Consider the following 57671-nt stretch of genomic DNA (forward strand, 5'->3'; position numbering starts at 1 on the left):
GCAGGCCACCATGTTTCTGTTCGACCCGTGTGGCAATGCGCTGGAATTCAAGGCCTTCAAGGACATGAGCCAGATATTCGCCAAGTAGTGAGTCCTGGAAAAGCAAAAGCCCCGCCAGATCGGATCTGGCGGGGCTTTTTATTCAGCGGGTGAAGCATGTAGCAGGGTGCTGCTTACAGCGCCATGTCGCGCGCGGCGTTGCCTTCAGGCTTCTTGGCAGGAGCGGCGGCCGGGGCCGGAGCTTGCGCGGATGCCTTGTTGACTGCCGGAGGAGGAGTCAGCTGCAGAACTTCTGCGGTGTAGGCCCATTCCTTCGCAACGCTGTCAGGGTTTTCGTTCAGCTTGGTGCCGTAGCTTGGCACGATCTGACGCAGTTTTTCCTGCCAGGCCGGAGTGGCAACCTTGTCCTTGAAGACTTTCTCAAGCACGCCCAGCATGATCGGAGCTGCGGTCGATGCGCCCGGCGATGCACCCAGCAGACCGGCAATGCTGCCGTCCTTGGAAGCAACGATCTCGGTGCCCAGTTTCAGGACGCCGCCTTTTTCTTCGTCACGCTTGATGATCTGTACACGCTGGCCGGCCTGCCACAGACGCCAGTCTTCTTTCTTGGCGTTCGGGAAGTACTCTTTCAGCGCCGCATAGCGATCGTCATCAGACAGCATCAGTTGACCGGCAAGGTACTCGACCAGCGGGTATTCTTTGACGCCGACGCGAGTCATCGGCCACACGTTGTGCAGGTTGGTGCTGGTCAGCAGGTCCAGGTACGAGCCTTCTTTCAGGAACTTGGTCGAGAAGGTCGCGAATGGGCCAAACAGGATCACGCGCTTGCCGTCCAGGACACGGGTGTCCAGGTGCGGAACCGACATGGGCGGCGCGCCTGTGGAGGCGATACCGTAGGCCTTGGCCATGTGCTGCTGAGCGATTTCGGTGTTCTCGGTGACCAGGAACGAACCGCCGACCGGGAACGCGCCGTATTCCTTGGCTTCAGGAATGCCGGAGTCCTGCAGCAGGTGCAGCGCGCCGCCGCCGGCGCCGATGAACAGGAACTTGGTGTCGGTCAGGGTTTCTGTGCCGTCTTTCAGGTTCTTGTAGGTCACGCGCCAGGTGCCGTCGTCGTTGCGCTTGATGTCTTCGACTTCGCTGGACAGCTTCAGGGAGAAGTTTGGCTGGGCCTTGAGGTGGCCGACGAACTGACGAGTGATCTCGCCGAAGTTGACGTCTGTGCCGATCGGGCTCCAGGTGGCCGCGAGCTTCTGGCTCGGGTCACGGCCTTCCATCATCAGCGGAACCCACTTCTTGATCTGCTCCGGGTCTTCCGAGTACTGCATGCCGCTGAACAGCGGGCTGGCCTGCAGGGCTGCGTAGCGCTTCTTCAGGAAGGCGATATTGTTGTCGCCCCAGACGAAGCTCATGTGCGGAGTGGAGTTGATGAACGAGCGCGGGTTCTTCAGAACGCCGTTCTTGACCTGCCACGACCAGAACTGACGAGAGATCTGGAACGCTTCGTTGATTTCGATGGCCTTGGTGATATTGACGTTGCCGTCTTTATCTTCCGGCGTGTAGTTCAGCTCGGCGAGGGCGGAGTGCCCGGTACCGGCGTTGTTCCAGCCATTGGAGCTTTCCTGGGCGACGCCGTCGAGACGCTCGACCATTTCCATCGACCAGCCTGGTTCGAGCTCGTTGAGCCAGACAGCCAGGGTCGAACTCATGATCCCGCCGCCGACAAGCAGTACGTCGACTTTCTTTGCTTCTGCAGCGTGCAACGGCGTCAGACCCATGGCCAGAGCCAGGCCCGCAAGAGCCGTGTTCACTTTCTTCAACATGCTGTAATCCATCTGATAAACGCCATCCGCCCTCTGAACCCCTGCGACAACTTCGACTCGCCGCACGCATGGCCGCGTGCGACAAAGTCTCACACCCTCAGGGACTGGAGGTGGACATACAAGGCCAATACAATACCGCTCAAGACCTCACTTTATGTCCCACTGCGCTGACTTCTTATCGTCATTGGCTTCAGCGTCTTGCGTGACATTTGCTTTTTTGGTGCGACGCATTCGAGAAGCGGGGCGCTCCACGCGTGACTGCACTCGTTCAGCCTGCTCACGGAGGCTTCGACGTCGTGCAGAGAGATAAAGACACTTCCATGGGGAATTATTTGCCCCAGGATGGGTCTCTCCCGTCATTCCAGATCGGCAAAAGCGCGCCATTTTGGCATAAGTGCCCTTACGGTGCGAGTTGCCATCATCGATTCCCCACGCGAATTTCCCGAACCGGGCCGGTCAGCCCGGCCTGCATCTCTATATCGCCTGATACTCGCGCGTCTTTAATGAAGTGGCCGAAACGCCATCGTGTGTTCGACGCACCATCGCGGCACGCGATGCTCCGTACGCGGGCGTATGCAAAACGCGTCCGCACCGGCCGAAAGAATTTCCCTGGCCATTCATGAGCAGCGGTAATAAGTCTTAGCCCGATACAGTGGCTAATGCCCGGTGTCGTCTGCTGGTAACGTCGACCAATCGTTGTCGGGCATCAAGCCCAGCGGATCTTTCTGGCACGGCCAGGGGAACTTTCGCGGCGCTCGCCAGTTAAACATTTAGCCGGCGGGCGGGCTTGTTGATCGAGCAGGTTTGTCACTTCAGTAAGGAAACTCCCATGAAGAAGCTTGCAGCCGCCACGCTTTCCCTCTCCATGCTCACGGTCGAGGCCTTTGCGCAAGAGAAGAGCGGGGTGACCGTGACGTCCAATGGATCACAACCATCGGTGCAGGGATCGGCCGACTATTTCACCGGCAGGGTGCGGGTAGACGGGCCGTTCAAGGGCACGGAACCGGCCCGGGTCAGCGGCGCGGGCGTGACGTTCGAACCTGGCGCGCGCACAGCCTGGCATACCCACCCGCTGGGCCAGACGCTGATCGTGACCGCAGGACGCGGCTGGGTTCAGGAAGCCGGCCAGCCAGCGCGCTTGATACAACCGGGCGACACGGTCTGGATACCGCCCAACGTCCGCCACTGGCATGGCGCGACGGCTACCACGGGCATGAGCCATATCGCCATCGCCGAGGCGCTGGACGGCAAAGTCGTCGAATGGATGCAACAGGTCAGTGAGCAGGAGTACGCCCAGGCCGCTGACACACAATAACGCCCGTCGCTCATGACAGTGACGGCAAAAAACGAGTGATCCTGATGAACGAACCCAAGACCCATCAAGACCCCGTGTCCGAAGACGACTCCGTGAAGCCTTCGCGACGCAACTTCCTCAAGTTCGGCGCGTCCGGCATTGCCGCCGCCACGCTCTCGACTTGGATCCCCACCGACGGCACCGCCCAGGCCGCACCCGCGCCGGCCCCGGCACCGGTGGTCGACGACACCGGCGCGCCGGGCGCGGGCGAGCAGCGTATTGTCCTCAAGGTCAATGGCCGCACCCACACACTGAACGTGCCGGCGAACGCGGTGCTGCTCGATGTGCTGCGCGACCGTCTGCAACTGACCGGCAGCAAAAAAGGCTGTGATCAGGGACAGTGCGGCGCCTGCACCCTGCTGGTCAACGGCGTGGCGATCAATTCCTGCCTGTCGATTGCCGTGCAGCACGACGGCGACAGCATCACCACCATTGAAGGCCTGGCCGAGAACGGCACCCTGCATCCGGTGCAGGAAGCATTCTGGGAACACGACGCCTATCAATGCGGATACTGCACGGCCGGCCAGATCATGAGCGCGGTCGCAATCCTCAAAGACCCGAACATTCCCAACGATGACGCCAGCGTCCGCGAAGCCATGAGCGGCAACATCTGCCGCTGTGGCGCGTACAAGAATATTCTGTCGGCGGTGCAGTCCGCTCGTTCGAAAATGGGAGGGGTCGCCTGATGCGTACTTTCGACTATGCGCGGGCGACTTCGCCTGCCCAGGCTGTGCAGACGGCAAGCGGCGAAGGCCAGCGCTACTACCTGGCAGGCGGCACCACGCTGCTGGATCTGGTCAAACTGGACGTGATGCAGCCGCAGCAGGTGGTGGACATCAATCGGCTGGAACTCAAGCAGGTCGAGTCGCTGCCCGATGGCCGTGTGCGCATCGGCGCGCTGGTGAGCAATACGGACCTGGCCAACCATCCGTTGATCAGGGAACACTACAAGGTGCTCTCCGAGTCGCTGCTGGCCGGTGCCTCCACCCAACTGCGCAACAAGGCGACCACCGCTGGCAATATCATGCAGCGCGTACGTTGCAACTATTTCCGCGACAACGTTTCCCCGTGCAACAAGCGCCAGCCGGGCTCCGGCTGTTCCGCGCTGGGCGGCATGAACCGCAGCGTGCATGCGGTACTGGGCACGAGTGAGCATTGCATCGCCGCGCATCCTTCGGACATGTGCGTGGCCATGGCCGCGATTGGCGCCAGGGTTACCGTGCAGGGGCCGGGCGGGACTCGCGAACTCGACTTCGCCGATTTCCATCTGCTGCCGGGCAGCACGCCGGAACGCGAACATGCGCTGGCACCGCACGAGCTGATCACGCATATCACGCTGGACGCGCCGCTCAAGGGCAGCCGCTCGGCCTATCTGAAACTGCGCGACCGGACTTCCTACCAGTTCGCTCTGGCATCGAGCGCGGTGATTCTGGTGCTGGATGGCAAACGCATCACCGATGCGCGCATCGCCCTGGGCGGCGTGGGCACCAAACCGTGGCGCGCGGTCGAGGCCGAGCGAGCGCTGATCGGCAAGCAGGCCAACGCCGAGACCTTCGCCCAGGTCGCCGAGCTGGCCATGAAAGATGCGCGCGGCTACGAGCACAACGCGTTCAAGATTCCGCTTGGCCGACAGGTCATCGCCCGCAACCTTCGTGACCTCGCGGTCGCCGGCGCGGTATAGGAGATTTCCATGACTGAATCCATCATCGGTACATCGCACCGCCGTATCGACGGGCGTCAGAAAGTCAGCGGCGAAGCGCGCTACGCGGCCGACCACCCACTGACTGGCATGCTTTACGCCTATGGCGTCTACAGCACCATCGCCAGCGGGCGGATCGTTGCCATCCACGACCAGCAAGCGCGAGCTATGCCTGGCGTGGTCGACATCTTCCATCACAATAACTGTCCCGAGCTGCACCGCACCCCTGACACCGCGCTGAGTTTCGCCTCAATGCTCTCGGCCAGCAAAGCCGATGAGCACCGGCTGCCGTTCGAGGACGATCGTGTCTACTACCCCGGCCAGTTCGTGGCACTGGTGGTCGGCAAGACGTTCGAACAGGCACGCGCCGCGGCCTACGCGGTCAAGGTCGACTATGCCGAGACACAGCCGGTCAAGAGCCTGGCCGAAGGCATGCGCAAGAACGGCGTCAAGGACGGTGGAGCAGGGCACACCCGTGGCAATCCTGACGGCGCTTATCTGAGCGCGGCGCGCAGCATTGACCAGACCTACACCACACCGGTGGAAGTCCATAACCCGATGGAAATGCACGCCACCACCGCCTACTGGCAGGACGGCAAGCTGTACCTGTATGAAAGCACCCAGGGTGTGGTCAACCATCGCAATTTCATGGCCAACGTGTTCGACCTGCCACCAGATCGCGTCGAAGTTCGCGCGCCGTTCATTGGTTCGGGGTTCGGCAGCAAGCTCTGGCCATGGCCGCATTCGGTAGCCGTATGCGCAGCCGCCAAAGTGACCGGGCACCCGGTGCAGTTCATGCTGCCCAGGCCGCAGATGTTCACCACCGTCGGCCACCGCCCGGAAACCCGCCAGCGCCTGCGTCTGGCGACCGATGCCACGGGCAAACTGGTCTCGGTCCGCCACGAGTCGTTCAACAGCACCTCGGCTCTGGACGACTACACCGAAAGCTGCGGCGGTGTGACCAAGAGCCTGTATTCATGCCCCAACGTACTGGTCTCTCATCGAAACACCCCGGTCAATCGCGGTACGCCTACCTCAATGCGCGCACCAGGCGCCGCACCGGGTCTGTTTGCCCTGGAGTCGGCCATTGACGAGATGGCGCTGGCCGTGGGCATGGACCCGCTGGCGTTCCGCAAGCTCAACCTGGCGGAGAAAGACGAGAGCCAGAATCTGCCGTGGTCCAGCAACCATCTGCCTGAAGCTATCGATCAGGCGGCCGAGCGCTTCGGCTGGCATGCGCGCAATCCCGCTGTCGGGTCGATGCGTGACGGCGATGAAATCATCGGCTACGGCATGGGTGCCTGCAACTGGGAGGCCTACCAGGTGCCGACCGAAGCACGGGTGATCCTGCGCGCCGACGGAACGGCGCTGGCGCAATGCGGCCTGCAGGACATCGGCACCGGAACCTACACCATCGTTGCCCAGACCGTCAGCCAGATCACCGGCTTGCCGCTGGACAAGATCGAGGTGGAGCTGGGCAGCTCGTCGTTCCCGTCGGGGCCGGTTTCCGGAGGATCGTGGGTGACTGCCAGCGTCATGCCGGCCGTTGCCGGCGCCACTCGTGAAGCGCTCAAGGTGCTGCGCGGTTACGCGGTGGGCAAGGGCGGCGCGTTCGCCGATCAGGACGGTGAGACCTTGGGCGTGGAAAACGGCCAGCTGGTGAAAGGCGAACAGCGTGTTGCGTTCTCGGAGATTCTGCGCAGCAAGCGGCTGGCCCGTGCCGAAGGCAACTTCCATAGCGACATGAACAAGGACAAAGAACATTCGTTTCGTTCGTTCGGCGCGCATTTCGTTGAAGTGCGCTGGGACCCGGGCATTTCAAGCCTGCGCGTTGCCCGAGTGGTCAGCGCCATCGACGTTGGCAAGGTGATCAATCCGCTGGCGGCGCGCAATCAGGTTGAAGGCGCGATTGTCATGGGAATCGGCATGGCGATGTTCGAGGCCGGTGAGTTCGACCCGCGTAACGGTCTGCCGGTCAACAACAACTACGCCGAATACGTGGTGCCGGTGCATGCTGATCAACCGGAAATCGATGTGCTGCTGCTCGACTACCCGGATTACAAACTCGGTGAGTTCGGCGCTCGCGGCATCGGTGAAATCGGTGTGACCGGGCTGGCCGCCGCAGTTGCCAACGCTGTGTACCACGCCACGGGCAAACGGGTGCGTAGCCTGCCGATCACCAAAGAAAAACTGATGGCGGGGTTGTAATGCGTGGCGTGAAAAAGACTCCTCGGCGAGGGCCGCGCGGATGAAACAACTGGACTTGCAAGTGATTCAGCAGGCCCGCGACTGGCTGGCCTCAGGCAAGCCAGTCTGGTTGTGCACGGTGCTGTCCACGTTCGGCTCGGCACCGCGCGGGCCCGGGGCGATGCTTGTAGCGCTGGACAACGGCGAGCACCGTGGCTCGCTGTCGGGCGGCTGCGTGGAGGACGACTTTCTGGAGCGTCTGGCCAGTCGGCAGTTCGATACGCTCAACCAGGTGGTGCGTTACGGCGAGGGAGGCCTGGCGCCGGCCCTCGCCTTGCCTTGCGGAGGCGTGCTCGATGTACTGGTCGAACATTTCGCGCCAGGACCTGCCAGCGAGGAACATCTGACGGCCGTTGAGCAGGCGCTGTCCGGCCGGCAACGGGTCGTTCGCCAGGTTCGTCTTGGCGCTTCGCAACGCAGCCTTCGTCCGGCGGTCAACGGCGAACCTCGCGTTGAGCGGGCGGGTGACGACATCGCGATCCGCATGGGCGCGGTATTCCGGCTGCTGCTGGCCGGTTTGTCACCAGTGGCCGAGTATTGCGCCAGCTTCGCCGTGGCGCTGGGCTATGAGGTGATCCTCTGCGACCCGCGCACTGAGGTGACCGCCGGGTTTTCCATGGCTGGCGTAGAAGTGCGTGACGTGCTGCCAGCGGTGTTCATCGAGCAGGGCGGTTGTCATGGGGCAACCGCGGTGGTGGCGCTGACTCACGACCCGCGGCTGGACGACCTGACCATGCTCGAAGCGGTGCGTACCGAGGCGTTCTACATCGGTGCGATGGGATCACAGCGCACCAGTCATAAACGCCGCGAGCGACTGGCCAAAATCGGCGGGCTGGACGCTCTGGCGCTGGCACGGATTCACGCACCGATCGGCCTGAACCTTGGCAGCAAAACGCCTGCGGAAATCGCCCTCGCGGTGATGGCGGACATTTTGCGCGAGGCCAACGGCGTCGCGCGCAGCGAGCTGTGAAGCATGAGCAGCTTCACGTGGAACGATACGTTTCCTGGCAGGCCTGAGCCAGGGCTTGTCTGGTATCGGCATCCCGCAGCACGCCGGCATCCTCTGTCTGCAGTACCTCACAATGCAGCTGATTGGCGGCGATCACGGCCCTGGCGCCTTGATCGCCTTGCAGCGTGACCAGCTCCGGCCAGAAGTTTCGGCCAATGATCACCGGATGACCGCGCTGCCCGGCATGCACTGGCAGAGCGATGCGGCGCGGATCTGCCATCGAAGCCAATTGCCGCAGAGTGTCGGGCTTGATCCACGGCATATCGGCCAGCAACACTGCGGCCGCGCTGGCGGCTGAATCCTGCAAGGCTCTGATACCGCAAGCCAGACTATGGCCCATGCCAAGGTCTGCATCGGCGCAGCGTACTATCTGCACGTCGGGAGAAAGACCAAGAGCCTGCGCGTCATCGTCAGGGCGCAATACCACCCATGTTTGTGGGAATGCAGCCTGCGCATTCTCGACGCTGGCTTGCAGCAGGCTGCGGCTGCACGGCAGCAGGGCACGGCGTTTGTCGCCGGCGAAGCGCCGACTGCGGCCAGCCGCCAGGACCAGGCCGAACACTTCAGAGGTTGTGCTGTCTATGCTGGTCACTCCAGGACCTTCTGATGGATAAAGGTCTTTCAACAATGCCTGATTTCGCGGCCGCTTGCAGCGGCGCTACGTATTAAAGAGGTTTCAAGTGGACAATCATATCCGCCCAGTCGAACTGGAAAAGGCCTACCGGCTGCTGAACCACGGGCCGACGGTGCTGGTATCTTCGAGTCACGAGGGTACGCACAACGTGATGTCCGCAGCCTGGGCCTGTGCCCTGGACTTCTCGCCGCCGAAGGTGACGGTCGTGATCGACAAGATGACCCGTACCCGCAGTCTGGTGGAAAAGAGCGGCTACTTTGCGCTGCAGGTGCCCAACCTTGGGCAACTGGAGTTGACCCATCAAGTCGGCACGCAAAGCCTGATGTTCACGCCGGACAAGCTTGAGCAGGCCGGCGTCGAACTGTTTCGCATCGAGGGCCACGATACGCCGCTGGTGGCCGGCTGTTCGGCATGGCTGATCTGCAGGGTGATCCCCGAGCCGCATAACCAGTCGACCTATGACCTGTTCATTGGCGAAGTGGTCGGCGCGTGGTCGGATGTGCGGGTGTTTGAAGACGGTCACTGGAAATTCGAGACTGCCGACCCGCAGCTGCGCAGCCTGCACTACGTGGCTGGCGGACACTTCTACACCATTGGCGACCCGGCGGTCGTCGAGACCGGCGAAGAATGAAAAAGGGGAGCGCAACGCTCCCCGATTTTCGGCGCGGTCTTTTATTTGCGGTCGCGCCAGACGGTCTGGGCATTGCAGAACTCCCGGACGCCGAAGTGCGACAGCTCACGACCGAATCCGCTTTTCTTCACCCCGCCAAATGTAACGCGTGGGTCTGAAGCGCTGTAACCGTTGATGAATACGCCACCGGTGTCCAGCTCGGCGGCCATCTGCTCGGCAAGCTCCAGGTTGCGCGTGTAGATCGTCGCCGTGAGACCGAACTCGCTGTCGTTCGCCAGCTGCAGGGCATGGCCCGCGTCCCGCGCCGTAATGATCGAGGCGACAGGGCCGAACAGTTCCTGCTTGAAGGAAGTCATCTGATCGGTAACGTTGCCCAGCACGGTCGGCTGGTAGTAATTGCCGTTTCCGTCAGCCTTGCTGCCGCCCAGCAACAGAGTCGCGCCTTGTTCCAGCGTTGCCTGGACCTGGCCGTCGAGCTCATCGCGCAAATCGAAACGCGCCATCGGGCCGATGTAGGTGGCTTCGTCTGCCGGGTTGCCGACCACCAGCTTGCGGGTGGCCTCGACGAACTTTTGCGTAAAGGCTTCGACGACACTTTCCTCGACGATTAAACGTTTGGCGGCAGCGCAGACCTGACCGGTGTTCTGATAGCGACCGATGACCGCTGCCTGCACGGCTTCGTCCAGGTCGGCATCGGCGAGCACGATGAATGGGTCCGAGCCGCCGAGTTCCAGTACGCACTTCTTCAGCGCGGCACCGGCCTGCGCGCCGATAGCGGTACCGGCGCGAACGCTGCCGGTGAGCGTCACGGCGGCAATGCGCGGGTCGGCTATGGCACGGGAAACACCTTCGGGTGTGACGTTGATTACGTCGAACACGCCTTGCGCAAAGCCGGCTCGCACGAAGGCATCGTGGAGCAAGTAAGCACAACCCATCACGTTGGGCGCATGCTTGAGCACGTAAGTGTTGCCGCTGATCAGTGCCGGAACCGCGCCTCGCAGCACCTGCCAGATCGGGAAATTCCAGGGCATCACCGCTAGAATCGACCCCAACGGACGGTACTCGATGCGTGCCTTGTCATCCGGCACCTGCGTCGCCTCGGCGCTGAGCATGGCTGGCCCATTCGCCGCGTACCAGTCGCATAGCTGGGCGCATTTTTCCACTTCGCCACGGGCCTGTGTGATGGGTTTGCCCATTTCCAGAGTAATCATCTGCGCCATGGCTTCAGCGTCGTCGCGCAGCGCCTGACCCAGGGCGATCAACATACGGGCACGTTGCTCGGCGCTTTCGCGGCGCCATAGGGAGAAACCAGTGGCGGCGCGTGCCAGTGCCGCGTCCAGCGCCACGTCGGATTCGAATGGATATTGCCCGACCTGCTCGCCGGTGGCCGGGTTGATGGAGACTGCATGGGTGGTGGCTGAGACACTGGTCATGACGTCATCCTGCGTTGATTGACAATGCACCCAGCCTATCTGCATGCTCACATTTCAGAAACTGAATAATATTGAGCATAACGTTCACGTCTGGAGAATGAATTGAATCTGGTCCAGCTGGAGATTTTCAAGGCGGTGGCCGAGCAGGGCAGCATCAGCGCGGCTGCGCAGCTCATCCATCGAGTCCCCTCGAACCTGACTACGCGCATCAAACAGCTGGAGAGTGATCTGGGCGTGGAGTTGTTCATCCGCGAAAATCACCGGTTGCGGCTGTCCCCGGCGGGCTGGAATTTCCTCGACTACGCCCGCCGGATTCTCGCCCTGGTGGAAGAGGCGCGCGTGGCGGTTTCCGGCGACGAGCCGCAAGGGCCTTTCGCTCTGGGCTCCCTGGAAAGTACAGCCGCCGTAAGGATTCCCGCGTTGCTGGCGAGCTACAACCAGAAGTACGCCAAGGTCGAACTGGACCTGACTACTGGTCCGTCAGGGGCGATGATCGATGGCGTTCTGGCGGGGCGTCTGGTCGCCGCGTTCGTCGACGGCCCTGTACTGCACCCCGCGCTGGAAGGGATGCCAGTGTTCGAAGAAGAGATGGTCATCATTGCGCCACGTAATCACGCACCGGTGGCGCGGGGAGGGGACGTGAATGGGGAGAGCATCTACGCTTTCCGGGCCAACTGTTCGTATCGCCATCACTTTGAACGCTGGTTCAGCGACGACGCCGCAGTGCCGGGCAAGATCTACGAGATGGAGTCCTACCACGGCATGCTTGCCTGCGTCAGTGCCGGCGCGGGTCTCGCGCTGATGCCGCGCAGCATGCTGGAAAGCATGCCCGGCAGCGCGACCGTGAGCGTCTGGCCGTTATCGGAGAACTTCCGCCTACTGCAAACCTGGCTGATCTGGCGCCGAGGAACCGTCTCGCAAAGCCTTGCCCGATTCATCGAGCTGCTTGATGAGCAGGCGGGCATCAACCAGCAATCACATTAATACCACCCCTATTTACAGTTATTAATTACCAACCCTAAATCCGCGCAAAGTTAATAGCGTTCTCAGGTGCAAGAGCGGACCGGGCGGCGCTACGCTTGTCCCCGAAAATCCCGTCCCGGCGCAGGAAGTGAAAGGGCTGCGCCATGGCCTTCGCGGACAGGGCCGCTCCTACTGGCTCAATGCGGTTGTCCGCTCACAGACAACCGCGCTCTTGTGGGAACTCAGGTCTTGAACTTGCGAACCAGACCATCCAGTTCGCTGGACAACGCCGCGAGGCTGTTGGAGTCGGCGCGGGCGGAGTCTGACAGTTCGGCGATCAGCTGCGCATCGCCATGAATCTGGCTGATGTGGCGATTGATATCCTCAGCCACCTGATGCTGCTCTTCAGCGGCGGTAGCGATCTGGGTATTCATGTCGCGGATCACATCCACCGACTCGCGGATTTGCCCGAAGCTGCTGCGGGCCTGGCCGATTTTGCTGACCGATTGCTGCGACACTTCCAGGCTGGCGTGCATCTGATGCGCGACTGACGCAGTGCGTTTGGCCAGATTGCCAAGCAGGGTGTCGATCTCCGCAGTGGAATCGGCAGTCCGCTTGGCGAGGGCGCGCACTTCATCGGCAACCACCGCGAAGCCGCGACCCTGTTCGCCGGCGCGCGCCGCTTCGATGGCGGCGTTGAGGGCCAGCAGGTTGGTCTGCTCGGCGATCGAGCGAATGGTGTCGAGAATCGACTGAATGCCGTTGCTGTCTTTCTCCAGCTGCGTCATGTCTTTGGCCGAACGTGCGATTTCTTCGCTGAGCTGGTCCACACTGCGCACCGCATCGTCGATCTGCCGCTGGCCTTCACGCGCTTGCTGCTGGCCGCTGTCCGCGCTGTCCGCAGCCTGGCTGCAGGAGCGCGCAACTTCGTTGGACGTCGCCACCATTTCATGGAAAGCGGTGGATACCATGTCCACTGCCTCGCGCTGACGGCCCGCGGCTTCAGCCATGTCATTGGACACGCGTGTGGAACTGCGCGATGCCTCAAGAATCTTGCCCGCCGCTTGACCAATATGCTGGATAAGACTACGGATCGCTGACAGAAACTTGTTGAACCATCCGGCCAGTTGCGCGGTTTCATCCTTGCCACGCACCGGCAGGTTTTGCGTCAGGTCGCCTTCGCCCTGAGCAATGCCTTCCAGACCGCTGGAAACGCTATGGATCGGGCGCACGATCACACGGGCAAAACTTGAGCCTACGATGGCGAAGATCACAGCCAGCACCGCGGCGATGATCGCGATCAGCCAGGTCAGGCGGGTGGCATCGGCCATGACTTCTTCCTGCTTGATCAGGCCGATGAAATTCCAGCCCAGCTCGTCGGAAGGGTAGACGTTGGCCATGTAGCGCTCGCCCTGGAGCGTCACTTCGACGAACCCGCCCGGCGTGCGCGCCAGATCAGCAAAGCCGTCGCCGAGCTCGCCAAGCTTCTTGAAATTGTGCTCAGGCTGTTTAGGGTCGACCAGCACAGTGCCGTTCTTTTCCATCAGCATCAGGTAGCCGCTTTCGCCCAGCTTGATCTGCTTGACGATATTGGTCAGTTGCTTGAGCGAGACGTCGATGTTCACCACGCCGCCGGGGTTGCCCAGCTTGTTGGGTATCGCACGGATGGTGCTCACCAGCACCGAGTCGTCTCCGGCCCAGTAGTACGCGTCACTGCGCACGGTCTTGCCAATGTTGGCCATCGCGGTCTTGTACCACGGCCGCACACGCGGGTCGTAGTTGCTCATCTTTGGATCTTCCGGGGTCATGACGTAGCTGCCATTGACCAGACCGTAGGAAACGAAAGAGTAGGCGGGGTGCGCCTTGGCAATGTTGGCGAACAGCTCGGTAGCGAGGCGATCGTTTTCCGACTGCGCGGTGCCGGTGGCACCCATGTAATTACGGAAGTCATCGCCCGCTCCGGCGACCAGCGGATGGGAGGCGAGGTAGTTCACGTTCTGGGCGATGCCATCGAAGAACAACCGCATGGCATTGTCGACCTGGCGTATCTCGCGGCCGCTGCTGTCGACGAATCCATCCGTTGCATCCTGGCGCAGGTTCACGATCACAATCGCGGCCACGACTATGATGGGCAGCGACGCGATCACTGCGAAGGCCCAGGTCAGTTTTTGTTTGATGTTCATGTGAGCTCCGGAATGCTGGCGGATGCCAAACGTCGAGACTGCGAGGAAATGCAGTCCGTACCCTCAGGGGATCACTCGCGGGATGTCTGATGGTGTACGTAATAAGCTTCGGCGCGCACTGATGCTTCTTTAACCAGGAGACAGGCGTTTCGTCGGCTATGGGCGGGGCCTCGATCGGGCCTGGCGGATTTCACGGGCGGCGGTCGGCAGCGCTGAAGCGGCGCGAATGTGAAGGCGCCGTGAAACTATCGGGATGCGTCAACGCTCGCACCGGCCAGATTCTTTTTCAGGCCGCGCAGATTCATCGCGCACAGCGTCAGTTCCAGAACAATCAAAGCGTACGCTTCGGCGTGCAGGCCCCAGATCACCCACAGCACATTGCTGAGCATGAAGCACCAGAATGCAAGCATGCGGCGTTTGGCGCGTTGCGAGCCGATGTACCAGGCAGCGACGACGGTAATCACCATCGCCGGCCATTGCACTATGTCGATGTAGTCCATCCTGAAATATTCCCGACGCGCCTTGGTTTATCCGACGTTGAACAGAGCCGTGCTGGCCGTAAAGGTTCACTCGGAGCGGGCCGGTGCCGTTCGTCAGGTCCGATATGGATCAGGCTGAACGATGGCCTTGATCGGCATGACAGATAACGGGTAGGCCCTAAAAGGCTTGCATGTTTTCGATGCACCTTGCCGGGCGGGTCAGCCCGCCGACGGGGGACGTAACTCAAGGAGACTGCAATGACTGATTACCCAAGACCACCGTTCCCGAAACAAAACCAACCCGTTCCAGGCGTGCAAAGCCGAATGGATCCTTACCCTGATTGCGGCGAAGAGAGCTATAAAGGCTCGGGCCGCCTGCAGAACAAGATTGCGCTGATCACCGGCGGTGACAGCGGAATCGGCCGCGCCGTGGCCATCGCGTTTGCACGCGAAGGCGCCGATGTCGCGATCTCTTACCTCGACGAGCATGAAGACGCCGAAGAAACCGCGCGCTGGGTCAGGCAGGAAGGCCGTCAGTGCCTGTTGTTGCCAGGCGATCTGGCTCAGAAGCAGCAGTGCGAAGACATCGTCACTAAGACCGTCGAGCAGTTCGGTCGCATCGATGTGCTGGTCAACAACGCGGCATTCCAGATGACCCACAAGACCTTCGAGGAAATCTCCGACGAGGAGTGGGTGCGGACCTTTGATATCAACATCACGGCCATGTTCCGCATCTGCCAGGCCGCAGTGCCGCACATGGCGTCGGGCAGCTCGATCATCAACACCAGTTCGGTGAACTCGGACATGCCCAAGCCGACTCTGCTGGCCTATGCGACCACCAAAGGTGCCATTGCCAACTTCACCGGCGGACTGGCGCAGATTCTGGGCGAGCGCGGCATTCGCGTGAACAGTGTCGCGCCCGGACCGATCTGGACGCCGCTGATAGTGGCCACCATGCCCGAGGACGAAGTGCAGAGCTTCGGCAGCCAGACTCCGCTTGGCCGCCCTGGCCAGCCGGTGGAAGTTTCGCCTATCTATGTGCTGCTGGCTTCGGATGAGGGCAGCTACATCTCCGGCACCCGCTACGGTGTAACGGGCGGCAAGCCGATTCTCTGACGGCCTGCTCTGTGCGGGCGTACCCAGCCTGGTCGCGTACCGGCAGGGTCGCCCGCTCGACCTTTGCTCCCGCTGTTTTCGCAAATCGCCTTGACCCGCCCGGGTCTGCGCCGTCTAAATGTCAGCTCCCGCAGCTTACCCGTCTACGATCCACATCCTTCAGGAGATCGCCATGTATCCCGACGTCCAGCTTTTCATCGATGGTCAATGGCGTGCGAGCCGCGACGGCCGCACGCTTGAGGTGTTCGAACCGGCAACCGGCAATGCCCTCGGCACCGTGGCCCATGCCGGAATCCCCGATCTGGACGAAGCGCTGGCAGCGGCGGAGCGGGGCTTTGCCGTCTGGCGCGCCACCTCGGCCTACGACCGCTACAAGATCATGCAGAAAGCCGCGAATCTGGTGCGCGAGCGGGCCGACAGCATCGCGCGCATCATGACGCAGGAGCAGGGCAAGCCGCTGACCGAGGCTCGGATGGAAGCACTCTCAGCCGCGGACATCATTGACTGGCTGGCCGAAGAGGGCCGCCGCACTTACGGCCGTCTGGTGCCATCGCGCAATCCGGCTGTCGAACAGAAGGTCATCAAAGAGCCGGTCGGCCCGGTTGCGGCCTTCACGCCCTGGAACTTCCCGATCAACCAGATTGTGCGCAAGCTGTCTTCGGCGCTCGCGGCGGGCTGTTCGATCATCGTCAAGGCTCCCGAGGAAACGCCGGCATCGCCCGCCGAGCTGATCCGCGCCTTTGCCGATGCGGGTGTGCCGGCCGGCGTGATCGGCCTGGTCTACGGCAACCCTGCGGAGATATCCAACTATCTGATCCCGCATCCGGTGATCCGCAAGGTGACCTTCACCGGTTCCACGCCCGTGGGCAAGCAGCTCGCAGCCCTGGCGGGCAAGCACATGAAGCGCGCGACCATGGAACTGGGCGGCCACGCGCCGGCGCTGGTATTCGACGATGCCGATCTGGACCTGGCGGCGCGGACGCTGGCCATGGCCAAGTTCCGTAACGCCGGGCAGGTCTGCGTATCGCCGACGCGCATTCTGGTGCAGCGCGGCGTGCTGGAAGCGTTCACTCAAAAGTTTGTCGGGCTGACTCGTGAAATCAAGGTCGGCAACGGGCTTGAGTCGGAGACCACAATGGGGCCGGTCGCCAACGAGCGTCGTATCCCGGCGTTGACCGATCTGGTTGAAGACGCGGTAGCGTCGGGCGCGACAGTGGCTGCGGGCGGCAAAGCCATCGACGGCCCGGGTTACTTTTTTGCGCCTACCGTGCTGACTGGGCTGACCAGTCAGATGCGCATCATGAGCGAAGAGCCGTTCGGCCCGGTCGCTCTGGTGGTGCCGTTCGATACAGTGGAGGAAGCCATCAAAGAGTCCAATCGCGTTCCGTTCGGGCTGGCATCCTATGCTTTCACCACTTCTATGAAGACGGCTCAGGCACTGAGCAACGGCATCGAAGCGGGCATGCTCTCGATCAACCATCAGGGCATCGGGTTGCCGGAGATTCCATTCGGCGGGATCAAGGATTCGGGCTATGGCTCGGAGGGCGGCACCGAGGCCATTGAGGCTTACCTCAACACCAAGCTGGTCACGCAGTACAACTGATACCGGCCACGTGAATATCGCGTGAATGTTGCATGAGTAAAAAAAACGGTCGCGAGGATGTCCCTGGCGACCGTTTTTTATTGGCGACGGGTTCAGTCCTTGGCCTGAAGGCCCGTCTGGCGCATCACCAGATTTTTCTCCTTCTTGTACTGCAAGGCGACTTCCGGTGCCGGGCCGCTCTGGCCGGTTTCCATCCATTTGCGCAGGCGGCTGGCGTCGGCGAAGTGCGTGTACTTGCCAAACGCATCGAGGATCACCACCGAAACCGGGCGGTTGGCCATGGTCGTCAGCAGCACCAGGCAATGCCCGGCCTGATTGGTGAAGCCGGTCTTGGTCAGGCGAATGTCCCAGTGTTCCTTGCGCACCAGATGGTCGGTATTGCGAAAGCCCAGGGTGTAGGCGGGCTTGCGAAAGCTGACGGTTTTTTCATCGACGGTGCTCAGCTCGCTGAGCATCGGGTACTTGCGCGCCGCCAGCACCAGTTTGGTGAGGTCGCGCGCGGTCGATACGTTGTAGACCGACAGACCGGTAGGCTCGACATAGGCCGTGTGCTTCATGCCCAACGCCTTGGCCTTGGCGTTCATCGCCAGAATGAACGCCGGATAGCCGCCCGGGTAGCTGTGAGCCAGGCTGGCGGCCGCGCGGTTTTCCGAAGACATCAGCGTGATCAGCAGCATATCCTTGCGGGTCAGCTGACTGCCAAGCTTGACGCGCGAGAACACGCCTTTCATTTCCGGTGTCTGGGAAATGTCGACGGTGATGTACTCATCCATCGGCAGTTTGGCGTCCAGCACCACCATGGCGGTCATCAGCTTGGTCACCGAGGCAATGGGCACGATGACGTCGGGGTTGCTGGAATACAGGACCTTGTCAGTCTGCAAGTCGATGACCATCGCACTGCCCGATGCCAGATGCAGGTTGGCCGGATCGCGGTTAAGCGCAGGCGCTTCGTTTGCCAAAGTAGCGGTGGAAAAACTCAGGCCGGTCAATGCAAATACCAGGGCCAGAAATGGCAGACGGTTTTTCAAGAACAATGCTCACACGATCGAAGTGCAGTCGCGCACGGGAATGTAGGGGAAAACACCGCATTCTAGGATCACGCTTCGAGCAATGTCGATGGGGTGAGTAGGGTGTTTCGTCATTAACTGTCAGAATGTTCGTCCCATTAAGTTGCAGTTAAGTAGGAAAGTTGCTCCGGCCTTTACAGCCGTTTCGATATTCGTGGTATCCGGGGCGCTCACCGATTAGCATCCCATGCCGTGACAAGCCAACGAGTCAAGCCATCGGGTAAGGAGTGGAGCAATGCTCAAGGGGTTCATCGGCAAGGATTACGTCGTCATGGTAATCGCTGCCTCACTGGTTGCCGTGCTGCTGCTGGGCGCAGGCTTTTTTTCAAGGCCGGCGGACTGGGCCGGCTGGGTTCAGGCCATCGGTCTGATCGTCGGCATCATGGTGGCCGTGGTGGTGCCGAGCATTCAGCGCAGGCAGGAAGCACAGATCGCCCACCTGCAACGCCGCGAGCGCGAAATCGGTTACGCGCGTCGCATGCAGTACCTGTGCGGGGAACTGAGCGAGTTGCAGGGCCGTATCAACCTCAACCTCAATCATCTGCGCGCGACCGACCGGCACCGTCTGCAGCACACGTTGCAGGATTATCTCCACCGTCTGTTCGAATCGCACAAGCATGATCTGAATGACGATCGTGTGGTGCTGGCCCACGAATTGCGCCAGGTCGCCAATGATCTGATCGACGAACTGGAAAGCGGGCGCACTGACCGCGTGGTGTTCATGGCACTGGAAAAGCGGCTGCAAAAGCTGGCGCACCGTTGCCAAGTCAATGCCGCCATGGCCGAACGCCTGTAAGCGCCGGTCGACCGCCAGCCGCCCATAAAAAAGCCCGCTTCAAGGAAGCGGGCAAAGGTTGTGCGGAGCAACGCACGAGGAGCGCGGGGTTCGTAAAGCAGTCAGCTGTTCAGAGCACGGGCCTGCAGGCGTTCGGACTGTTTCCGGGCGTCAGGCAGTGAATCGAACGGGCCGGTTACCGGCTCGCCGTTCTGCACCAGATACCAGCAGGCCAACAGGCCGCGTTCTCTGAGTTGAGCCGGGACGGCACTGCCAACCACGGACATGATCTGAACCTTATTCATGACTGCCTCCAACAAACTATGCCGCCACTCTAAGGCGATGCGGTCTCGGGCAGAAATCAACGTTCTCGATAGTGGTCATTGATAATAAGAACTAGGCGGCGGGCGCAGAGCCACGTGGCGAGCCCGCGGGCAATAAAAAACCCCGCCTGGCGAGGGCGGGGTTCAGTGGCTGTTACCAGCGATCGTGGCGGTCGTGGCGATAGTAGCCAGGTGGAGGTCCGTAATAGACCGGACGAGGCGGGGCGTACCGACGGTAGTAAACCGGTGGCGGTGCCGGGTAGCGCTCGACAACCTCGTAAGCCGGCTGGTAGTAGACCGGAGGTGGCGGTGGGGCGTAGTACACCGGTTGCTGCTGCACGTAAACCGGCTGACGCTCCACGTAGACCGTCCGGTCACGGCCGGACGAAACCGCCGCTCCGACCACCGCGGCACCGACTATCGCCCCGACCACAGCAGGGCCGCCCCAGCCGCGATCCGCGTTGGCCTGACCCGCAAGCGCCAACGCACCAATAAACAACGCAATCCTGGGAATATGACGAATCATGACTGTTCCTCGACTCTCAACCCGTTGTCGCCGGCCTGCACTAACCTCAAGCACTGCCACGGGATAACTTATAAGACATCCTTTCCGGAAAAAACTGCGGAGCCATTGAGTAAAGTTTGTGTAAGGTACTTATGAAGCTACCGGGCGACTTTCCCACGCAGGTGGCCAGCTCTGGCCGGAGGCGAGTTTACGCCTGCTTCACAGAATTAATCCATTACCGTTGAGGAGGAACACATGCCGGTTACTGCAAGCCGCGAAACACGGTTGTGCATGTCGATGGCGGCACGCCCGGGCAACTTCGGCGTCCGTTTTCATAACCATCTGTACCAACAGTTGGGGCTGGATTTCTACTACAAGGCATTCGCTCCCAATGACCTGGCGGCGGCCGTCGCCGGTATTCGCTCACTGGGCATTCGCGGCTCTGCCGTGTCCATGCCATTCAAGGAAGACTGCATTGCTCTGGTCGACGAACTTGATCCGTCGGCGGCGGTGATCCAGTCGATCAACACGATCGTCAATACCGACGGCCATTTGAAAGCCTACAACACCGACTACATCGCCGTGGCGCAGCTGTTGGACAGTCACGCCGTGCCGCGCGGCTCGTTTGCGTTGCGGGGCAGCGGCGGCATGGCCAAGGCGGTCGCATCCGCGATGCGGGACGCGGGCTTTACGGACGGTCTGATCGTGGCGCGCAATGAGCGCACCGGGCGCGCGCTGGCGCAGGCTTGCGGGTTTCGCTGGCAAGCGGAGCTGGGCGACGAGCACCCGCAGTTGCTGGTCAACGTCACACCATTGGGCATGATCGGCGCTCAGGCTGAAGAGCTGGCATTCGAGCTGTCAGCCATCGAAGCGGCGCAGACTGTCTTCGACGTTGTGGCAACACCGGCCGAGACGCCGCTGATCAAGGCCGCGCGGCAGTTCGGCAAGCGGTTGATCACCGGCGACGAAGTGGCGGCGATTCAGGCGTTGGAGCAGTTCGTGCTCTACACCGGCGTTCGCCCGACCCAAGAGCAGTATCTGGCGGCAGCCGAATTCGCTCGCAGCTGAGTGCGAAGCGGCTTATTCGAGGCGCGCCAGGCGCTCTTCAAGCGCTGCAACGCGCGCTTCGAGTTCGTCCAGCCTGCTGGTTTCCGCTGGCGACGAAGCCGGGCGAGTGTCCGAATGCGTACGGCTGGCGAGCAGAGCCTGCAAATCCCGAGGCTCACCGCAACGATGCATGTAGCGGTCTTCGCGCTGGCCGGGCTGACGTGGCAAAAGCACTGCCAGCCCATGCCCGATCAGGCGCTCCAGCTGGTGGACGACCTGCTCGGTGTCTTCGAAGTCATGCATGCGCTGGCTGCGGGTCAGCAGTTCGTTGACCGTCTGGGGGCCTCGCAAGAGCAACAGTCCGCACAGAATCAGCTGCGCCGGCACCAGCTCAAGGTGCTTGTCCATACGCTGCTCCCAGCGATCGGCGCGGCTGCCCATCACCAGGCGAGTGAGGCCTTGACCTTCCAGGCTGCGCAGGGCCTGACCCACCTCGCCCTGATTCAGGTTCATTACCGGGTCGCGGCTGGTCTTCTGGTTGCAGGCCAGCACCAGTGCGTTGAGTGTCAGCGGGTAGGTTTCCGGGTTCGTGGCTTGCTTTTCGATCAGACAACCCAGAACGCGTACCTGAACGGCGCTCAGTTGCAGCGGCTGGGCGTCATCGGACACGTCGGTGTCCGCTGGCGAATCGGAGGCGGGAAGCTCGATGGTCATGATGCGCTCGCAGGACAGTGGCGGGTTGCCAGCCTAGGGCGTATGGCGGATTATTTCCAGCCTTTGATCGCGCGTTTGCGTTGCGCGCCAAAACTCTGCCGCCAGATGCTCGTCGCGCGTCTATAATCTGCTCCTTTGAAAATCAGGAGCTACCATGTCCATTTCCCTGTACGCCGCATCCATCCCCGTGTTCCAGCAGATGCTCGATGCTTTGAGCGAAATTCTGGTCAAGGCCGACGCGCACGCCACAGCGAACAAAATTCAGCCCGAAGCGCTGCTGCAGGCTCGTCTGTATCCGGACATGCTGCCTTTCACGCGTCAGATCCAGATTGCCGTGGATTTCGCCAAAGGTGCCTCGGCACGCCTGGCAGGCATGGAAGTGCCCAAATATGACGATACCGAAACCAGCTTCGCCGAGCTGCAGGCCTTGCTCGCCAAGACCCTGAGCTTTATCGGCGGCATCGCGCCCGATCAGGTGGATGGCAACGAAGGCATCGAGATCGTGCTGCGCCCCGGCACCGACAAGGAGCGCCGCCTGAACGGTCAGGACTACTTGCTGCGCTACGCCTTGCCGCAGTTCTTTTTCCACGTCACGACCGCTTACGACCTGCTGCGCCACAACGGCGTCGCGATCGGCAAGCGCGATTACATGGGTAAATTCTAAAATTCCAGGCCCGCGTCGGTAAAAAGCTGGTTGCGGGCACTTTCGGCTATCGCAATGATGCCGGGGTGCCGAACCTTGCGTTCTACCGTAATAGCGTAGAACGACTCGGTCACCGCATCGGTCTGTCCAAGGACCTCCACCCCGTACTGGCTCCGCACCTCGTCGGCGATCACGCTGGGGGCCACGAAAATGCCGCTGCCCGACTTGCCGAAAGCTTTCATTAGCGCGCTGTCGTCGAACTCGCCAATGATACGCGGCTGGATTTTCTGATCGGCGAACCAGCGCATCAGACGGCCTCGCACCACTGTGTCCTGTCCGGGAATCAGCAGTGGTGCGCCGTGAAGGCATTGCGGAAACGGCATATCGAGCTGCTGCGCTACGTCCCGCGTCGCGAAAAAGCTGATGCCGCATTCCCCAAGCTTCTGGCTCAGGCCTTTGATGTCCAGGTGAGGCGGCATCGGGCTGTCGGAAATCACCAGATCCAGGCGCTGGATCGCCAGATCCGCGAGCAGGCGTTCAAGCTTGTCCTCTCGGCAGGAGATGCGAATGGGCTGCTCGATGACCATTGTCGGCGCGATCAGCCGATAGACGATCGACTTGGGCACCACATCCGCAACGCCGATCCGGAACAGTAGCTGCTGTTCACCGGCCTGGGAGCGCAGCACATTCTCCAGTTCGCTACCCAGTTGGAACATCTGCTCGGCGTAGGGCAATGCCTGTCGACCGGCTTCGGTCAGTTCAAGCTGACGGCCGACGCGCTGAAACAGATCGACACCCAACGAGCGCTCCAGCTGGCTGAGCTGGCCGCTGATGGTCTGTGGGGTGAGATTCAACTGTTCGCAGGCCCGCACGATGCTGCCGGTCTTGGCCACGATCCAGAAGTAGTGAAGCTGTCGGTAATTGAGCATAAGAGCCAACACATCGTTAAAACCGAAGTATAGCCTTTAAAAATGCGAATTTTCCTGATGGTGATGGCGCTTTAGACTGCTGCGCTAACGCCGGTTCGCTCGGCTCGGTAATAGAGGGAAACATGTTCAAACCCGTTTATGCATTGATGCTTGCCGGTTCTCTGCTAGTAATGGCTGGTTGCGATCAGGTCGAGTCGTCGTCCAGACAGATGCTGGACACTGCGGCAGAGTCGGCAAAACAGGTCATCGACGACACCCATAAGGCGGCCGTTCAGGCGCTGGATGAAGCCAGGCAAGACATGTCGGTTCTGGAGCCTGAGTCCAGACCGGAGCCTGCCGACGAACAAGCGCCTTCCAGTCGCGACATCTAACGTGCACCCCTAAAGGCTAAGGCAGGACATCACTATGGAATATCTGTTGGAACTTGCGACCAGCCCCGCAGCGTGGGTCGCGTTGGCGACACTGGTCGTCATGGAAGTGGTACTTGGCATCGACAACCTGATTTTCATCTCTATCCTGACCAACAAGTTGCCGGAACATCAGCGCCCCAAGGCGCGGCGTCTGGGTATCGGCATGGCGCTGATCATGCGTCTGGGTCTGCTCAGCACCGTGGCTTACATCGTGCAGCTTACCGCTCCGGTGTTCGAAATGTTCGGCCAGGCGTTCTCCTGGAAGGACATGATCCTGATAGCCGGCGGCCTGTTTCTGGTGTGGAAGGCCACGACCGAGATCCACCACAGCATGGACGTCAAGACCGAGGAAGAGAAAACCCTGGCCTCGACTGTGTCCCTGAGCATGACGGCCGCCATCGCGCAGATCCTGATGCTCGATCTGGTGTTCTCCATCGACAGCATCATCACGGCAGTCGGCATGACCGAGCACCTGCCGATCATGATCATCGCGGTGGTCTCGGCGGTCGTGGTGATGATGGTGGCGGCCGATCCGCTGGCCAAATTCATCAACGACAACCCGACCGTGGTGATGCTGGCTCTGGGCTTCCTGATCATGATCGGCATGACGCTGATTGCCGAAGGATTCGGGGCGCACGTACCGAAGGGCTACGTTTACGCTGCGATGACGTTCTCAGCCGTAATCGAAGGCCTGAACATGCTGGCCCGGCGCGCCAAACGGCGCAAGGCTGCAGCCAGGGCCTGATCAGCGGTCAGCGCTGAGCGACGTTGAATGAAAACGCCCAGCCTCGGGAACCCGGGGCCGGGCGTTTTGCTATGTGCGGTTTCACTGTGTAAGGAATGCGGATCAGTGCACACCGGCCGGACGTGCCTTCGGATGTCTGCGTTTCTTTACAGGCGGCTCAGGCTGCGGTGACTGGAAGTTACGGTGATGGTGGCGCCTGGAGATCCGCAACACGCCCCAGAGCATGGCGCATGCGACCGCGAGCCACGAAGCGATCAGCATCACGATAGTCATTCCAAGGCTCATACATGCCTCCACTTTTACTGCTGTGTGTTGCAGTCTTGATAACTGACAGTCTAGTACCGGGCATGTTTCCGTTGGTTGACCAATGGCATCGGGCTATGACCGATTTGTTCTAATCCCTCGCTGCAACCGCATTGGAAGTGCTATCCGCAGGGCTTGGGCCGCTCTATCATCGTGGTCCGGTTCGAGCGGGGCTCGACGTCTGTGGAAGTGAGTCAGCATGTTGCGCATTTATTCTTCATTCAACTCCGCCCGCCGCAAGTATTCACTGTGCCTCGGCGCATTGATGCTGGCTCTGGCGGGCTGCGCTTCACCGCTGCCACCGGAAATGAAGCGCCTGCCAGATCGGGTACAGCTCAACTCAGTGCCGTTTTTTCGCGGCAATGCTTACCAGAGCGGGCCGGGGACGCTGGCCAGCATGCTTGCCAACCATCAGGTGCAGATCACGCCGGGTTTGCTGGACAAGCCGCTTGAGCTGCCCGGCGCCGAAGACCGTCTTGAGCAGAGCATGTCGAAGGTGGCGCGTCAGTATGGTTTTCTTGTCTATCCGCTGGATCAGGATCTGACGGCTTTGCTGCTTCAGGTTTCCGCGGGCTACCCGGTCATGGTGCGCTACACGGACGGCAGTGCCTGGTGGAAAGGCCCGCGCTACGCGACGCTGGTTGGCTACGACCGCCTCAAACAGACGGTGCTGCTCAACGCAGGCATGAGTCGCCGCGCGCCGATGAGCTTCAGCGATTTCAACGCGGCGTGGAAAGAGGCCGGCGGTTGGGCGGTTCTGATCCAGGGGCCAAGGCAGTTGCCTGCGGATGTGGACGCCCAGCGTTGGCGCCACGCCGCGAACGAGTTGTCTGAGGCCGGGCAGGAACAAGCCGCAGGGGAGGCGGTGAAGACGCTTGGGCGCCAGGGCGTTAAATGAATTAACCAGCACTGAGTTAACTAGGCACGGAATTGATCGGCGTCGGCATGAAGAGCGGTGCCATTGTCACGGCACCGCTCGCGATACGGATCAGCGTCAGAAGCCCAGGCGGTCGCGCAGGCTGTAGTACCAGGCGCCCAGCGCCGTAAGCGGAGTGCGCAGCATTTGCCCGCCGGGGAAGGGGTAGTGAGGCAGATCGGCGAACGCATCAAAACGCTCGGCCTGCCCGCGTAGCGCTTCGGCGAGCACCTTGCCCGCCAAGTGGGTATACGTCACGCCGTGGCCACTGCAACCCTGCGAATAATAGATGTTGTCGCCTAGCCGCCCGACCTGCGGCAGACGCGACAGGGTCAGCAGGAAGTTGCCGGTCCAGGCGTAGTCAATCTTCACGTTCTTGAGTTGCGGAAAGGCCTTGAGCATCTTGGGCCGGATGACCGCTTCGATATTTGCCGGATCCCGCGCGCCGTATACCACGCCACCGCCAAAGATGAGACGCTTGTCGGCGCTCAGGCGGTAATAGTCCAGCAGGTAATTACAGTCTTCAACGCAGTAGTCCTGCGGCAGCAGCGTTCTGGCAAGCTCCGCGTCGAGTGGCTCGGTGGTTATGACCTGGGTCCCGCAGGGCATGGACTTGGCGGCCAGTTCCGGCACCAGATTACCCAGATAAGCGTTGCCCGCCACGATGATAAATCGGGCGCGCACGCGTCCCTGGGCCGTGTGGACAACAGGGTTCGCGCCGCGCTCGATGCGGATCGCCGCCGACTGCTCGTAAATGACGCCCCCGAGCGATTCCACCGCGGCCGCTTCGCCGAGCGCCAGGTTGAGCGGGTGGATGTGGCCGCCGCTCATATCGAGCAGCCCGCCGATGTACTGGTCGCAGGCCACGACTTCACGGATGCGGCGCTTGTCCATCAGTTCAAGCTGCGTATGGCCATAGCGCTCCCAGAGCCGTTGTTGCGCCTCAAGATGCGACAGCTGCTTGCCAGTTAGCGCGGCAAATACGCCGCCATCCTTCAGGTCGCACTGGATGCCGTAGCGCGACACCCGGTCGCGGATGATGCTCGCGCCTTCGAAGGCCATCTGGCCCAGCAACTGAGCCTGGCGCGGCCCGACGGTCCTTTCGATGACGTCGATGTCCCGGCTGTAGCTGTTGACGATCTGTCCGCCGTTGCGGCCGGACGCGCCGAAGCCGACCCTGGCCGCTTCCAGAACAGTCACCTTGAAACCGTGCTCCAGCAGAAACAGGGCGCTGGACAGGCCCGTATACCCGGCACCGATCACGCACACGTCGGTCTCGACTTCGCCTTGCAATGCCGGGCGTTCAGGTGCGGGATTAGCCGAGGCGGCGTAGTACGACTGCGGATAAGGGGTGTTGGCCATCCGGTGACTCCGTTTAATATTCTTGACGTTCGCGCCGATGCTACCGCAAGTGCGATGCGCCTGCCAGTCGTCAAACTATTGGGGCCAAAAGCGACAGAGGCCTAAAAGTGACCGCAAAACAGAGGCTTAGCGCAAAAAAGCGTTTGACATGCCTGCGAATTTCAGTAAGATGCGCACCCACAGCAGGCACGTAGCTCAGTTGGTTAGAGCACCACCTTGACATGGTGGGGGTCGTTGGTTCGAGTCCAATCGCGCCTACCAGACAAATCCGCTCTGCTGGGCGGTAAGAGAAGGGCGATCCGAAAGGGTCGCCCTTTTTGCCGTCGGTTGCACGGCAGATCAGTGCGCGGCTGGCAGCTCCAGCTCCACCAGCACCATGCCCTCGCTGACCATTTCGCCTTCCCGGCAGTGCACCGCCGCGATGATCCCTGCATCAGTCGCGCGGATGTTGTGCTCCATCTTCATGGCCTCCAGCACGACCAGTTGCGCGCCAGCTTCCACATGCTGACCGGCTTCAACCATCACCCGCACGATGCTGCCGTTCATGGGCGCGGTCAGGCCGCCTTGATGGACGTGGCTCGCATCAGCCTCGGCAATCGGGTCAAAGCGGCGGATGACGTGAAGCTCGCCCAGCCACTCCATATAGAGCAGCGGACCGCGCCGAATCGCCAGGTGTGATTCACGCCTGCTGTCCAGTTCGACAAACAGTTTTTGATCCTTGAGCTGGTACAGCGATTCGCTGTGATGCCGCAGCCTCACGGTCTGGTGCTCGTCCTCGCAGGCCAGGTGCAGGTCGATTTCGCTGGGCAACCCGGACCGCCAGCCGTTCGCGCGGCCCCATGGAGAATGTGCGTCCTGAGAGTTAGTCCGTACAGGTTCGCTGAGCAGAAAGGCGTGCGCCGCAGCATCCCAGAATTGCGGGGGGCGGGCGCATCTCCCGGGCAGCAGTTGGGCCTGATGACGCGGGATGAATCCGGTGTCGACTGCGCCCGCTGCAAAATCCGCATGGCCGATAATACGGCGCAGGAACGTCAGGTTGGTCTTCACGCCGCCTACTGCAAAGCCGTCGAGCAGGCTCAGCAAGCGCAGCCTTGCCTGCTCACGGGTTGTTCCCCAAGCGATCAGCTTGGCCAGCATCGGGTCGTAAAATGGTGAAACTTCGTCGCCTTCCTCGACGCCGCTGTCGATACGTTGACCGAACCCGGAAGCGGGCTCGCGATACAGCGCGAGCGTGCCGGTCGCAGGCAGGAAATCGTTGCCCGGATCCTCGGCGTAAAGCCGTACTTCGATGGCATGTCCGAGCAGCGGGACCTGATCCTGCGTGATCGGCAACGGCTCGCCCTGAGCGACGCGAATCTGCCACTCGACCAGGTCCAGCCCGGTGATGAACTCGGTGACCGGGTGCTCGACCTGCAGTCGCGTGTTCATCTCCATGAAATAGAAGTCGCCGCGCGCGTCCAGCAGGAACTCCACCGTTCCCGCACCGACGTAGTCGATCGCCAGAGCAGCCCGAACCGCCGCTTCGCCCATTGCCTTGCGTAGCTGTGGGTCGAGGCCCGGCGCCGGAGCTTCCTCGACGACCTTTTGATGGCGGCGCTGGATTGAACAGTCCCGTTCATTGAGATACAGACAGTGACCGTGTTGGTCGGCGAACACCTGGATTTCGATGTGGCGAGGCTTGATCAGGTACTTCTCCACCAGCACCCGTGGATCACCGAACGAGGACCGAGCTTCCCGCTGTGCCGAGGCCAGTGCCTCGGCGAGTTCGCTTTCGCGTTCCACCACCTTCATGCCCTTGCCACCACCGCCGGCGCTGGCCTTGAGCAGCACCGGGTAGCCAATTCGCTCGGCGGCGGTGCGGAAAGTGTCCAGATCCTGCGCCTCGCCATGATAGCCGGGCACCAGCGGTACACCGGCCTGCTCCATCAGCGCTTTGGCGGCCGCCTTGCTGCCCATGGCGTCGATGGCCGAGGAGGGCGGTCCGAGGAGGATCAGCCCGGCCTGTTCGACCGCACGTGCGAAATCAGCGTTTTCGGACAGAAAGCCATAGCCGGGGTGCACCGCCTGAGCGCCGCTGGCCTTGGCGGCAGCGATCAGTTTGTCGATCATCAGATAGCTTTCCGACGCCTTGGCGCCGCCCAGGTCGATGCACAGATCTGCTTCCCGGCTGTGACGTGCCGTCCGGTCGATGGCGCTGTGAACGGCAACCGTGGTCAGACCGAGCGACTTGGCGGTGCGCATGATGCGGCAGGCGATTTCGCCGCGATTGGCGACCAGCAGGGTGTCGATGAGAGGCGTATTGGCTGCGCTCATGGGTTGAGTTTCCTTGCTTGAACCGGGGTCGCGGCTTGCGTCGGGGTTTGCCAGCGGGGCGTGCGCTTTTCCAGAAAGGAGCGCAGACCTTCCTGGCCCTCAGGGCTGGTTCGGATCCGCGCGATAGCGCTTTCGCAATAACGGCGCAGCGCCGGGCTCAGCTCGCCGTTGCCGGCCTCGCGCAACACGTCCTTGGTGGCGCGCATGGCTTGCGGGCTGTTCAGCAACAGCTGGTCGACCCAGCGTTGTACGCCGGCCTCCAGCTCTTCGGGCGCATAACATTCGGCAAGCAGCCCCAGCTGGCGCGCGCGCTCGCCGTCGAAACGCTCTGCGGTGAGCGCGTAGCGGCGGGCTGCGCGCTCACCGATAGCCTGAACCACGAACGGGCTGATCACTGCCGGCGCCAGGCCAATGCGCACCTCGGACAGGCAGAACTGCGCGTCGTGCGTGCCGACCGCCATGTCACAGCAGCTGATCAGGCCCAGAGCGCCACCGAACGCCGCGCCGTGTACCACGGCCAGTGTCGGAACCTTCAGCTTGTTGAGGTTGTACATCAGCTCGGCGAGTTCGCGGGCATCGTCCAGGTTGGTGTTGTAGTCCATCTCCGCTGCCTGCTGCATCCACCCCAGATCCGCACCGGCGCTGAAGTGCTTGCCACGGCCGCGTATCAGCAAAAAGCGCAGGGCGGCAGTGTCCTGCGCCCGGTCGAGCGCCAGAATCAGTTCACGTATCATCTGCGCGTCAAACGCGTTGTTTTTCTCCGGGCGATTCAGCCACAAGGTGGCGAAGCCGCGCGGGTCGTCGATCAGTTCCAGGGTCGCGAAATCGGTCATGGTCATCTCCGGCTTACATGCGGAACAGGCCGAATCGAGTCGGCTCGATGGGGGCGTTAAGCGCGGCAGACAGCGCCAGCGACAGAATCTCGCGAGTCTGCGCCGGGTCGATGACCCCGTCGTCCCACAAGCGGGCGCTCGAATAGTAGGGGTGGCCTTGACGTTCGTACTGATCGAGGATCGGTTGCTTGAGCCCGGCCTGCTGCTCGGCGCTGAAGGTCTGGCCGCTGCGCGCGGCCTGCTCGCACTTGACTTGTACCAGTACGCCGGCCGCTTGTTCTCCGCCCATCACGCCAATGCGCGCATTGGGCCACATCCACAGAAACCTCGGGTCGTAGGCACGGCCACACATGCCGTAGTTGCCTGCCCCGAAACTGCCGCCGATGATCACTGTGAATTTCGGTACCTGGGCACAGGCGACCGCGGTAACCAGCTTGGCGCCGTGCTTGGCGATGCCACCGGCTTCGTACTTCTGGCCCACCATGAACCCGGTGATGTTCTGCAAGAAGAGCAGGGGAATGCCGCGCTGGCACGCCAGTTCGATGAAGTGCGCGCCTTTTTGCGCAGCTTCCGCGAACAGGATGCCGTTGTTCGCAAGGATCGCAATCGGATAGCCGTGCAACCGCGCGAAGCCGCAGACCAGCGTGGTCCCGAACAACGCTTTGAATTCGTCGAACACCGAACCGTCCACCAGGCGCGCGATGACTTCCCGCACGTCGAAGGGCTGCTTGGGATCGGCGGGAATGATGCCGTACAGCTCGTCAGCCGGATACAGCGGTGCAATCGGCGCGGCGCAGTCGAGCGAGCCCTGCTTGCGCCAGTTGAGATTGGCGACGCAGCGTCGCGCCAGTTCCAGCGCGTGCTCATCATTGTCGGCGTAGTGGTCCGCCACGCCCGACACTTTGCAGTGCACATCGGCGCCGCCCAGATCCTCGGCGCTGACCACCTCGCCGGTAGCTGCCTTGACCAGCGGCGGGCCAGCGAGAAAGATCGTCGCCTGCTGGCGGACCATGATCGCTTCGTCCGCCATGGCCGGGACGTAAGCGCCGCCGGCGGTGCAGGAGCCCATCACGACCGCGATTTGCGCTATGCCCTGGGCACTCATGTTGGCCTGGTTGAAAAAGATCCGCCCGAAGTGCTCGCGATCCGGAAACACCTCGTCCTGCCGGGGCAGGTTGGCGCCGCCGGAGTCGACCAGATAGACGCACGGCAGGCGGTTTTGCTGGGCGATGGCTTGGGCGCGCAGGTGTTTTTTGACCGTCAACGGATAATAACTGCCGCCTTTGACGGTGGCATCGTTGGCAATGATCATGCATTCGACGCCTTCGATCCGGCCAAGACCAGCGATCAGACCGGCTGCCGGAACGCTTTCGTCGTAAACCTGCCAGGCCGCCAGCTGGCCGATTTCAAGAAACGGTGAACCGGTGTCGAGCAGCCGGTTGATGCGCTCCCGTGGCAGCAACTTGCCGCGCGAAGTATGTCGCTCTTGCGCGCTGACGCCACCGCCTTCCCGGACCTCGGCGAGTTGCCTGCGCAGGTCGTCGACCTGCGCCTGCAGCGCAGCGTGATTGACGGAGAATTCGGCACTGCGGTTGTTGATGCGAGTATGCAGAGTGGCCATGTGAGCTCCAGACAATCAACGGGTCTCGTTGAACAGTTCACGACCGATCAACATGCGGCGGATTTCGCTGGTACCGGCACCGATTTCGTACAACTTGGCATCACGCAGCAGCCGGCCAGCGGGGAATTCGTTGATGTAACCGTTGCCGCCCAGGATCTGGATCGCATCCAATGCCATCTGCGTCGCGCGCTCGGCGCTGTAGAGAATGATCCCCGCAGCGTCCTTGCGCGTCGTCTCGCCACGGTCGCAGGCTTGGGCTACCGCATACAGATAAGCGCGACTGGCATTGAGCTGGGTGTACATGTCGGCGACCTTGCCCTGAATCAGCTGAAACTCGCCGATGCTCTGGCCGAACTGCTTGCGGTCATGGATGTAGGGCAGCACCAGATCCAGACACGCCTGCATGATCCCGGTCGGGCCGCCGGAGAGGACGACTCGCTCGTAATCGAGGCCGCTCATCAGCACCTTGACGCCGCCATTGAGCGCACCCAGCAGGTTTTCTTCGGGGACCTCCACGTCATCAAAGAACAGCTCGCAGGTATTGGAGCCGCGCATGCCCAGCTTGTCGAACTTGTCGCTGCGGGAAAAACCTTTCCAGTCGCGCTCGACGATAAAGGCGCTGATACCGTGGGCGCCGCGTTCCAGATCGGTCTTGGCGTAGATCACGTAAGTGTTGGCATCCGGACCGTTGGTGATCCAGGTCTTGCTGCCGTTGAGCACGAAGCGATCGCCACGCCGGTCGGCGCGCAGCTTCATCGAAACCACATCGGAGCCTGCATTGGGCTCGCTCATGGCCAGGGCGCCGACGTGTTCGCCGCTGACCAGACGTGGCAGGTAACGGGCTTTCTGGCCCTGGTTGCCGTTGCGGTTGATCTGGTTGACACACAGGTTGGAGTGCGCCCCGTAGGACAAAGCCACCGACGCCGAGCCGCGGCTTATTTCTTCCATCGCGACCACATGTGCGAGGTAACCCAGTCCGGCACCGCCGTACTCTTCGCTTACGGTAATCCCCAGCACTCCAAGGTCTCCCAGCTTGCGCCACATATCGGCGGGGAACAGATTGTCCTTGTCGATCTGCGCGGCGCGCGGGGCAAGCTCGGCAGCGACGAACGATTGCAGCTGATCGCGGAGCATGTCGACAGTTTCGCCCAGGGCGAAGTTGAGGCTGGGGTAAATCATGGGTCGCGTTCCTGAGTTGTTTTTAGGCGGATTAGCTATGACCTTTACGTTAACGTAAACCTGAGCCGTCAGTGTGTCAACGCTGGGATAACCAGCGTAGCAGGCGTGGTAGAGCGGGGGCGTGATGCCAAATGCCGGAAAGCACGAAGGGGAGCCTGGGCTCCCCTTCAAGGTTTCTTTGTATGCTCTTTTCTTATTATCCGGGCGGCCTGTTGTTGTTTTTGTCAGCCAAACCCTTTACCGCTTCAGGCGACCCCCATTCAGGGTCAAGAGCAAACGTATTTTTTTGAGCGCTGACCGCTTTTATCGTGTCGATCCAACCGAACGGGCGCTACCTGGAGGTAGTTTTATTGTTCTCTGCCCGGCTGCGAGATCGCTGCATGACTGCATACGTCTCAGGAAAGCCATCCACTCCAAAAAAATCTGTTAGCTGCGTCTCTGTCCGTGTTGTTCTTGTTATGTCAGAGCCGGTACATATTATTTTTATTAGGTTGCTGCGTGCTTTCTTGTTCTTGTTGTACCAGAGAGATAGCAGGACCCGTGCCAGTTTTGAAAAAGCCTTTGAAATCAGGCGTTTCACATTTTTTGAGCGAGGGTCAAACCGGAGGGATCAGCAAAAGTGTTCCCGTGATACCCGACTGCATCTCCAAAGTGGCCGGAAGGGTAACACTCTGTGACATCTTGTCGCATGTTTGCCCGACGGACGTGTTGGTAGTCACTACCCGGCCAGACGCGCGGTTGCAACCCGGGACTGATTACGACGTTGCATGACCCCGCAGATGCGCTGGCCCGCCTGGATAACCCGATCCAGATCGACGCCCGTGACGATGCCCATTCCATTGAGCATATACAGCACATCCTCGGTAGCCACATTGCCGCTGGCGCCTTTGGCATAAGGGCAGCCGCCGAGACCGGCCACTGAGGTGTCGAACACGCTGATGCCCTCAAGCAGGCTGGCGTAAACATTAGCCAGCGCCTGGCCGTAGGTGTCGTGGAAGTGGCCGGCGAGCTTGTTGCGGGGAATCTGTGCGGCAATCTCATTCAGCAGTTGGCGGACGGCAGAGGGCGTACCGACGCCGATGGTGTCGCCCAGCGAGACTTCATGACAACCCATGGCGATCAGCTCGTTGGCGACCGCCGCCACCTGCTGAACCGGCACCTCGCCTTCGTATGGGCAGCCCAGCACACACGAAACGTAGCCCCTGACTCTGAGGCCATGCAGGCCGGCCGCTGCCATGATCGGCACAAAGCGCTCCAGACTTTCGCTGATCGAGCAATTGATATTGCGTTGAGAGAACGTCTGTGAAGCCGCCGCGAAAACCGCGACCTCCGCCACGCCGGCGTGCAGCGCGTCCTCGAAACCTTTCATGTTGGGCGTCAGCGCCGAGTAGATCACCTGCTCGCGGCGCTGGATGCGCGAAAACACCTCGCCGCTGCCAGCCATCTGCGGGACCCATCTGGGCGATACGAAACTGCCGGCTTCGATCTGCTGCAGGCCGGCGGCGCTGAGGTCGTCGACCAGGCGAACCTTGTCATCCACGCTGATCGGACGGGATTCGTTCTGCAGACCGTCGCGGGGGGCGACTTCCACCAGCCGCACGTGTTGAGGAAATGGCATGGCAGGGTGTCCTCGGTCAGTGGTCAACAGGTCGGAGCACAAATCTTGCCCAGCGCGGCATGGCACCGCTCCTCGGCCGTGTCGAGTTCGAGCTGCATCTGCTGGATGTCCAGCAACTGCTGATCGAGCTGGCGGCGGCGCTCGGCGATCTTGCCCAGCATGCTGTTCAGCTGCTTGCGATTGCCTTCGGCCGGGTCGTAGAGCTCGATCAGCTCGCGGCATTCGGCCAGCGAAAACCCGATGCGCTTGCCGCGCAGTATCAGCTTCAAGGTGACCTTGTCGCGAGCTGAGTAGACCCGCTCCAGTCCGCGACGCTCCGGGCTGAGCATGCCTTGTTCTTCATAAAACCGGATGGCGCGGGTGGTGATATCCAGCTCGCGGGCGAGGTCGGAAATGCTGTAGGTGGTAGCGGTCATGGAGGGCAAGAGCTCGGCGATTGTCATGAGCCCTAAGCTAAGGCGTGCTTGACGTTTACGTCAAGCAGCGCACTGCAGCAGAGTTCGTCGCTCGCCTGTTCTAGAAACAACCTCAGGTCTGGCGACTTTCTAGAAATCACCTTAGCTTTGATAAAACTGACAAATATCAGTGGGATAAGTTATCAAACTAGTTCTGTTTCTAGCTTTTGCTCCTGGGCGACGACGCGCTGACAGAGCTCGATCAGTTGCTCACGCATCCAGCGGTTGGCCGGGTCCTGATCGGTGCTTTCATGCCAGTACAGGTGCGTTTCCACTGTTGGCACGTCATTGACCGGCAGTTGCACGTAGTGCAATTCGTTGCGCCGGGCGAAGCGCTCCGGCACGGTCATCACCATGTCGGTCTGCTGCAGAACCTGCGTAGCCATCAGGTAATGCTGGGAACGTAAAGCGATCCTGCGCGGAATACCCATTTTGCCCAGCGCCAGATCCACGTGGCCAAGGCCACTGCGACGACTGGATATATGAATGTGCGACTGGGCCAGATAGTCGTCCAGGCGCAGCACAGGTTTGGCCGCCAGTGGATGGCCCTTGCGCATGGCACAGACGTAACGATCTTCCATCAGCTTGACGTGGCGGACCTGCGGATCGGTGTTGAGTGGCGCGTCGACCGCGAAATCCAGACGCCCGGCCGCAAGCTCCTTGGTGGTTTCACGCCGCTTGGACAGGAAGCTTTCGATGGTCACGCCGGGAGCCAGGCGCTTGAGGCGCTGAAAAAGCACCGGGAGGATCACCGCCTCGGTCAGATCGGTCATGCTGATGCGATAGTTCTTGCTGGCCTGCAACGGATTGAAGATGCGGCTTTCCTGGACCGACACGCGCAGCAGCGACAGTGCATTGCGCACCGGGCCGATGATGTTCTGCGCCATGGGCGTCGGCACCATGCCTTGCGCGGTACGTACAAACAACGGGTCATTGAAGGTTTCGCGCAGGCGGGCCAGCGCGTTGGACACCGCAGGCTGGGTGATACCGACGATCTGCCCGGCACGGGTGAGATTGGCTTCGGTGTAAATGGCGTCGAAGACAATGAAGAGATTGAGATCAACCTTGCTCAGGTTCATTGGTGGGGCGCCTCGTGCTGTTCTTGTGGATCGCTGCTTATGCCGCAGCGTGCGGTCGATCATATATCGGTTATGAATGCTAATACACGCCGAGAATAGATTAGATAAATGCCATGAGCTTCCCTAGCATCCTCTCATCGCCTTAAAGCCTCAGTGAGAAGGTAGCCGCTCATGGAATTTGCGTACTCGACCAAAGTGCAGGACTTGTGTGAACGTGTTTCGGCATTCATGGACGAACACGTCTATCCCGCCGAGCCAGTCTTTGAACGTCAGGTCGCCGAAGGCGATCGCTGGCAGCCCACGGCAATCATGGAGGAACTCAAGACCAAAGCCAGGGCGCAAGGCCTGTGGAACCTGTTTCTGCCGGACTCCGAGCAGGGCGCGGGGCTGACCAACCTCGAATATGCCCCGCTTGCCGAGATCATGGGACGCTCGCTGCTCGGCCCCGAGCCTTTCAATTGCTCGGCGCCGGACACCGGCAACATGGAAGTCCTGGTGCGCTATGGCTCTGAAGCGCAGAAGCAGCAGTGGCTGGAGCCGTTACTGCGCGGCGAAATTCGCTCGGCATTTGCCATGACCGAGCCCGACGTAGCCTCCTCGGATGCAACCAACATGGCCGCCACCGCCCGGCGTGATGGCGATGAGTGGGTGATCAACGGGCGAAAGTGGTGGACGTCCGGCGCCTGTGATCCTCGCTGCAAGATGCTGATCTTCATGGGCCTGAGCAATCCCGACGGACCGCGTCATCAGCAACACTCGATGATTCTGGTTCCCAGCGACGCGCCGGGCGTGACCATCGTTCGGCCTTTGCCGGTATTCGGCTACGACGATGCGCCCCACGGGCATGCCGAAGTGCTGTTCGATAACGTCCGGGTACCTTACGACAACGTGTTGCTTGGCGAGGGCCGTGGTTTCGAGATCGCCCAGGGACGGCTGGGGCCGGGGCGCATACACCATTGCATGCGTTCGATCGGCATGGCCGAGCGGGCGCTGGAGCTGATGTGCCGGCGCTCGATCGAGCGCGAGGCGTTCGGCAAACCGCTGGCGCGACTGGGCGGCAACATCGACCGCATCGCCGATTCACGCATGGAAATCGACATGGCGCGGCTGCTTACCCTCAAGGCCGCCTACATGATGGACACCGTCGGCAACAAGATCGCCCGCAGTGAAATCGCGCAGATCAAGGTGGTTGCGCCGAATGTAGCGCTGAACGTTATTGATCGAGCCATCCAGATGCATGGTGGAGCCGGGGTGTCGAACGATTTCCCGCTGGCCTACATGTACGCCATGCAACGCACTTTGCGCCTGGCAGACGGCCCGGACGAAGTCCACCGCGCGGCGGTGGGCAAGTTCGAACTGGGCAAGTACACGCCCCGAGGCCTGTAGCAGGGGCTGGGCGGCGATCCCGTAAGTCCTGCGTCGAAATATGTGGGAGCGGACTTGTCCGCTAAGCCGCTTCAAAGCTCACTGCACCCACACCTCCACACGTCGGTTCTTGTTGCGTCCGTCGTCGGCTTCATTAGTGGCGACGGGCATTTCGTCGCCCAGGCCGAGGATGTCGTGGAGGATCACCCCGCTTTTCTGCAGTTCACGCCGTACGGCCATGGCGCGCAGTCTGGACAGCAGCGCGGCTCGCGCCGGATCGCTTTTCGCATCGCCGAAGCCTACCAGCGTTACCCGCTGGTTCAGCTTGTCTTTGGCCTTGAGGAAATCCACCACCCGCTTGAGGTCTACCTGCGCCTTGTTGTCCAGCCGGGCGCTGCCTTGCGCGAAGCGAAAGTTCACCGACAGTCGCTCGGCTTGACGGGTCAGCGCCTGATAATCGCCTGGCATTTGCGCACTGGGGCGAACTTTCACTGCCTGCACGGTCTGCCCCACGAAACCGTTCTCGGCAACCAGAGCCTGGCCCTCGGCGCTCTGGGCGAGCTGCGTGAAGGCCTGGGTCCACCGATGATGAGCCAGCGGCGACACATAAAGGTAGAGGCGACGGGATAACGGGTAGTCTTCGGTGGCTATCAAATCGACGGTCGGCAGCATTGGCTTGGACTCTCCGTCCGCCACGGCCAGTGCTTTGGCTGCTCGTACGTACGGCAGGCCGATGAAGCCGATACCGCCAGGGTCGTGGCTGATTTCGTCGGAAAGCTGCTCGCTGGACTCGAAGCGCTTCGCATCAGGCGCTAGGCGTTTGCCGTGCCGACTCAGCACCAGCTCTTTGAACGTTTCATAAGTGCCGGATTGCCCATCGCGGGCATAAAGATGAATGGCTCCGGGATGCCCGCCGAGTTCCTGCCAGTCACGCACGTCGCCGGAGAAGATCTGCGCCAGCTGCGTGGTGTCCAGCTGCCGAAGCGGGTTGCGGGGATGCACGATCACCGCGACCCCATCGATGGCAATGACCTGTTCACCTGCGGCGCTCTTCAGGTCCCCGAGGCTCGCCAGTTCGGAGGCTTCCGACTCCTTGATCGGTCGGGAAGCTGCGGCGATATCCGTACGCCCGGTTTTGAGCGCCGAAAACCCTGTTCCCGAACCGTGCGCGGCAATGTCGATGGTAATCCGTTGTCCAGCCGGTCCGATGCCGACGACCTGTAATTCGTTGGCGGTCGCGCCCGCTCGTGTCTCGACCGTCTGCATCCCTTGGCGACGCAGCAGGGCTGCGGCCAGCGCCGGGCCCAGTTGCGCGTTGATGGTGTTGGAACCTTGCAGGCGCAGCACCGTGGCGTCGCTCGCCGGTATAGGCAACGCCGCATGAAGCAGACCGGGCAGGGCGGCGAACGACAGGCTCAGTGCCAAAAACAGAGCGCGCAGCATCTGCATTACCTTGGAGGACAGAACGAGTCGCGAGAATAAGTCAGAAAGATTGCCGAAATATGACTGGCAGAGGAGGGCTTATGGTCCGTTGACGTGTCCAGACGGGCCGGACACGTCCCCAACAGGCGCTTGTCAGCTCAGTTCCAGCCAGATCGGCGCGTGATCGGATGGTTTTTCCATTGCACGCAGGTCGTAGTCGACGCCCGCGGCCTTGATTCGCGGTTGCAGGCCGGTCGAGGCCAGGATCAGGTCGATGCGTAACCCGCGCTTAGGTTGGTCTTCAAAGCCCCGGCTGCGATAGTCGAACCAGCTGAACTGGTCGATGACCTCGGGGTGGAGGTGCCGGAAGCTGTCTACCAGACCCCAGTTCTTCAGGCGTTCCATCCATTCGCGCTCCTCAGGCAGGAAGCTGCATTTGCCGGTTTTCAGCCAACGCTTGGCGTTGTCGGTGCCAATACCGATATCGCAATCCTGCGGCGAAATGTTCACGTCGCCCATCACGATCAGCGGCTGGTCGTTGCTGAAACGGGTTTCCAGCAATTGCTGCAAGTCGTGATAGAAGCGCTGCTTGGCCGGAAACTTGGTGGGATGATCGCGGCTTTCGCCTTGGGGGAAGTAACCGTTCATGATCGTGACCGACTGGCCCTGGTCATCTTCGTACGTGCCCCAGATGAAACGCTTCTGCGCCTCTTCGTCGTCAGTATCGAACCCCTTGTGCAGCGCCAGCGGCATCTTGCGCGAGAGCAAAGCCACGCCATAGTGACCTTTCTGACCGTGATAATGGACGTGGTAACCCAGTGCCTCGATCTCGGCCTGCGGGAACTGATCGTCCGAGACCTTGGTTTCCTGAAGGCCGATCACGTCAGGCTGGTGCTTCTCGATCAGCGCCGCCAGCTGGTGCGGTCGGGCGCGTAGCCCGTTGATGTTGAACGAGACGATTTTCATAAAGCGGCAATCCTGAAGACGGGCAAAAAAAAGCGATGCTAGCCGACCCGTCGGCTGACGGCCAGCGCCCAGTGAACAGCGACACGGCCTGCTACGCTGCAAGCGTGGCCTATTGCGGTGGAACTGTCGTCGCTCGCGGTCACTCGAAGCCTCTGCCCAAGGGAGCGCTGCCCAACGAGCAGCGCCGTTATCGCGAGATCGATCCTACATGACCCAGACCACCGCCATCGCGGCCGAAGTTCGCCAGCTGGACAGCGGTTACTCCCGGGAAACCCGCTCGTTATTGTTTCAGGCCTATCGTCACGAGCCGAGTTTCGCATGGCTCTTCAATTCCCAGCGCGCGGGTTACGAGCATCGGGTGCGGGCAACCGTTCGCGAACTGGTCAAACAGCACTTCCTGCAGGACCTGCCGGCGCTTGGGCTGTTCATCGACGACCGTCTGGTCGCCGTTGCGCTGATCGCACCGCCGCAACGCCGGCTGGGCATCACGGAAAGCTGGGCATGGCGGTTGCGCATGGTCATGAGCACCGGTCTGAGTTGCACCCGGCGCTATCTTGAGTACTACAACGCAGTGCTGGCCTGCCTGCCCACCGAAGCGGTGCATGTGCTGCCGCTGCTGGGCGTGCTGCCGGAATACCAAGGCCATCACCTCGGCGAACAGCTGCTGCAAGCATTGCACGAATGGTGCGCGGTGGACGAAAACTCAGCCGGTATCGTGCTCGACACGGGGAATCCCCACTATCTTGAGTTCTATAAGCGACAAGGTTACGAAGAAATCGGCGAGGTGGCGGTGGGACCCGTCCGAGAGTACGTGTTCTTCCATCCCAACCCCCAGGGTTTGCAGCCTGCCATGGCCTAAGGATTTGAAATCCAGTACGTTTGGCGTGGTTCGGCGGCACCCTTTTAACGTGTTAGCATCCACGCCCATGAAGGTTTTCCAAGCAGTAAGCAGCAGCGCGCTCGTGTTGTCCATGAGCGCAACCGTCCTTGCCGAGCCGCGCCTGGAGGTCAGGGTCGAGCCCGCCAATCCGGCGTTGAAGTCCAACGTGGAAGGTTACGTCGGCAGCCTCGGCGAGCGTGACGCCCAGGCGCTGCGCCAGTTCAGCCTTGGCGCCGAGGAGCAGGCCCAGAAGGCAGCCCAGGCGCTGGGCTACTATCAGGCACAGATCGACAGCGAAGTAATCGATGGCCGCGACCCGCGTCTGGTGGTGAATATCCAGCCGGGCGAGCCGATCCGGTTGCGCAATGTCACGGTGCGCGTCGACGGCCCGGCAGCGTCTCTCAAAACCTTCAAGGTTCCGAAAAGTACGACGCTCAAGCCTGGTGCGGTGCTCAATCACGGCCACTATGAGGACGCCAAGAGCCTGATTCAGAACCAGGCGGCGCGATACGGGTTCTTCAGCGGGCGTTTCACCCGGCAGCGCCTTGCCGTGGACCCTCGTGCCGGTGTAGCGGACATCGAGCTGGTCTATGACAGCGGTCCGCGCTACACACTTGGGCAGGTCAGTTTCAGCGGCGATACGCCGTTCGATGAAGACCTGCTCAAGCGCATGGTGCCTTTCAAGGAAAACACCCCGTACGACTCCGAGCTGGTCGCCGAACTCAACCAGGCGATGCAGGCCAGCGGCTATTTCGAGGGCGTGCGTGTCGATGCCGCACCGACCGCGGCGGTCGGGCAGGTGATCCCGGTCAATGTGCTGCTGCACACCCGCAAGCCGCGGACCATGGGGCTTGGGCTGGGCTATTCGACGGATGTGGGGCCACGCGGCAGGGCTAACTGGACACGGCACTGGATCAATCCGCAGGGCCACAGTTGGGGGCTGGAATCAGAGCTCTCCGCGCCACGCCAGAACGTCGGGCTTTGGTACGACGTCCCGCTTGATCCGCCTCTGACTGACAAGTTGCGCTTTGCCGGTGGCTACCAATATGAAGAGATCGCCGGCACCGACAGCCTCAGCAAGCTGCTGACCGTCGGTCCGGAGTGGCACAGCCGGCTGCCCAGTGGCTGGGAACGTGTCGTGTCCCTGAAATGGCAACGCGAGGAGTATCGCCTGGGCGATGACTCGGGATTGAGCACATTGCTGATGCCGGGCCTGAGCTACTCCTATCTGCGCAGCGATAACCGGATCGACCCGCAGAACGGCTACCGATTGCAGTTCGAGACCCAGGTCGCCGCGGAAGGATTGCTTTCGGACGCCAACCTGTTGCGCGGCGATGCGCTGGTGAAAGGCCTTACTACCTTTGCCCAAAACCATCGCCTGCTGGGCCGGTTGCAGGTTGGGGGAAACTTCACCAATGGCTATAGCGCCATCCCGCCGTCGCTGCGCTTCTTCGCAGGCGGCGACCAGAGCGTGCGTGGCTATGACTACCAGAACCTGTCGCCGACCAACTCGGACGGCGACCGTATTGGTGGCCGTTACATGGTCGCCGGCAGCGTCGAGTATCAGTATTCGGTCGCCGAGAAGTGGCGGGTCGCGACCTTTGTCGACCAGGGTAACGCCTTTAACAGCCTGGACCTGCCGAGCCTCAAGACGGGCGTCGGCATCGGTGTGCGCTGGGTATCGCCGGTCGGGCCGTTACGCCTCGACCTTGCTCACCCGCTGGATGGCGACGGCGGCGTCCGCCTGCACTTCTCGATGGGACCTGAACTGTGAACAGCGTGACAATCAAACGCAGCGCAAAATGGATCGGTCTCAGCCTGATTGCGCTGGTCATTGTGCTGCTGGTCAGCGTTTCGCTGATTCTCGGCACCCAGGCTGGCAGCCGCTGGGCGCTGGGCCGCGTGCCCGGTTTGCAGGTGGAGAATTTCGCCGGCCGTCTTGGCGGGCAATGGGGTGCCGAGCGCCTGGTCTGGCTGCAAGGCCAGGACCGGGTCGAGATCGACGCGGCAGCGTTTCGCTGGTCCCCTGGCTGCCTGTTGAAGCTCACGTTGTGCATCGATCAACTGCACGCCGCGCAGGTACGTCTGCAGTTTGCGCCCAGCGATCAGCCGGCCAGTGAAAATCCGCTGGCTTTGCCCGATCTGCAACTGCCGGTGAAGCTTGTGCTACAGGATATCCAGCTTGGCAGCCTGCAACTGGACGGTGCCGAGCAGTTGAAGGACCTGAAACTGGCTGCTCACTGGGCCGCTGAGGGTCTGCGTATCGACAGCATCCATCTGCAGCGCGACGATCTGGTCCTGGACCTCCAGGGACTGCTAAACCCCACCGGCAACTGGCCACTCGCCGTTCAAGGCAACCTGCAATTGCCGGCACAGGACAGTCAACCGTGGATGCTGGCGCTGAACATCAAAGGCGATCTGCTCGAAACCCTGCAGTTGAAGGCCGACAGTACCGGCTACCTGCAAGGGCAATTGCTGGGTGAGCTGCAGCCGCTCGCCGAGCACCTGCCGGCGCGTCTGACCCTGACCTCCGAGCGCTTCAAGCCAAGCGCCGGGCTGCCGGATACCTTGCAGCTGGAGAATCTTTTGCTCAAGGCCGAAGGCGATCTTGACAGCGGTTACCGTCTCGACGGCACCTCCAGCCTGCCAGCGCAGCAGGGGCCGATTGCTCTGCTGCTGCGCGGCCGCGTCGACGCCAAAGGTGCCGACATTGCCGCACTGGACCTCAGGTCCGGCGAGGAGCAGCGCGTGACGCTCGACGGCAAGCTCAACTGGGAATCCGCTTTCAAAGCCGACGCGCGCATCGACTGGAAGGATTTTCCATGGCAGAGGCTGTACCCACTCGGCAGCGAGCCTCAAGTTGCGCTGCGTGCGTTCAACGGGGAAGTTTCCTACACCGATGGCAAATATCTGGGGCATTTTGACAGCCGGCTCGACGGCCCGGCTGGTGCATTCAGCCTCGGCAGCCCGTTCAGCGGTGATCTGCAGCGTATCTACTTGCCGCAGCTGGAACTGATCGCCGGGCAGGGTAAGGCCTCGGGACACCTGAATCTGCAATTTGCCGACGGCATCGGCTGGGACACGGCGCTGGACCTGAGCGCGCTGGATCCGTCGTTCTGGGTGGCCGAGCTGCCCGGCACGCTGGCCGGGCCGCTGCGCAGCAAGGGCCAGCTGAAAAACGAACGCCTGCAACTCGACGCGGATCTTGATCTCAAAGGCCGCCTTCGCGGCCAGCCCGCAGTGCTTAAGGCCACGGCCGACGGTGGTGGAGACGTCTGGAACCTCAGCGCGCTGAATGTGCGTCTGGGCGACAACCGGATTCAGGGCGCGGGCAGTCTGCAGCAGCGTCTGGCTGGTCAGCTCGATATCGATATGCCGCGCCTTGCGCAGCTGTGGCCACGCTTGCAAGGGCGGGTCAAGGGTCGCCTCGATCTGGCTGGAACCCTGAACGCGCCGCAGGGGCAGCTGGCTTTGCAGGGCAGTCAGCTGGCCCTCGACGCGAACCGCTTGCAAGCGCTCAACCTGACGGCCCGTGTCGATTCTGCCCAGCGCGGCATGCTCACGTTGAAGGGCAGTGGCATACAGACCGGCGATACACGTCTGGGCGAGTTGAACCTCGACGCCCAAGGCACGATGAAGGCGCAACAGCTCAAACTGGACCTGACCGGCCCGACCCTGAATCTGGCGCTGGGGCTAGACGGCACGCTGGATCAGGGCAACTGGCGGGGCCGACTGGGTAGCGGACGAGTGCAGGCAGGCGGCCAGGACTGGCGCCTGCAACGCCCGGCCCGGCTGGAGTACCTGGCTGACGGTCGACTGGACTTCGGTGCCCACTGCTGGCTGTCCGGGGCCGCGAGCCTGTGTGGTGAAGACCAGCGTCTGATGCCCGAGCCGCGCTTGCGCTACCACTTGAAGAATTTCGCGCTGGAAAGCCTGGCCCAGTGGCTGCCCAAGGACCTGGCCTGGCGAGGCATCCTTAACGCCGATGTCAATCTGGACGTTCCGGCGGCAGGTCCTTCCGGGCGGATATCCGTCGATGCAAGCGGCGGCACGCTGCGGATCAGGGACAAGGACCAGTGGCTGGACTTCCCGTACCGGGCGCTCAAACTCGACAGCAACCTGACACCCAAACTGATCGACACCCGGCTCGATTTCGATGGCGCGAAACTGGGGCGCCTGTTGTTGAACGCACGCATCGATCCCGTCGCCAAAGACAAGCCCGTGACCGGCGACTTCAACCTGTCCGGGCTGGATATCTCCGTCGCCCGTCCGTTCGCACCGATGGTGCAGAAGCTTGAAGGGCGACTCAACGGTAGCGGGCGCTTGTCCGGTAGTCTGCTGGCACCGCAGGTCAATGGCAGCGTCACGCTCGAAGGCGGTGAAGTGTCCGGTCCCGAACTGCCGATGGAGCTGCGCGACCTCCGGCTCCAGGCGTTCATCGCCGGAGAAAGCGTGCAGATCGATGGCGGCTGGAAAGGTGGCGCCGCCGGGCAGGGTGCATTGCGCGGGCAGATAAGCTGGGCGCAGGCGCTGCTGGTGGACCTGAACCTCAAGGGCTCGCAGCTGCCGATCACGGTCGAGCCGTACGCAACCGTCGAAGCCGCGCCCGACCTGAAAATCGCCATGCAGGGCGACCGGCTCGCCGTGTCCGGCAAGGTGCGGGTGCCGAAGGGGACGATCACCGTGCGAGAGTTGCCGCCGTCGACGGTCAAGGTCTCCGAGGACACGGTGATCGTCGGCCAGCAGACGGAGGAGGGCAAGCCGCCGATGGCGATAGCGATGGATATCGACGTCGAAGTGGGCGAGGAGCGTCTGGCGTTCAGCGGCTTCGGACTTACCGCCAATCTGGCCGGGCATTTCCATATCGGTGACAACCTGGATACGCGTGGCGAGCTGAACCTGAAAGACGGCCGCTATCGTGCTTACGGTCAGCGCCTGACCATCCGCAGAGCGCGACTGTTGTTCGCCGGGCCGATCTCCCAGCCTTATCTGGATATCGAGGCGATCCGGCAGACCGACGACGTCATCGCCGGCATTCGCCTGACCGGCAGCGCCGAGCAACCCACGACCCAGGTGTTTTCCGAACCGGCGATGAGCCAGGAACAGGCGTTGTCATATCTGGTGATGGGCAGGCCGCTGGGTGAGTCGAGCGAAGACACCAACATGGTTGCCCAGGCCGCGCTGGCGCTTGGCGTTGCCGGCAGCGCGTCGACCACCGGCAAGCTGGCGGAAAATCTGGGTATCAAGGACTTTGAGCTGGACACCTCCGGGACCGGCGACGAGACCAACGTGGTAGCCAGCGGCAAGATCACCGACAAGCTCAGCCTGCGGTACGGCGTGGGGGTGTTCGAGCCGGCCAATACCATCGCGTTGCGGTATCTGCTGAGCAAGCGGGTATATCTGGAAGCCGCGAGTGGAATTGCCAGCTCGCTGGATATCTTTTACAAGCGCGACTTCTGAACACCGGTTGCGCGTCGACCTGCCGGCTGCTTTCGTGCTTAACTTCCGGCTCTTACAACTGTTGATACAAGGACCCGATTTCATGGCTCAAGTGACTCTCAAAGGCGGCCCCGTTCAGATCGAAGGCGAGCTGCCCAAGACCGGCAGTGCGGCACCGGCCTTTACCCTGGTCGGCGCCGGTCTGGCTGACGTATCCCTGGGCAGCTTTGCCGGCAAGCGCAAAGTGCTCAACATTTTTCCGAGCGTGGATACCCCGACCTGCGCCACGTCGGTGCGCAAGTTCAACGCTCAGGCCAACGCTCTGGAAAACGCTGTGGTGCTGTGCATTTCGGCCGACCTGCCATTCGCTCAGGCGCGCTTCTGCGGTTCCGAAGGTCTGGAGAACGTGCAGAACCTGTCGACCTTTCGCAGCGCCGATTTCAGCCGTAACTATGGCGTCGCCATCGCCGACGGCCCGCTGGCCGGACTGACCGCTCGCGCCGTCGTTGTGCTGGACGAAAACGACAATGTCCTGCACAGCGAGCTGGTTTCCGAGATCGCCGAAGAGCCGAACTACGACGCAGCCCTCGCAGCGTTGAAGTAATAGCGGTTGCACCCAGACGGCCTGAATGTCTTCAGGCCGTTTTTTATCGGTACCTCAACCGTTTAACAAAAGTAAGCGCTTGGTAAAGGCGCTTTGCTTGTCGCTCATCTGTGCTTATTGTTCAGCCTCCTGAACATGCCCCGTCCGTAATGGTTGATCTATTCATGCAATCGTCTGGCCCCCGTAACTCTCGTCGCTGGCTGATCAGCCTGCTGATCCTGCTGGTCATCGTCGCTCTATGCTGGTGGTTCTGGCCTTCGTCGGCCGATCAAAAGGACGCTGCAACCGGTGCCGCGCCGGCCAAAGGGCAAGCGCGCGCGGGCGGTCCGGTGCGTCCGGGCTTCGGCGGCTCTGCAGCTGCGGTACCGGTACGCGTGGCACCCGTGACGCAAGGCGACTTCCCGATCTACTACAAGGCATTGGGTACGGTGACCGCGACCAACACCATCAATGTGCGCAGCCGGGTAGCGGGGGAGTTGGTCAAGATTCACTTTCAGGAAGGACAGATGGTCAAGGCCGGGGATCTGCTCGCCGAGATCGACCCGCGCAGTTATCAGGTCGCCCTGCAACAGGCCGAAGGCACGCTGGCGACCAATCAGGCGCTGTTGAAGAATGCTCAGCTCGATGTACAGCGTTATCGCGGTCTGTACGCCGAGGACAGCATCGCCAAGCAGACCCTCGATACCGCCGAGTCGCTGGTCAACCAGTACCAGGGCACGATCAAGACTAATCAGGCGGCGGTCGCCGAGGCTAAACTGAACCTCGAATTCACCCGCATCCGCGCCCCGATTGCCGGGCGCGTGGGCCTAAAGCAACTGGATGTCGGCAATCTGGTGGCCGCCAACGACACCACCGCGCTGGTGGTGATCACCCAGACGCAGCCGATTTCGGTCAATTTCACCCTGCCGGAAAAAGACCTGTCAGCAGTGCTGGCGCGTTATCGCACCGGTGACAAGCTGCCGGTCGAAGCCTGGGATCGCGGCGATGTACAGATGCAGGCGACCGGCGTGCTGGCGAGCCTGGACAACCAGATTGACGTCGCCACTGGCACCCTTAAATTCAAGGCTCGGTTCGATAACCGCGACGAAACGCTGTTCCCCAATCAGTTCGTCAATGTCCGGCTGCGCGCCGATACCCTTCGACAGGCCGTGCTGGTGCCTACCGCAGCCGTGCAGTTCGGCACCAACGGTACGTTTGTCTACGTGCTGGACGGCGACAAGAAGGTCAGGATCAGCCTGCTCAAGACCGGCCCGAGCGACGAGCAGTCGACGGTGATCACCGAAGGTCTGGCCGCGGGCCAGAGAGTTGTGCTGGAAGGCACGGACCGCCTGCGCGACGGCGCGGAGGTCGAAGTGGTCAGCGACAGCAAGGACGTGCCGGCCGGGCCCGGCCAGCAGTTGCAGGGCAAGCCGACCAAGAGCACCGACAAATCGGCGATGATCGGCAAGGCGGAAACACCTCGCGTATGAACATGTCCCGCCTGTTCATCCTGCGTCCGGTCGCAACGACACTGAGCATGCTGGCCATTGTGCTGGCCGGCCTTATCGCCTACACCTTGCTGCCTGTGTCGGCGCTGCCGCAAGTAGACTTCCCGACCATCCGGGTCATGACCTTGTATCCGGGCGCGAGTCCGCAGGTCATGACCAGCGCGGTGACCGCACCGCTGGAACGGCAGTTCGGACAGATGCCCGGCCTGACGCAGATGGCGTCGACCAGCTCGGGTGGTGCCTCGGTCATCACCCTGCGATTCAGCCTCGACATCAACATGGACGTGGCCGAGCAGGAAGTGCAGGCCGCCATCAACGGCGCTACCAACCTGTTGCCTGATGATTTGCCTGCGCCGCCGGTCTACAACAAGGTCAATCCGGCCGATACGCCGGTGCTTACGCTCGCCATCACCTCCAGGACCATGCTGCTGCCGCAGCTCAACGATCTGGTCGACACGCGCATGGCCCAGCGTATCTCGCAGATCAGTGGCGTGGGCATGGTCAGTATTGCCGGCGGTCAGCGTCAGGCGGTGCGGATCAAGGTCAATCCTCAGGCGCTGGCCGCCAACAGCCTGAATCTGGCGGACGTGCGTTCGCTGGTCAGTGCTTCCAACGTCAACCAGCCAAAAGGTAACTTCGACGGTCCGACCCGTGTCTCGATGCTTGATGCCAACGATCAGCTCAAGTCTCCCGAGGAATACGCCAACCTGATTCTGGCCTACAAGGACGGCGCGCCGCTGCGCCTGAAAGACGTCGCGGAAATCGTCGACGGCGCCGAGAACGAACGCTTGGCCGCCTGGGCCAACCGCAGTCAGGCCGTGCTGCTCAACATCCAGCGCCAGCCCGGCGCCAACGTGATCGAAGTGGTCGACAGCATCAAGGCCATGTTGCCGGGCATCACCGATAACCTGCCGGCCGGGCTGGACGTTGCGGTACTGACTGATCGCACCCAGACCATCCGCGCCTCGGTCACCGACGTGCAACACGAGTTGCTGATCGCCATTGTGCTGGTGGTTCTGGTCACTTTTCTGTTTCTGCGCAGGCTCAGCGCGACCATCATTCCATCGATCGCGGTGCCGCTGTCGCTGATCGGGACATTCGGCGTGATGTACGTGGCCGGATTCTCGATCAACAACCTGACGTTAATGGCCTTGACCATCGCCACCGGTTTCGTGGTCGACGACGCGATCGTGATGCTGGAGAACATATCCAGGCACATCGAAGAGGGCGAAACGCCAATGCAGGCCGCGCTCAAGGGCGCGAAGCAGATCGGCTTCACCCTGATTTCGCTGACCCTGTCGCTGATTGCCGTACTGATTCCGCTGCTGTTCATGGCGGACGTGGTAGGTCGGCTGTTTCGCGAGTTCGCCATCACCCTGGCGGTCGCGATCCTGATCTCCCTGGTGGTTTCGCTTACGCTGACACCGATGATGTGCGCGCGGCTGCTCAAGCGTGAGCCAAAGGAAGAAGAGCAGGGCCGCTTCTACAAGGCCAGCGGCGCATGGATAGACTGGTTGATCGACGTTTATGCGGGCAAGCTGCGCTGGGTACTCAAGCATCAGCCACTGACACTGCTGGTGGCCATCGGCACGCTGGCATTGACCGTTCTGCTGTACATCGCAGTACCCAAGGGCTTCTTCCCGGTGCAGGACACCGGGGTGATTCAGGGTATCTCCGAAGCGCCGCAATCGGTGTCGTTTGCGTCGATGAGCGAGCGTCAGCAATCGCTGGCGGACATCATTCTGCAAGACCCCGCGGTCACCAGCCTTTCTTCTTATATAGGCGTGGATGGCGACAATGCCACGTTGAACAGTGGTCGTCTGCTGATCAACCTCAAGCCGCATGGCGAGCGGGACCTCACCGCCACCGAGGTGATCCAGCGGCTGCAGCCGCAGCTGGACAAGCTGTCCGGCATCCGTCTGTTCATGCAGCCGGTGCAGGATCTGACCATCGAAGACCGTGTAAGCCGCACCCAGTATCAGTTCAGCATGTCGTCGCCGGACGCCGAACTGTTAAGCCTGTGGAGTGGAAAACTGGTCGACGCCCTCGCGGCACGGCCCGAACTGACGGACGTGGCCAGCGATCTTCAGGACAAGGGCCTGCAGGTCTATCTGTCGATCGATCGCGATGCGGCAAGCCGTGTCGGCGTCAGTGTCGCCAATATCACCGATGCACTGTATGACGCCTTTGGCCAGCGACAGATTTCCACCATTTATACGCAGGCCAGCCAGTATCGCGTGGTGTTGCAAGCCGACACTGCGAACGAGCTGGGCCCGCAGGCGCTGGAACAGATTCACGTCAAGACCACCGACGGCGCGCAGGTCAAGCTGTCGAGCCTGGCGCGTGTCGAACAGCGTCAGGCGCAGTTGGCCATTGCCCACATCGGTCAGTTCCCGGCGGTGATGATGTCGTTCAACCTGGCGCCCGACATCGCGCTGGGCGAGGCGGTGCAGGTCATCGAGCAGGTGCAGAAAGAAATTGGCATGCCGCTCGGCGTCCAGACCCAGTTTCAGGGTGCGGCCGAAGCGTTTCAGGCATCTCTGTCCAGCACGCTGCTGCTGATCCTCGCGGCCGTGGTCACCATGTACATCGTGCTCGGTGTGCTCTACGAGAGCTATATCCACCCGATCACGATTCTCTCGACACTGCCGTCGGCGGCAGTCGGTGCGTTGCTCGCGTTAATGTTGAGCGGCAATGATCTGGGCATGATTGCCATTATCGGCATCATTCTGCTGATCGGCATCGTCAAAAAGAACGCGATCATGATGATCGACTTCGCCCTCGACGCAGAGCGCAATCGTGGCGTGGACCCCGAAACGGCAATCTACGAGGCGGCGCTGCTGCGCTTCCGGCCGATCCTGATGACCACGCTCGCGGCCCTGTTCGGCGCGGTGCCGCTGATGCTCGCCACCGGCTCCGGTGCCGAGCTGCGTCAGCCGCTGGGTCTGGTGATGGTCGGCGGGTTGCTGGTCAGCCAGATCCTTACGCTGTTCACCACGCCGGTGATCTACCTGTACTTCGACCGCCTGGGTCGCCGCTGGGCCCGTAAACCCGGCTCCGCGCGCCTGGAACAGGCTGACGCATGAACCTGTCTGCCCCGTTCATACGTCGACCGGTCGCCACGGTCCTGCTGAGTCTGGCGATCCTGCTGCTGGGCGCGGTCAGCTTCCGCCTGTTGCCGGTTGCGCCGCTGCCGAACATGGACTTCCCGGTCATCGTCGTGTCGGCCAGTCTGCCCGGTGCCAGTCCGGAAATCATGGCGTCGAGCGTGGCCACGCCGCTGGAACGCTCGCTTGGTACCATCGCCGGCATCAGCTCCATGTCGAGCAGTTCCAGCCAGGGTTCGACGCGGGTCATCCTGCAATTCGATCTGGACCGCGACATCAACGGCGCGGCGCGCGAAGTCCAGGCTGCGATCAATGCATCGCGCAACCTGCTGCCCAGCGGCATGCGCAGTATGCCTACCTACAAGAAGGTCAACCCGTCACAGGCGCCGATCATGGTGCTGGCACTGACGTCCGAAGTGCTGGAAAAAGGCCAGCTGTACGACCTGGCCTCGACCATTCTGTCGCAGAGCCTGTCTCAGGTGTCGGGTGTAGGCGAGGTGCAAATCGGCGGCAGCTCGCTGCCTGCGGTGCGCATCGAGCTGGAGCCGCACATGCTCGATCAGTACGGGGTATCTCTGGATGACGTGCGAACCGCGATAACCAACACCAACGTGCGTCGCCCCAAAGGTTCGGTGGAGAACGCCGAGCACAACTGGCAGGTACAAGCCAATGACCAGTTGGAGAAGGCTGCGGATTATGCGCCGCTGATCATTCGTTACCAGGACGGCGCGGCATTGCGCCTCAAGGATGTCGCCAAGGTCAGTGACGCCGTGGAGAACCGCTACAACAGCGGGTTTTTCAACGATCGGTCCGCGGTGCTGCTGGTGATCAACCGTCAGGCCGGCGCCAACATCATCGAAACGGTTGCGCAGATCAAGGCGCAGTTGCCGGCGTTGCAGGCGGTTCTGCCGGCCAGCGTCAGACTCGACCTGGCGATGGACCGCTCCCCGGTCATCACCGCCACTTTGCATGAGGCCGAAATGACCCTGCTGATCGCCGTGGTGCTGGTGGTCATGGTGGTGTTTCTGTTTCTGGGCAGTTTCCGCGCGTCGTTGATTCCGACGCTGGCGGTGCCCGTGTCGCTGGTTGGCACGTTCGCGGTGATGTACCTGTGCGGGTTCTCTCTGAACAACCTGTCACTGATGGCGCTGATCCTGGCCACCGGGCTGGTGGTAGACGATGCCATTGTGGTGCTGGAGAACATTTCCCGGCATATCGACGATGGGGTGGACCCGATGACCGCGGCCTTTCGTGGCGCCAAGGAAGTGGGTTTCACCTTGCTGTCGATGAACGTGTCGCTGGTGGCCGTGTTCATTTCCATCCTGTTCATGGGCGGTCTGGTGGAAAGCCTGTTTCGTGAGTTTTCGATCACGCTGTCGGTGGCCATCGTGGTATCGCTGGTGGTATCGCTGACGCTGACGCCGATGCTCTGCGCTCGCTGGCTGAAGCCGCACGGCGGTGAGCAAAATGCTTTCCAGCGCTGGAGCCAGCGCGCCAATGACCGCATGGTTTCCGGCTATGATCGTTCACTCGGCTGGGTCTTGCGCCATCCGCGCCTGACGCTGCTGAGCCTGCTGGTGACCATCGCCGTCAACATCGCGCTCTATGTCGTGGTGCCCAAGACGTTCCTGCCGCAGCAGGACACCGGTCAGTTGATGGGTTTTGTGCGGGGCGACGACGGGCTGTCGTTCAAGGTCATGCAACCGAAAATGGAAATCTTCCGCCGCGCGATTCTGGCCGACCCGGCGGTGGAAAGTGTCGCGGGATTCATTGGCGGCAGCGGCGGCACCAACAATGCGTTCCTGATCGTGCGGCTCAAACCCATTGGCGAGCGCAAGCTGGCTGCCGAGAAAGTGGTCGAGCGGCTGCGCAAGAATCTGCCGCACGTTCCGGGCGGGCGCCTGTTCCTCGCGCCCGACCAGGATCTGCAGCTGGGTGGCGGACGCGAACAGACCAGCTCGCAGTATCAGTACATCCTGCAAAGCGGCGACCTCACTCAGCTGCGCGAGTGGTACCCGAAAGTGGTTGCCGCGCTCAAAGCGGTGCCGCAACTGACCGCCATCGATGCCCGCGAGGGGCGTGGTGCCCAGCAAGTGACGCTGGTAGTGGATCGCGATGCCGCCAAGCGTCTGGGTATCGACATGAGCATGGTCACCACCGTGCTCAACAACGCTTATAGCCAGCGCCAGGTTTCCACCATCTACGACACCTTGAACCAGTATCAGGTGGTGATGGAGGTCAATCCCAAATACGCCCAGGACCCGGTGACTCTGCAGCAGGTCCAGGTGATTACCGCCGATGGCGCGCGCGTGCCGCTGTCGAGCATCGCGCATTACGAGCGCAGCCTGGAAAATGACCGGGTTTCCCATGACGGCCAGTTCGCCTCGGAAAGCATCTCGTTCGACATCGCTGAAGGCGCGACCCTCGATCAGGCGACAGTCGCCATCGAACGCGCCGTGGCTGCGGTGGGACTGCCGTCGGAGGTCATCGCCAAGATGGCGGGCACCGCCAGCGCGTTCGCCTCGACCCAGAAGAGCCAGCCCTGGATGATCCTCGGCGCCTTGCTGGCGGTGTATCTGGTGCTCGGCATCTTGTATGAAAGCTATATTCACCCGCTGACCATTCTGTCCACATTGCCTTCGGCCGGGGTTGGCGCCTTGCTGTCGATCTACGTGCTGGGCAGCGAATTCAGTCTGATCTCGCTGTTGGGCCTGTTTCTGCTGATCGGGGTGGTGAAGAAGAACGCCATCATGATGATCGATCTGGCGCTGCACCTTGAGCGTGACAGCGGCATGAGTCCGCAACAGTCGATCCGCAGCGCCTGTCTGCAACGGCTCAGGCCGATTCTGATGACCACCATGGCGGCAATCCTTGGTGCCTTGCCGTTGTTGCTGAGCACCGCGGAGGGCGCGGAAATGCGCAGGCCGCTGGGGCTGACGATCATCGGCGGCCTGGTGTTCAGCCAGATCCTGACGCTTTACACCACGCCTGTGGTTTACCTTTATCTCGACCGCGCCCGCCATCGCTTCAATGCATGGCGCGGTGTGCGCACTGATGCTGCTCTGGAAAACCCGCTATGACCGAACGCCTGGCTGTTGCCACCCCTGTTTCCCGACTGGCCCGTCCCGTCGCGCTGAGCCTGGTCCTGCTGTTGAGCGCATGCGCGGTCGGTCCGGACTATCACACGCCGGAAATGGCGACACCGGTTCAGTTCAAGGCCGCCGAAGGCTGGCGTCAGGCGACGCCCAGCGATGCGATAGCCCGCGGCGCATGGTGGGAAATCTATGGTGACGCGCAGCTGAACGCACTGGTCGAGCGCCTCAATACTTCCAACCAGACGGTCGCTCAGTATGAGGCTCAGTTCCGGCAGGCTCGCGCGCTGGTGCGCAGCTCGCGCGCCGCGTTTCTGCCGACCCTCGACCTGACCACCGGCAAGACGCGCTCCAGCCAGGGCACCGGGAGCAGCAGTTCGAGCCTGAGCAACAACAGCAGCGGGATTCGTGACACCTACAACGCCCAGTTGGGGGTGAGCTGGGAAGCCGATATCTGGGGCAAGTTGCGCCGCGGCCTTGAGGCCGACACTGCCAGCGCCCAGGCCAGTCTGGCGGATCTGGCGGCCATGCGGCTGAGTCTGCAGTCGGAGCTGGTACAAAACTATCTGCAGCTGCGGGTCATCGATGAGCAAAAACGCCTGCTCGAAGCCACGGTCGAGGCCTATCAGCGCTCGTTGACCATGACCCAAAACCAATACCGCGCCGGGATCTCCGGGCGTGACGCCGTGGCGCAGGCCCAGACCCAGCTCAAAAGCACGCAGGCGGACCTGATCGATCTGGTCTGGCAACGCGCCCAGTTCGAAAATGCGATTGCCGTACTGATGGGCATGGCTCCGGCGGAGTTCAATCTGGCTGCCAGCACGACGATGCCCGCGTTGCCGCAAATTCCGGTGGGCATTCCTTCGCAGCTGCTGGAGCGGCGTCCGGACATCGCCGCCGCCGAGCGTTCGGTAATGGCTGCCAACGCCAACATCGGTGTAGCCAAGGCCGCGTATTACCCGGACTTCACGCTGAGTCTGAGCGGCGGATACAGCAGCAGTACGTTCGCCAACTGGATCAGCCTGCCGAACCGTTTCTGGTCGGTCGGCCCGCAACTGGCGCTGACCTTGTTCGATGGCGGACGGCGCTCTGCGGAGGTGGAACGCTCGGAAGCCGTCTATGATCAGACCGTCGCCCAATACCGACAGACCGTGCTGGATGGATTCCAGGAAGTGGAAAATTATATGGTCCAGCTTCAGGTCTATGAACAGGAAGCTTCGGTGCGCCAGGAAGCGCTTGAGTCGGCGCGCGAATCGCTGCGCCTGACCAGCAATCAGTACAAAGCCGGGCTTATCGGCTATCTGGATGTCGTCAACGTTCAAGCGACGGCACTGAGTAACGAACGCAGCGTGCTCAATGTGCTGCAGAATCGGCTGGTGGCAAGCGTCCAGCTGATCGCGGCACTGGGCGGCGGGTGGGATGCAACAGACGGGCTTGTAGTAAAGGAGTGACCGTGCAGTCATGACCGGCCGCTTTCGGCGAAACTTGAGGTCTCGGAAAATATATGGCCTATAGCCATAATTTTCGACGGGATACCGCGACAAATTTTGCCGATTGCGTAGAATCCGCCGACGACCAGCATGGATGCGACGTTCGATCCTTGTTTCGGTGAGTTCTATGTTAAGCGGTAGCTACATACCATCGTTGGTAGTCATATCGGTTCTGGTGGCGATTTTCGCCTCATACACCGCGCTCGACCTGGCCGGTCGCATAGCCTCGGCAAAGGGGCGCGCCGTCTATTTCTGGATCGGTGGCGGCGCTTTTGCCATGGGCGTGGGCATCTGGTCCATGCATTTCATCGGCATGCTGGCCTTCGTTCTGCCAGTGGACCTTGGTTTCGATATCTCGCTGACCCTGGCTTCGTTGCTGGCGGCCATGCTGTCCGCCGGGTTTGCCTTGTGGCTGGTCAGCCAGCCACAGCTGCCATGGCTGCATCTCTCGCTCGGCGCGCTGTTCATGGGTGTGGGCATCAGCTCGATGCACTACATCGGCATGGCCGCGATGCTGATGCAGCCCGGCATCGATTACGACCCGCAATTGTTCGGTCTGTCGGTGCTGATCGCTGTGCTGGCCTCGGCAGCGGCGCTGTGGATCGCCTTTCGTTTGCGTCAGCACACGCCTCGGGTTCGTCTGGCGCGGGCCGGTGCCGCAGTGGTCATGGGTATGGCGATCGTCGGCATGCACTACACCGGCATGGCTGCGGCAAACTTCGCCGAGGGCAGTTTTTGCGGCGCCTTGAACACCGGCCTGCACACCGATGGCCTGGATAAACTGGTGCTGATCACCAGCCTGGCGGTGCTCAGCATTACCTTGCTCACCTCGATTCTCGACGCCCGTCTCGAAGCACGCACCGCGGTCCTGGCCACCTCACTCTTCGAAGCCAATCGCGAGCTTACCCAGCTCGCACTGCACGACACGCTCACAGGCCTGCCCAACCGCATCCTGCTGACTGACCGGATCGAGCAGGCCATGGAAAAGGTGAACGAGAAGGGCGGCTGCTTCGCGTTGATGTTCATGGACCTGGACGGGTTCAAACCGGTCAATGACGCCTTCGGCCATCACATCGGCGACCAGTTGCTGCGTCAGGTCGCCGCGCGCCTGCGCGAGAATCTGCACCGTCAGGACACGCTGGCCCGGATCGGCGGCGACGAGTTCGTCTTGCTGATGGAGCTGGATGACCCGCAGGACGCGCTGAGCGTCGCGGCGCGTCAGGTCAGCGTGATCGCCAGAAACTTCGACGTGGCCGACCACATGGTGCAGGTCTCGGTCAGCATCGGCATCTGCATCTATCCCGGCAACGGCGAAACCCAGCATGAGTTGCTGATGAATGCGGACGCGGCCATGTATCACACCAAGGCTGCCGGCAAGAACGGCTACAACTTTTTCGACCCGTCGATGAACACCAATGCGCGCAATAAACTGCAGTTGCTGCAGGAATTGCGGCTCGCCATCGACAAGCGCGAGTTCTGCCTGCATTACCAGCCCAAGTTCGATGCGTTGAGCGGCCAGGCGGTGGGCGCCGAGGCCCTGTTGCGCTGGCAGCATCCGCAACGTGGTCTGCTGGGGCCTGACGCCTTCATTGCACTGGCTGAAAAAACCGGGCTGATTCTGCCGATTGGCGAATGGGTACTGGATGAAGCCTGCCGCCAGATGCGCGAGTGGTACGCGCAGGGTTACAGTCACTGGCGCATTGCGGTCAACCTGTCAGCACTGCAGTTCTGTCATGCGCCGCTGGTCGACATGGTGGCCAACACGCTGGTGCGGCATCGCCTGCCGGCCAACTGTCTGACGCTGGAAA

At 61.6% G+C, this 57671-nt stretch carries 47 protein-coding genes, 1 tRNA gene and 1 pseudogene (2 of these 49 cut by a window edge); 27 read left to right on the forward strand and 22 right to left on the reverse strand.

Going from position 1 to position 57671, the window contains the following annotated elements:
* On the forward strand, positions 1 to 88 hold the end of the coding sequence (locus tag J3P77_RS11110) for a VOC family protein (protein ID WP_434681749.1). Its footprint begins 338 nt before the window's first position; only the last 88 of its 426 coding nucleotides appear in the window; the start codon falls outside the window, past its left edge; its stop codon occupies positions 86 to 88.
* An 85-nt stretch (positions 89 to 173) separates the two neighbouring features.
* Here the strand turns inward: J3P77_RS11110 and mqo are convergent, their stop codons facing one another.
* Positions 174 to 1823 carry a malate dehydrogenase (quinone) gene (gene mqo, locus J3P77_RS11115; protein ID WP_434681750.1) on the reverse strand — a complete coding sequence of 550 codons (1650 nt, stop codon included), beginning with the start codon at positions 1821 to 1823 and terminating at the stop codon, positions 174 to 176.
* Positions 1824 to 2652: 829 nt separating this feature from the next.
* Between mqo and J3P77_RS11120 the strand changes: the two genes are divergently transcribed.
* From J3P77_RS11120 to J3P77_RS11140, 5 genes are read left to right on the forward strand one after another with little or no spacing between them, the layout of a single operon-like run.
* Positions 2653 to 3138 (forward strand): (R)-mandelonitrile lyase, encoded by a 486-nt coding sequence (locus tag J3P77_RS11120; protein WP_434681751.1) that lies wholly within the window; start codon positions 2653 to 2655, stop codon positions 3136 to 3138.
* Positions 3139 to 3182: 44 nt separating this feature from the next.
* Positions 3183 to 3863: a (2Fe-2S)-binding protein gene (locus tag J3P77_RS11125; RefSeq protein ID WP_434681752.1), complete on the forward strand. Its 681-nt coding sequence runs from the start codon at positions 3183 to 3185 to the stop codon at positions 3861 to 3863.
* Entirely contained in the window at positions 3863 to 4858 is a 996-nt protein-coding gene (locus J3P77_RS11130; protein WP_434681753.1) for an FAD binding domain-containing protein, read from the forward strand. Before J3P77_RS11125 ends, J3P77_RS11130 begins: the two co-directional genes overlap by 1 nt.
* Before the next feature lie 9 nt (positions 4859 to 4867).
* Complete coding sequence (locus tag J3P77_RS11135; RefSeq protein WP_434681754.1) at positions 4868 to 7084, forward strand: xanthine dehydrogenase family protein molybdopterin-binding subunit; 2217 nt, start codon at positions 4868 to 4870, stop codon at positions 7082 to 7084.
* Positions 7085 to 7124: 40 nt separating this feature from the next.
* On the forward strand, positions 7125 to 8093 hold the full coding sequence (locus tag J3P77_RS11140) for an XdhC family protein (RefSeq protein WP_434681755.1): 969 nt from the start codon (positions 7125 to 7127) through the stop codon (positions 8091 to 8093).
* Positions 8094 to 8106: 13 nt separating this feature from the next.
* Here the strand turns inward: J3P77_RS11140 and J3P77_RS11145 are convergent, their stop codons facing one another.
* A complete protein-coding gene (locus J3P77_RS11145; RefSeq protein WP_434681756.1) occupies positions 8107 to 8724 on the reverse strand; it encodes a nucleotidyltransferase family protein in 618 nt (205 codons plus the stop codon).
* An 88-nt stretch (positions 8725 to 8812) separates the two neighbouring features.
* Here J3P77_RS11145 and J3P77_RS11150 point away from each other — a divergent pair, with 88 nt between their 5' ends.
* A complete protein-coding gene (locus tag J3P77_RS11150) occupies positions 8813 to 9397 on the forward strand; it encodes a flavin reductase family protein (protein ID WP_434681757.1) in 585 nt (194 codons plus the stop codon).
* A 41-nt stretch (positions 9398 to 9438) separates the two neighbouring features.
* On the opposite strand, the gene J3P77_RS11155 is transcribed toward J3P77_RS11150, so the two are convergent.
* Positions 9439 to 10830, reverse strand: a complete 1392-nt coding sequence (locus J3P77_RS11155) for an aldehyde dehydrogenase family protein (RefSeq protein ID WP_434681758.1) — start codon at positions 10828 to 10830, stop codon at positions 9439 to 9441.
* 102 nt (positions 10831 to 10932) lie between these two features.
* Between J3P77_RS11155 and ptrR the strand changes: the two genes are divergently transcribed.
* Complete coding sequence (gene ptrR, locus J3P77_RS11160) at positions 10933 to 11814, forward strand: putrescine utilization regulator PtrR (RefSeq protein WP_434681759.1); 882 nt, start codon at positions 10933 to 10935, stop codon at positions 11812 to 11814.
* Between the two features lie 221 nt (positions 11815 to 12035).
* Here the strand turns inward: ptrR and J3P77_RS11165 are convergent, their stop codons facing one another.
* The 3 genes and pseudogenes from J3P77_RS11165 to J3P77_RS11175 form a co-directional block, all read right to left on the reverse strand.
* Positions 12036 to 12803 (reverse strand): methyl-accepting chemotaxis protein, encoded by a 768-nt coding sequence (locus J3P77_RS11165; protein ID WP_434681964.1) that lies wholly within the window; start codon positions 12801 to 12803, stop codon positions 12036 to 12038.
* Positions 12804 to 12941: 138 nt separating this feature from the next.
* Positions 12942 to 13976: pseudogene (locus J3P77_RS11170) on the reverse strand (cache domain-containing protein); the annotation flags it as partial.
* Positions 13977 to 14221: 245 nt separating this feature from the next.
* Positions 14222 to 14476: a hypothetical protein gene (locus tag J3P77_RS11175; protein WP_434681760.1), complete on the reverse strand. Its 255-nt coding sequence runs from the start codon at positions 14474 to 14476 to the stop codon at positions 14222 to 14224.
* A gap of 237 nt (positions 14477 to 14713) precedes the next feature.
* Here J3P77_RS11175 and J3P77_RS11180 point away from each other — a divergent pair, with 237 nt between their 5' ends.
* The gene (locus J3P77_RS11180; protein WP_434681761.1) at positions 14714 to 15571 is read left to right on the forward strand and encodes an SDR family oxidoreductase; all 858 of its coding nucleotides are present in this window, start codon (positions 14714 to 14716) and stop codon (positions 15569 to 15571) included.
* 172 nt (positions 15572 to 15743) lie between these two features.
* A complete protein-coding gene (locus J3P77_RS11185) occupies positions 15744 to 17174 on the forward strand; it encodes an NAD-dependent succinate-semialdehyde dehydrogenase (protein ID WP_434681762.1) in 1431 nt (476 codons plus the stop codon).
* 92 nt (positions 17175 to 17266) lie between these two features.
* Here J3P77_RS11185 and pbpG read toward each other — a convergent pair whose 3' ends face one another.
* Positions 17267 to 18202: a D-alanyl-D-alanine endopeptidase gene (gene pbpG, locus J3P77_RS11190; RefSeq protein ID WP_434681763.1), complete on the reverse strand. Its 936-nt coding sequence runs from the start codon at positions 18200 to 18202 to the stop codon at positions 17267 to 17269.
* 274 nt (positions 18203 to 18476) lie between these two features.
* Here pbpG and J3P77_RS11195 point away from each other — a divergent pair, with 274 nt between their 5' ends.
* Positions 18477 to 19037: a hypothetical protein gene (locus J3P77_RS11195; protein ID WP_434681764.1), complete on the forward strand. Its 561-nt coding sequence runs from the start codon at positions 18477 to 18479 to the stop codon at positions 19035 to 19037.
* A gap of 101 nt (positions 19038 to 19138) precedes the next feature.
* On the opposite strand, the gene J3P77_RS11200 is transcribed toward J3P77_RS11195, so the two are convergent.
* Together J3P77_RS11200 and J3P77_RS11205 are read right to left on the reverse strand one after the other, a co-directional pair.
* On the reverse strand, positions 19139 to 19321 hold the full coding sequence (locus tag J3P77_RS11200) for a hypothetical protein (RefSeq protein WP_434681765.1): 183 nt from the start codon (positions 19319 to 19321) through the stop codon (positions 19139 to 19141).
* Positions 19322 to 19493: 172 nt separating this feature from the next.
* The gene (locus tag J3P77_RS11205; protein WP_434681766.1) at positions 19494 to 19865 is read right to left on the reverse strand and encodes a hypothetical protein; all 372 of its coding nucleotides are present in this window, start codon (positions 19863 to 19865) and stop codon (positions 19494 to 19496) included.
* Positions 19866 to 20099: 234 nt separating this feature from the next.
* Between J3P77_RS11205 and J3P77_RS11210 the strand changes: the two genes are divergently transcribed.
* Positions 20100 to 20912, forward strand: coding sequence for a shikimate 5-dehydrogenase (locus J3P77_RS11210; RefSeq protein WP_434681768.1), 813 nt, complete (start codon positions 20100 to 20102; stop codon positions 20910 to 20912).
* Between the two features lie 12 nt (positions 20913 to 20924).
* Here the strand turns inward: J3P77_RS11210 and J3P77_RS11215 are convergent, their stop codons facing one another.
* Positions 20925 to 21605: a YceH family protein gene (locus tag J3P77_RS11215; RefSeq protein WP_434681770.1), complete on the reverse strand. Its 681-nt coding sequence runs from the start codon at positions 21603 to 21605 to the stop codon at positions 20925 to 20927.
* A gap of 154 nt (positions 21606 to 21759) precedes the next feature.
* On the opposite strand from J3P77_RS11215, the gene J3P77_RS11220 reads away from it, so the two are divergent.
* A complete protein-coding gene (locus tag J3P77_RS11220; RefSeq protein WP_434681772.1) occupies positions 21760 to 22269 on the forward strand; it encodes a DUF1993 domain-containing protein in 510 nt (169 codons plus the stop codon).
* Here J3P77_RS11220 and nhaR read toward each other — a convergent pair.
* Positions 22266 to 23177: a transcriptional activator NhaR gene (gene nhaR, locus J3P77_RS11225; RefSeq protein WP_434681774.1), complete on the reverse strand. Its 912-nt coding sequence runs from the start codon at positions 23175 to 23177 to the stop codon at positions 22266 to 22268. The genes J3P77_RS11220 and nhaR overlap by 4 nt on opposite strands.
* Positions 23178 to 23299: 122 nt before the next feature.
* On the opposite strand from nhaR, the gene J3P77_RS11230 reads away from it, so the two are divergent.
* The gene (locus tag J3P77_RS11230) at positions 23300 to 23548 is read left to right on the forward strand and encodes a hypothetical protein (RefSeq protein WP_434681776.1); all 249 of its coding nucleotides are present in this window, start codon (positions 23300 to 23302) and stop codon (positions 23546 to 23548) included.
* Positions 23549 to 23582: 34 nt separating this feature from the next.
* Positions 23583 to 24332, forward strand: coding sequence for a TerC family protein (locus tag J3P77_RS11235; RefSeq protein ID WP_434681778.1), 750 nt, complete (start codon positions 23583 to 23585; stop codon positions 24330 to 24332).
* A 102-nt stretch (positions 24333 to 24434) separates the two neighbouring features.
* On the opposite strand, the gene J3P77_RS11240 is transcribed toward J3P77_RS11235, so the two are convergent.
* Positions 24435 to 24617: a hypothetical protein gene (locus J3P77_RS11240; RefSeq protein WP_434681780.1), complete on the reverse strand. Its 183-nt coding sequence runs from the start codon at positions 24615 to 24617 to the stop codon at positions 24435 to 24437.
* A 217-nt stretch (positions 24618 to 24834) separates the two neighbouring features.
* On the opposite strand from J3P77_RS11240, the gene J3P77_RS11245 reads away from it, so the two are divergent.
* Complete coding sequence (locus tag J3P77_RS11245) at positions 24835 to 25533, forward strand: peptidase C39 family protein (protein WP_434681782.1); 699 nt, start codon at positions 24835 to 24837, stop codon at positions 25531 to 25533.
* A 96-nt stretch (positions 25534 to 25629) separates the two neighbouring features.
* Here J3P77_RS11245 and J3P77_RS11250 read toward each other — a convergent pair whose 3' ends face one another.
* Positions 25630 to 26913 (reverse strand): NAD(P)/FAD-dependent oxidoreductase, encoded by a 1284-nt coding sequence (locus tag J3P77_RS11250; protein WP_434681784.1) that lies wholly within the window; start codon positions 26911 to 26913, stop codon positions 25630 to 25632.
* 184 nt (positions 26914 to 27097) lie between these two features.
* Here J3P77_RS11250 and J3P77_RS11255 point away from each other — a divergent pair.
* Positions 27098 to 27174: transfer RNA gene (locus tag J3P77_RS11255), tRNA-Val, on the forward strand.
* A gap of 78 nt (positions 27175 to 27252) precedes the next feature.
* Here J3P77_RS11255 and J3P77_RS11260 read toward each other — a convergent pair.
* The 7 genes from J3P77_RS11260 to J3P77_RS11290 all read right to left on the reverse strand — a co-directional run bounded on the left by J3P77_RS11260 (position 27253) and on the right by J3P77_RS11290 (position 36011).
* Entirely contained in the window at positions 27253 to 29226 is a 1974-nt protein-coding gene (locus tag J3P77_RS11260; RefSeq protein ID WP_434681785.1) for an acetyl/propionyl/methylcrotonyl-CoA carboxylase subunit alpha, read from the reverse strand.
* Positions 29223 to 30059 carry a gamma-carboxygeranoyl-CoA hydratase gene (locus tag J3P77_RS11265; RefSeq protein WP_434681787.1) on the reverse strand — a complete coding sequence of 279 codons (837 nt, stop codon included), beginning with the start codon at positions 30057 to 30059 and terminating at the stop codon, positions 29223 to 29225. The genes J3P77_RS11260 and J3P77_RS11265 overlap by 4 nt, the downstream gene beginning before the upstream one ends.
* A 13-nt stretch (positions 30060 to 30072) precedes the next feature.
* A complete protein-coding gene (locus J3P77_RS11270) occupies positions 30073 to 31680 on the reverse strand; it encodes a carboxyl transferase domain-containing protein (RefSeq protein WP_434681788.1) in 1608 nt (535 codons plus the stop codon).
* Positions 31681 to 31695: 15 nt separating this feature from the next.
* Positions 31696 to 32859 carry an isovaleryl-CoA dehydrogenase gene (locus tag J3P77_RS11275; RefSeq protein WP_434681789.1) on the reverse strand — a complete coding sequence of 388 codons (1164 nt, stop codon included), beginning with the start codon at positions 32857 to 32859 and terminating at the stop codon, positions 31696 to 31698.
* A 718-nt stretch (positions 32860 to 33577) separates the two neighbouring features.
* A complete protein-coding gene (locus J3P77_RS11280; RefSeq protein ID WP_434681790.1) occupies positions 33578 to 34477 on the reverse strand; it encodes a hydroxymethylglutaryl-CoA lyase in 900 nt (299 codons plus the stop codon).
* Between the two features lie 23 nt (positions 34478 to 34500).
* Entirely contained in the window at positions 34501 to 34893 is a 393-nt protein-coding gene (locus tag J3P77_RS11285; RefSeq protein ID WP_434681791.1) for a MerR family transcriptional regulator, read from the reverse strand.
* A 182-nt stretch (positions 34894 to 35075) separates the two neighbouring features.
* Positions 35076 to 36011 carry a LysR family transcriptional regulator gene (locus J3P77_RS11290; protein WP_434681792.1) on the reverse strand — a complete coding sequence of 312 codons (936 nt, stop codon included), beginning with the start codon at positions 36009 to 36011 and terminating at the stop codon, positions 35076 to 35078.
* Between the two features lie 171 nt (positions 36012 to 36182).
* Between J3P77_RS11290 and J3P77_RS11295 the strand changes: the two genes are divergently transcribed.
* Positions 36183 to 37397: an acyl-CoA dehydrogenase gene (locus J3P77_RS11295; RefSeq protein WP_434681793.1), complete on the forward strand. Its 1215-nt coding sequence runs from the start codon at positions 36183 to 36185 to the stop codon at positions 37395 to 37397.
* Between the two features lie 78 nt (positions 37398 to 37475).
* On the opposite strand, the gene J3P77_RS11300 is transcribed toward J3P77_RS11295, so the two are convergent.
* Together J3P77_RS11300 and xthA are read right to left on the reverse strand one after the other, a co-directional pair.
* Complete coding sequence (locus tag J3P77_RS11300; RefSeq protein WP_434681794.1) at positions 37476 to 38819, reverse strand: substrate-binding domain-containing protein; 1344 nt, start codon at positions 38817 to 38819, stop codon at positions 37476 to 37478.
* Positions 38820 to 38951: 132 nt separating this feature from the next.
* Positions 38952 to 39764 carry an exodeoxyribonuclease III gene (gene xthA, locus J3P77_RS11305; protein WP_434681795.1) on the reverse strand — a complete coding sequence of 271 codons (813 nt, stop codon included), beginning with the start codon at positions 39762 to 39764 and terminating at the stop codon, positions 38952 to 38954.
* Between the two features lie 208 nt (positions 39765 to 39972).
* Here xthA and J3P77_RS11310 point away from each other — a divergent pair, with 208 nt between their 5' ends.
* The 9 genes from J3P77_RS11310 to J3P77_RS11350 all read left to right on the forward strand — a co-directional run.
* On the forward strand, positions 39973 to 40623 hold the full coding sequence (locus J3P77_RS11310) for a GNAT family N-acetyltransferase (RefSeq protein ID WP_434681796.1): 651 nt from the start codon (positions 39973 to 39975) through the stop codon (positions 40621 to 40623).
* A 67-nt stretch (positions 40624 to 40690) separates the two neighbouring features.
* Positions 40691 to 42418 (forward strand): autotransporter assembly complex protein TamA, encoded by a 1728-nt coding sequence (locus tag J3P77_RS11315; protein ID WP_434681797.1) that lies wholly within the window; start codon positions 40691 to 40693, stop codon positions 42416 to 42418.
* Positions 42419 to 42423: 5 nt separating this feature from the next.
* The gene (locus J3P77_RS11320; protein WP_434681966.1) at positions 42424 to 46104 is read left to right on the forward strand and encodes a translocation/assembly module TamB domain-containing protein; all 3681 of its coding nucleotides are present in this window, start codon (positions 42424 to 42426) and stop codon (positions 46102 to 46104) included.
* 82 nt (positions 46105 to 46186) lie between these two features.
* A complete protein-coding gene (gene tpx / locus J3P77_RS11325) occupies positions 46187 to 46687 on the forward strand; it encodes a thiol peroxidase (protein WP_434681798.1) in 501 nt (166 codons plus the stop codon).
* A gap of 149 nt (positions 46688 to 46836) precedes the next feature.
* Positions 46837 to 48156 (forward strand): MdtA/MuxA family multidrug efflux RND transporter periplasmic adaptor subunit, encoded by a 1320-nt coding sequence (locus J3P77_RS11330; protein ID WP_434681799.1) that lies wholly within the window; start codon positions 46837 to 46839, stop codon positions 48154 to 48156.
* Positions 48153 to 51260: an MdtB/MuxB family multidrug efflux RND transporter permease subunit gene (locus tag J3P77_RS11335; RefSeq protein ID WP_434681800.1), complete on the forward strand. Its 3108-nt coding sequence runs from the start codon at positions 48153 to 48155 to the stop codon at positions 51258 to 51260. The genes J3P77_RS11330 and J3P77_RS11335 overlap by 4 nt, the downstream gene beginning before the upstream one ends.
* Positions 51257 to 54361 (forward strand): multidrug efflux RND transporter permease subunit, encoded by a 3105-nt coding sequence (locus tag J3P77_RS11340; protein ID WP_434681801.1) that lies wholly within the window; start codon positions 51257 to 51259, stop codon positions 54359 to 54361. The genes J3P77_RS11335 and J3P77_RS11340 overlap by 4 nt, the downstream gene beginning before the upstream one ends.
* The gene (locus J3P77_RS11345; RefSeq protein WP_434681803.1) at positions 54358 to 55824 is read left to right on the forward strand and encodes an efflux transporter outer membrane subunit; all 1467 of its coding nucleotides are present in this window, start codon (positions 54358 to 54360) and stop codon (positions 55822 to 55824) included. The genes J3P77_RS11340 and J3P77_RS11345 overlap by 4 nt, the downstream gene beginning before the upstream one ends.
* A 166-nt stretch (positions 55825 to 55990) precedes the next feature.
* On the forward strand, positions 55991 to 57671 hold the 5' portion of the coding sequence (locus J3P77_RS11350; RefSeq protein ID WP_434681804.1) for a putative bifunctional diguanylate cyclase/phosphodiesterase. The gene runs 428 nt beyond the window's last position; only the first 1681 of its 2109 coding nucleotides appear in the window; it begins with the start codon at positions 55991 to 55993; the stop codon falls past the right edge of the window.

Source organism: Pseudomonas sp. R1-18, from assembly GCF_051132095.1.
Lineage (GTDB): Bacteria > Pseudomonadota > Gammaproteobacteria > Pseudomonadales > Pseudomonadaceae > Aquipseudomonas.

Bases quoted from the DNA above. Each gene is read 5' to 3' on its own strand.
- J3P77_RS11250 (WP_434681784.1), bottom strand. From the start codon at position 26,913: ATGGCCAACACCCCTTATCCGCAGTCGTACTACGCCGCCTCGGCTAAT.
- J3P77_RS11200 (WP_434681765.1), bottom strand. From the start codon at position 19,321: ATGAATAAGGTTCAGATCATGTCCGTGGTTGGCAGTGCCGTCCCGGCT.
- J3P77_RS11205 (WP_434681766.1), bottom strand. From the start codon at position 19,865: ATGATTCGTCATATTCCCAGGATTGCGTTGTTTATTGGTGCGTTGGCG.
- J3P77_RS11175 (WP_434681760.1), bottom strand. From the start codon at position 14,476: ATGGACTACATCGACATAGTGCAATGGCCGGCGATGGTGATTACCGTC.
- J3P77_RS11125 (WP_434681752.1), top strand. From the start codon at position 3,183: ATGAACGAACCCAAGACCCATCAAGACCCCGTGTCCGAAGACGACTCC.
- J3P77_RS11155 (WP_434681758.1), bottom strand. From the start codon at position 10,830: ATGACCAGTGTCTCAGCCACCACCCATGCAGTCTCCATCAACCCGGCC.
- J3P77_RS11265 (WP_434681787.1), bottom strand. From the start codon at position 30,059: ATGACCGATTTCGCGACCCTGGAACTGATCGACGACCCGCGCGGCTTC.
- J3P77_RS11135 (WP_434681754.1), top strand. From the start codon at position 4,868: ATGACTGAATCCATCATCGGTACATCGCACCGCCGTATCGACGGGCGT.
- J3P77_RS11220 (WP_434681772.1), top strand. From the start codon at position 21,760: ATGTCCATTTCCCTGTACGCCGCATCCATCCCCGTGTTCCAGCAGATG.
- J3P77_RS11300 (WP_434681794.1), bottom strand. From the start codon at position 38,819: ATGCTGCGCGCTCTGTTTTTGGCACTGAGCCTGTCGTTCGCCGCCCTG.
- J3P77_RS11280 (WP_434681790.1), bottom strand. From the start codon at position 34,477: ATGCCATTTCCTCAACACGTGCGGCTGGTGGAAGTCGCCCCCCGCGAC.
- J3P77_RS11270 (WP_434681788.1), bottom strand. From the start codon at position 31,680: ATGGCCACTCTGCATACTCGCATCAACAACCGCAGTGCCGAATTCTCC.
- J3P77_RS11335 (WP_434681800.1), top strand. From the start codon at position 48,153: ATGAACATGTCCCGCCTGTTCATCCTGCGTCCGGTCGCAACGACACTG.
- J3P77_RS11245 (WP_434681782.1), top strand. From the start codon at position 24,835: ATGTTGCGCATTTATTCTTCATTCAACTCCGCCCGCCGCAAGTATTCA.
- J3P77_RS11260 (WP_434681785.1), bottom strand. From the start codon at position 29,226: ATGAGCGCAGCCAATACGCCTCTCATCGACACCCTGCTGGTCGCCAAT.
- J3P77_RS11315 (WP_434681797.1), top strand. From the start codon at position 40,691: ATGAAGGTTTTCCAAGCAGTAAGCAGCAGCGCGCTCGTGTTGTCCATG.
- J3P77_RS11345 (WP_434681803.1), top strand. From the start codon at position 54,358: ATGACCGAACGCCTGGCTGTTGCCACCCCTGTTTCCCGACTGGCCCGT.
- J3P77_RS11295 (WP_434681793.1), top strand. From the start codon at position 36,183: ATGGAATTTGCGTACTCGACCAAAGTGCAGGACTTGTGTGAACGTGTT.
- J3P77_RS11120 (WP_434681751.1), top strand. From the start codon at position 2,653: ATGAAGAAGCTTGCAGCCGCCACGCTTTCCCTCTCCATGCTCACGGTC.
- mqo (WP_434681750.1), bottom strand. From the start codon at position 1,823: ATGTTGAAGAAAGTGAACACGGCTCTTGCGGGCCTGGCTCTGGCCATG.
- J3P77_RS11240 (WP_434681780.1), bottom strand. From the start codon at position 24,617: ATGAGCCTTGGAATGACTATCGTGATGCTGATCGCTTCGTGGCTCGCG.
- J3P77_RS11285 (WP_434681791.1), bottom strand. From the start codon at position 34,893: ATGACCGCTACCACCTACAGCATTTCCGACCTCGCCCGCGAGCTGGAT.
- J3P77_RS11215 (WP_434681770.1), bottom strand. From the start codon at position 21,605: ATGACCATCGAGCTTCCCGCCTCCGATTCGCCAGCGGACACCGACGTG.
- J3P77_RS11140 (WP_434681755.1), top strand. From the start codon at position 7,125: ATGAAACAACTGGACTTGCAAGTGATTCAGCAGGCCCGCGACTGGCTG.
- J3P77_RS11130 (WP_434681753.1), top strand. From the start codon at position 3,863: ATGCGTACTTTCGACTATGCGCGGGCGACTTCGCCTGCCCAGGCTGTG.
- J3P77_RS11275 (WP_434681789.1), bottom strand. From the start codon at position 32,859: ATGATTTACCCCAGCCTCAACTTCGCCCTGGGCGAAACTGTCGACATG.
- xthA (WP_434681795.1), bottom strand. From the start codon at position 39,764: ATGAAAATCGTCTCGTTCAACATCAACGGGCTACGCGCCCGACCGCAC.
- J3P77_RS11165 (WP_434681964.1), bottom strand. From the start codon at position 12,803: ATGGCTGAAGCCGCGGGCCGTCAGCGCGAGGCAGTGGACATGGTATCC.
- J3P77_RS11210 (WP_434681768.1), top strand. From the start codon at position 20,100: ATGCCGGTTACTGCAAGCCGCGAAACACGGTTGTGCATGTCGATGGCG.
- J3P77_RS11340 (WP_434681801.1), top strand. From the start codon at position 51,257: ATGAACCTGTCTGCCCCGTTCATACGTCGACCGGTCGCCACGGTCCTG.
- nhaR (WP_434681774.1), bottom strand. From the start codon at position 23,177: ATGCTCAATTACCGACAGCTTCACTACTTCTGGATCGTGGCCAAGACC.
- J3P77_RS11180 (WP_434681761.1), top strand. From the start codon at position 14,714: ATGACTGATTACCCAAGACCACCGTTCCCGAAACAAAACCAACCCGTT.
- J3P77_RS11310 (WP_434681796.1), top strand. From the start codon at position 39,973: ATGACCCAGACCACCGCCATCGCGGCCGAAGTTCGCCAGCTGGACAGC.
- J3P77_RS11330 (WP_434681799.1), top strand. From the start codon at position 46,837: ATGGTTGATCTATTCATGCAATCGTCTGGCCCCCGTAACTCTCGTCGC.
- J3P77_RS11235 (WP_434681778.1), top strand. From the start codon at position 23,583: ATGGAATATCTGTTGGAACTTGCGACCAGCCCCGCAGCGTGGGTCGCG.
- J3P77_RS11195 (WP_434681764.1), top strand. From the start codon at position 18,477: ATGCTCAAGGGGTTCATCGGCAAGGATTACGTCGTCATGGTAATCGCT.
- tpx (WP_434681798.1), top strand. From the start codon at position 46,187: ATGGCTCAAGTGACTCTCAAAGGCGGCCCCGTTCAGATCGAAGGCGAG.
- J3P77_RS11185 (WP_434681762.1), top strand. From the start codon at position 15,744: ATGTATCCCGACGTCCAGCTTTTCATCGATGGTCAATGGCGTGCGAGC.
- J3P77_RS11230 (WP_434681776.1), top strand. From the start codon at position 23,300: ATGTTCAAACCCGTTTATGCATTGATGCTTGCCGGTTCTCTGCTAGTA.
- J3P77_RS11290 (WP_434681792.1), bottom strand. From the start codon at position 36,011: ATGAACCTGAGCAAGGTTGATCTCAATCTCTTCATTGTCTTCGACGCC.